Consider the following 55,726-nt stretch of genomic DNA (forward strand, 5'->3'; position numbering starts at 1 on the left):
CGGACGGGCCGGACCTACGGGTCCGGCCCTTCCGTCGTCGTGTGGCGGCGACCCCCAGCCCGGCGTAGCGTCGGGGACGAGAGCCGGACCGCAAGGGAGGCCGACGATGATGCGTAACGTCATCGGCAGTGCGCTCGCTCTCGTCGGAGCGGCGGCCGCCGTCTGGAGCCCCTTCCGTGCCTGGTACGACGGCCGTCTCGGACGCGACTACCGCGTCGCCGACCTCTTCACCGGCATCACCGGCACCCGGTCGGACCTGTGGATGTCGATCCTGCTGCCGCTCGCCGTCGGCGCGCTGGTCGCGCTCGTCGGAATCGTGACGCGCTCGCGGGCGCTGGTCGGGCTGGCCGGGTTGGTCGTGCTGGGCTTCACCGTGCTGTGGATGGTGCGGCAGGCGCAGGTCGCGGACGGGCTGGCCTTCGACGACCCGGGCAGCGCGGGAGTGGGCTGGGGCGTGGTCATCGCCCTGGTCGGCGGGGCGCTGCTGCTGCTCGGCGCCGCGGTGATGCGCGGCCGCCCGCGCCGCCGCAAGCACCGTGAGCCGTACGTCGAGGGCCCGCCCCGGGACGACGGGTACGTCGAGCCCGGCCCCGAGCGGCCGGGGCCTCCGTACCGGGGCTAGAAAGTGTCGTCAAAGTAGCGTCCGCCGGCCGGACGGGACTCCGACGACACGATCTAAGGAGCGCTCCGTCCCGTCGCCGTGCCCTTCACCGCGTCCAGCGCGTACACGCAGCGGTCCTTGCTGCACGCGTAGACGACGCCGCCGCGCGCCACCAGCGAGCCGGTGATCTCGCCGCCCGTCGTGAGCTTCCAGCGCAGCTGGCCGCCGCTCGCGTCCAGGGTGTACAGGACGTGGTCCGCCGAGCCGAAGTGGAGGCGGCCGTCGGCGACGACCGGGCTGCCGATGACGCTGCCGCCCGCCGCGAAGCGCCACTTCGGGGTGCCGGTGACCGCGTCGAGCGTGTACACGGCGCTCCCGCTGCCGACGTGGATGTTGCCGTCCGCGACGAGGACGGGCTCGGTCGACGGGCGGGACTCGGTGGCGATGCGCCAGCGGTCCTTGCCGGTCGTGGCGTCGAGGGCGTACACCGTGCCGAGGTAGTCGGCGAGGTACACGCCGCCGCCCGTGACCGCCGGGCCGGGGGCGAAGGCGGGCGGCGAGAGGAAGACCGCCGGGGCCTCGAAGTGCCAGCGCACGTGGCCGGACATGATGTCGACGCTGAGCACCCGCGTGCCGGCGGCGACGTAGACGTACCCGTCCTCCGCCGGGGTGACGCGCACCGGCACGCCGCCGCAGGAGGCGGCGTCGCCGATGGGGTACGACCAGCGCTCGGTGCCCGTGCGGGCGTCGAGCGCGCGCAGGCGGGCGTCCTGCCAGACGTAGACGGTGTCGCCGTGGAGGACCGGGCCGCCCTCGGGCGTCTCGAAGTCGGTCTGCGCGCCGGTGATCTCCCACAGCTTGGTGCCGTTGGAGGCCTCCCAGCCCTGGACGCCGCCGCCGCGCGTGGCGGTGACGACCGTGCCGCGGTCGACCTTGAGGGCGTACACCCAGGCGTCGGTCATCAGGCGCCACCGCTCGCTGCCGTCGAGGGCGTCGAGCGCGTACAGGGACGGCCCGTCGGAGGCGTGGATACGGCCCGAGGCCACGGCCATGGACCAGGCCACGTCCCGCGTCTTGAACTGGCGGCGGCCGCTGGCCACGTCCAGGGCGTGCACCTCGAAGGAGGTGACGTAGAGCAGGTCGCCGTCGACGACGGGCGTGCCCCACACATCGTTCGACATGCGGAAACGCCAGGGGCGCCAGTGGCCGGGCCCGGCGTTCTCGGGCGCGGGCGGCGCGGCCTGCGGGGGTGGGGCCGACGGGAGCGGCGGGCCGCTGGGCGGGGCGGGCTCGGCGCCGTTCGACAGGCCGCCGGGCGGGCGGACCCAGCCGGTGGTCGCGGGTCCGGCGGTCCCCGCCGCGGCGAGCGCGGTACGCGTGTCGGAGACCCGCGGGCCGGGGCCGATGGGGACCCGGGCGCCCGGGAGCCGCACGCCCGCCCGGTCCGGCACGGGCGCGGGTGCCGGCGGTGCCATCTGGCCCGTACGGGGATCGACGGCGCCGCCGCTGCGGCCGTCGGCGCCGTCGGCGCGCCAGGCCGCGTCCCAGTCCCGGCCGGGCGCGGGGGCCTGCGCGGGCGGCGCCGACGGGGCCGGGGGCGCGGGAGCCGGAGCCGGAGCCGGAGGCGGCGGGGTGCTCGGGCGGCCGCCCCGGCGGGCCTCGATCATCGCGGTCGCCCGGGCCGGCAGCCACGCCGACGCCGTACCGCTGTCGTCGCTGCCGGAGCCGAAGAGGTGCGGCGCCAGCTGGGCCTGGAGGTCCGCGGGCGTGGGCCGCAGCGCGGCCTCCGTCTGCATGCAGGACTCGATGAGCGGGCGCAGCTCGTCCGGCAGCCCCTCCAGGTCCGGGCCCTCGCGCAGCAGCATGAAGACCGTCTCGACCGGGTTCGCCCCGTGGTACGGCGCGTGCCCGGTCGCCGCGAAGACCAGCGTGGAGCCGAGCGAGAAGACGTCGCTCGCGCCCGTCACACTGCGCGAGTCCTTCGCCTGCTCGGGTGACATGTAGGCGGGCGTGCCCACGGCGACGTTGGTCATCGTCAGCCGGGTGTTGGAGACGCCGGACGCGATGCCGAAGTCGATGACGCGCGGCCCGTCCTCCACGACGAGCACGTTGGACGGCTTGAGGTCGCGGTGGACGAGTCCGGCGCCGTGGATGGACTGGAGGGCCTCGGCGATACCGGCCGCCAGCCAGCGCACGGCCGGGGCGGGCAGGGGGCCGCACTCGTTCACTATCTCTTCGAGGGAGGGAGCGGGGACGTACGCCGTGGCCAGCCACGGCACCGCCGCCCTCGGGTCGGCGTCCACCACGGCCGCCGTGTAGAAGCCGGACACCGCCCGCGCGGCCTCCACCTCCCGCGTGAAGCGGACGCGGAACAGCTGGTCCTCGGCGAGCTCGGTCCGTACGGTCTTGATCGCCACGCGCCGCCCCGACGCCGACCGCGCCAGATAGACCAGGCCCATGCCGCCGGCACCGAGCCGGCCGAGCACCTCGAAGGGACCGATCCGCCTCGGGTCGTGCTGCGTGAGCTGCTCCACTTGCCTGCCACCTCCCCGTAGGGGCCATCAAGGTACGGCCCCGTCGCCCCTGATTCTTCCTGTCCGAGGCGGTGGTTGCGAACCCGGGGGCGGATCGGGGTGTCTCACCTCGATCCGGACACAGCGGTGAGGTCGGTGGGGAGGCCGGCGGGCGGCCGGCGGTTACGCCGCCCTGGGTTCGGCGAGCACGGCGAAGACCGCTCCCTGGTTGTCGGCGAGGACCGCGATCCTGCCGTACGGGGTGTCGAACGGCTGCTCGGTGACGCGGCCCCCGAGCCGCTGCGCGGCCGCGGCCGTGCCGTCGCAGTCCTCGACCGCGAAGTAGACGAGGAAGTGGGCGGGCATCTCGGCCGGGAAGGCGTCGGTGATCACGCTGCGCCCGCCGATGGCGTTCTCGTCGCTCGCCTGCGTACCGGCGGGCGACCAGACGCGGAAGTCGATCGAGGCGTCGTCGAGGTCGCGCACCTGGAAGCCGAAGACGGTCTCGTAGAAGGAGTCGACGGGGTCCTTCTGGCGGGTGTAGACCTCGGTCCAGCAGAAGGAGTTCGGCTCGCCCTGCTTCTCGAAGCCGTTGTGCTCCCCGGCCTCCCACAGGCCGAAGACGGCGCCGCCGGGGTCGACGGCGAGCGCCATGGTCCCGTACGTGCCGACGGGCACGGGGTTCGTCACCATCCGGCCGCCCGCCTCCAGGATGCGGCGGCTGGTGGCCGTGGCGTCGGGGGTGGCGAAGTAGACGCCCCAGACGGTGGGCATCCGGCCGTCCCGCTTGGGCGCGAGGCCCGCGACGCGCTGTCCGTCACTGTAGGCGTTGGTGTAGTCACCGTGAGCCTCGTCGCCGCCGTCGAACGTCCAGCCGAAGAGATCGCCGTAGAAGCGCTTGCCCGCTGCGAGGTCGGGGAGCAGCACGTCCACCCAGCACGGCGTGCCCTCTGTGAATGCGGCCATGGAGCTGATCCCTTTCCTCGTCGGGCCCCAGAGTCAAGTTAACGGCGCGCCGCCGGTACCGCTCGCTTGTCCACGAAAGTTTTCCACAGCCTGTTGATAATCCTACTTGGCTGGAAACTGCCCTTCGGGTGGACCTGGAGGGCCTGAGCGCGCCCCGGGCGCATCCCGAGCCGCCCGCCGCGGAGAATCCCTGTACACAGGCCCATATGGGCCCTCCGTAACCGCCCGTGGGCGCCCGCGGCACATGCGTCACGGGTCCCCGGAGAGGCCCGCACCCCATTTGCAGTCGGCCGAATAGCGCCCTGATCCCCCCTCGGTAAGCTGACGGCATGACAGGACAAGTACGCACCGTCGACGGCCGTGTGGCCGGCCGACGCGGCCAGGCGACGCGGCAGAAGCTGCTCGACTGCCTCAGCGAGATGCTCCGCTCCTCGCCGTACCGGGACGTCAAAGTCATCGACGTGGCCCGGAAGGCGGGCACGTCCCCCGCGACCTTCTATCAGTACTTCCCCGACGTCGAGGGCGCCGTCCTCGAGATCGCGGAGGAGATGACCAAGGAGGGCGGGGCCCTCTCCGACCTCGCCTCCGGCCGCACCTGGGTCGGCAAGGCGGGATGGCAGTCGTCGGAGGAACTGGTCGAGGGGTTCCTCGACTTCTGGCGCAAGAACGACGCGCTGCTGCGGGTGGTGGACCTCGGCGCCGCGGAGGGCGACAAGCGGTTCTACAAGCTCCGCATGAAGATCCTCGGCTCGGTCACCAGCTCCCTCACCGACGCGGTCAAGGAGCTCCAGTCCAAGGGCCGGGTCGACAAGGACGTCAACCCCGCGGCGATCGCCGGAGCCCTGGTCGCCATGCTGGCGGCGGTCGCCTCGCACCAGAAGGCGTTCCAGACCTGGGGCGTCAAGCAGAACGAACTCAAGCCAAACCTGGCGCTGTTGGTGCACCTCGGCGTCACCGGCAAGAAGCCCACCAAGTAACCCGCGCTCTCCCCCACCGGTCCGACGCGCCGCCTGCCGCCGCCTGCCGCCTGTCCTGTCGCGCGCGGCCGCCGATGATGTCCTCATGACGGACTTCCACGAAACCCTCCGCTCCCTGCGCGTATGGGACACGGACCTGCCCGCCTTCGACCCGGACAGCGCGCCCGAGGCGCCGCTGCCGCTGTTCCGCGCGTGGTTCACGGCCGCGGCGGACGCCGGGCAGACCGAGCCGCACACGATGTCGCTGGCCACCGTCGACGCCGACGGGCGCCCCGACGTACGGACGGTGATGCTGCACGACGCGGACGAGCGCGGCTGGCACTTCGCCTCGCACGCCACCAGCGCCAAGGGCCGCCAGCTGGCCGCCGCCCCGCACGCCGCCGTCACCTTCTACTGGCCGGTCCAGGGCCGCCAGGTCCGGGTCCGCGGCCGCGTGACCCCCGCGCCCGCCGAGGAGGCGCACGCCGACCTGCACGCCCGTACGACGGGGGCGTTGGCGGCTGCTTTGGTGGGCCGCCAGAGCGAGGTCCTGGACTCCCTGACCACCCTGACGGAGGCGAGCGAAGCGGCCTGGGCACGGGCGGAGGCGGAGCCGGACGCGGATGTGAAGACCTGGACGCTGTACGTGCTGGCCCCCGATGAGGTCGAGTTCTTCCAGGGCGACGCCCGTCGCCGCCACGTACGGCTCCGCTACCGGCGGCGGACCACGGCGCAAGAGGCGACCGCGTGGGAGCGGGAACTGCTCTGGCCGTAGGTTGCGTCCCGCGCCGCGCAACCCCACGGCACTCCCCGACGTCGACATGTATGACCGCACACGACCAAGGGGGATACGCATGGCCGTCACGCTGGGCGAGGAGATCGCGCTGCTGTCACTGGACGACGAGTCGGGTGCCACGAAGGAACGGTCAACCGCCGCCTGGGCGGTCGCGGGCGGCATCCTGCTGGAGCTGGCCATGGCGGGGCGCGTCACCGTGACCGGCGGGCGACTGGCCGTGGCCGACGCCACGCCGACGGGCGACGCGCTGGTCGACGGGCGCCTGCGGCTGCTCACGGAGTGGACGCGGCACAACCGCGGGCGCAAGGCCACCGACTGGCTGGCCAAGGACCAGTCGAAGGCGACGCAGGCGACGGTGGAGAGCCTGTGCGAGCGCGGCCTCGTGGTCGAGGAGCGGCACCGGGCGTTCGGGCTCTTCCCGGTACGGCGCTACCCGGAGGCCGACGGCTCGGTGGAGCGCGAGCTGCGCGAGCGCCTCGCGTCCGTGGTCCTGGAGGGCGCGCAGCCGGACGACCGCACCAGCGGCCTCGTCGCCCTGCTCCACGCGGCGCGCCTGCACCGCCTGGCCTTCCCCGAGCTGCCGCGCAAGCAGGTCGAGGCCCGCATGGCGGAGATCGCCGAGGGCCAGTGGGCGGGCGACGGCGTCCGCGAGGCCATCCGGAACATGCAGGCGGCGCTGGTGGCCATCACCGTGGTCACCGCCGCCACCGCCGCACTCTGACGTCAGGCCGTCGCCGCCCCCGCGACGAACGTCAGGCGTCCGGCTTGCGCGCCTCGATCAGGAAGCGGGACGAGTGCGCGACGAACGGCCCCTCCGCCTCGATGCGTTCGTGCAGCTCGCGCAGCTTGTCGCGGTACGCCTCGACGGTGAAGCCGGGGACCATCCAGATGACCTTGCGCAGGAAGTAGACGACGGCGCCGATGTCGTGGAACTCGGTGCGCAGCCGTTCGCTGCGCAGGTCCACGATCGCCAGGCCGGCGGCGCGGGCGTCCGCGCTCTCGTCGTCGGGGTGGCGGCCCCGGCGGATCTCCTCGGGCTGGGGGCCCAGGAAGAACTCGACCAGTTCGAAGACGCTCGCGGGCCCGACGTGCTGGGCGACGTACGAGCCGCCGGGCCGCAGCACCCGCGCGATCTCGGTCCACCACACGGTCGCCGGGTGGCGGCTCGTGACCAGGTCGAACGCCTCGTCGGCGAAGGGCAGCGGCGGCTCGTCCGGGTCGGCGACGACGACCACGCCCCGCGGGTGGAGCAGCTGCGTCGCCTTGATGACGTTGGGCGGCCACGACTCGGTGGCGGCCATCGTGGGCGGGAACCTCACCGCCCCGGCGAGGACCTCGCCGCCCCCGGTCTGGATGTCCAGCGCGGCGGCCACGCGGGGGTCGGCGAGCCGCTCGCTCATCAGCCGCTGGTACCCCCAGGAGGGGCGCTCCTCGGTGGCCCGGCCGTCCAGCCAGGAGAAGTCCCAGCCCTCCACCGATACGGCGTCGGCCTCGGCCACCAGGTCGTCGAAAGTGCGTGACATGCACACCATTCTTCGACCCGGCGGCCGAGGCCGCGACCCTTTATCGCGGTCGGCGACCGCGGTCGGCTATCGCCGTCGGATCAGGGGTTCAGCACCAGCTTCGACGTGTCGTTCCGGTGGTTCGGGTCGAAGGGCAGGGGCTGGGTGCCGTACGGGGGCTTCAGGGCCACCGTGCCCGCGGAGCCGGCGATGACGGTGTCGATCCGCAGCTCGAAGGGGAACGTCACGGTCTGGTTCTCGGCCACCCACATGGGCAGGTCGCACACATAGCGCGGGGCGCCGGCGGGCCCGCCCTCGTACCAGCTGCCGTCGAGGGTGCGGGGCTGGCAGTTCTCCGGTACGGACGTGACGGTGGCGCCCTGGGGGACGGTGAGGTCGACCAGGCCGACCGGGTCACCGGAGCCGAGGTTCGCGATCCACGCCGGGCCGCGGTTGCGGAAGGTCAGCGCCGCCTTGACGGTCTCGCCCGCCGCGCCGCTCACCTTGGCGCCGCGCACGGCGAAGTCGGCGGTGTTGACGGCCCGCACCTCGACGACCGCGCCGTTGTCCTCGGGCGCCAGGTCCTCGGCGCCGCCGCGTGCCGAGACGTTCAGGTCGACGCGCTCGTTGAGGGCGTACGAGGCCACGGTGGCGCGCAGCGGCTCGGGCAGCGTGAAGGAGCCGCCGGGCGCGAGGACGTCGTCGAACGCGCAGTCCACCCGGGTGACGGGCTTGACGGGGCCGCCCTCGCCGACCGGAGTGCTGGTGCACCGGGGGTCGACCGTGCCGAGGTCGAGGCCGCGGGTCACGTAGAAGGTGGCCTGGAGGCCGTTGGCGGGCTGGTTGCCGTTGTTGACGACGGAGAACGGCACGGGCACGGTGCTGCCCGGCTGGACGCCCTCGACCGGAGCGGGCCGCTCCACGACGAGGTCGGGCCCGGCGCCCACCTTGACGGTGGTCTCGTACCCCTCGGGCGCCGTGAGCTGCCCGCCCTCCATCGTGGTGGCAGCGGTGGCGCTGTAGGTGATGCGGCCACTGGCCCCGGCGGCCGCGTCGGCGGCGGCCCGGATCTGGAGGGGCACCGAGGTGATGCCGGTCAGCGGCACCTCCGGCACGCTGCACACGGCGGTGGTGCCGGAGGGCGCGCAGTTCTCGGGCCAGACGACGTCGGCGACCCCGGTGAGTCCGGAGACGTCGACGGTGAGGCGGCCGTCGGTCACCTGGAAGCCGCTGTGGTCGTGGTAGAGCCCGAGCCCGAGGGTGCGGGTCGCGGGCTCCTGCCCGGGGCCGGCCGCCGTGGGCACCACGGCCTCGTACGGTGCCACGATCCACAGCTGGTCGCTGTCGGCGAGCGCCGGCGTGGCCATCCCCACCGTGACCAGCCCGGCCGCGGCCACGCCCGCGGCGCCGAGGCGCACGGTGCGGCCGCGGACTCGTCCGGCGGAAGGCGTCGGCGTTGTCATGTGACTCCCTGCGGTGTTCGGCGGATCCGCTCGCCGGATCCGCTCCTGCTGCGATCCGTCGAGTGGATCACCGCAGTACTGGACCACCGAGACCGCCGAACAGTTGTACGCATCAGCCCTGCTTCCGAGTTGACGTTCCATCACCGGCGTCACGCGACGGCGAGGACCTTACGGCGCCGGATCACCAGCGACATCAGGGCCGCCGCCGCGCACAGGGCTCCCGAGGCGTACCAGACCACGTCGTACGAGCCGAAGACGTCGCGCGCCGCGCCGCCCGCGAAGGCCACCACGGCCGCGCCGACCTGGTGGGAGGCGAGCACCCAGCCGAAGACGATGGCGCTGTCGTCGCCGTAGTGCTCGCGGCACAGGGCGATCGTCGGCGGCACGGTGGCCACCCAGTCCAGGCCGTAGAAGACGATGAAGAACACCATCGGCGGGTGCACGGACGGCGCCAGCAGCATCGGCAGGAACAGCAGCGAGACACCGCGCAGCGCGTAGTACACCGCCAGCAGCCGCCGCGCCTCGAAGCGGTCGGTGAACCAGCCGGAGGCGATGGTGCCGACGACGTCGAAGACGCCGATCACCGCGAGCAGCGAGGCGGCGGCCGTGATGGGCATGCCGTGGTCGTGCGCGGCCGGGACGAAGTGCGTCTTCATCAGGCCGTTCGTCGAGGCACCGCAGATCGCGAAGGTGCCGGCGAGCAGCCAGAACGGGCCGGTGCGGGCGGCCGAGAAGAGGACCGTGACCGCGCGGCGCGCCGCCCCCGGCACGGGCGCGGGCTTGGCCACGAACTCCGCTGACCCGTACGGCGCGAGGCCCACGTCCGCCGGGTGGTCGCGCAGCAGCAGCCAGACGAAGGGGACGACGGCGAGCGCGGACAGCGCGACCGTGATCGAGGCCGGGCGCCAGCCCTCGTGCTCCACCAGCCAGGACAGCAGCGGCAGGAAGACCAGTTGCCCGGAGGCGCCGGCAGCGGTGAGGACGCCGGTGACCAGGCCGCGCCGGGCCACGAACCACCGGTTGGTCACGGTCGCGGCGAAGGCGAGCGCCATGGAGCCGCTGCCGAGGCCGACGAGGACGCCCCAGAACAGCACGAGTTGCCATGCCGCCGTCATCCACACCGTGAGCAGCGAGCCGGCCGCGATGACGCTCAGCGCGACGGCCACGACGCGCCGGATGCCGAACCGGTCCATCAGCGCGGCCGCGAACGGCGCCGTCAGGCCGTACAGCGCGAGGTTGACCGAGACGGCGAAGCCGATCGTGCCGCGCGACCAGTCGAACTCCCGGTGCAGCGGCTCGATCAGCAGGCCGGGCAGCGACATGAAGGCGGCCGCGCCGATGATCGTCACGAAGGTGACGGCGGCGACGAACCACGCGCGGTGGAAGCGGGGCGGGCGGGGGCGGGCGGCAGGGGCCTCGGCCCGGCCAACGTGTTCGGGAGTTGTCTGGGTCACGTCACCCACTGTGCCGGGCGGCCCCACGACCGGCCACTGGCCCGAATGACAGCTTTCGCTACGATCGGGCCATGGCCTCTCCGCAGCGGCACCGCGTCGTCGTCCTCGCCCTCGACGGCCTCCTCCCCTTCGAACTGGGCATTCCCCACCGCATCTTCGGTCTCGCCCGCACCCCCCAGGGCCGCCGCCTGTACGAGACACTCACGTGCGGAGTCACCCGGGACCCGGTCCGCACCGACGCCGACTTCGCCATCTCCGTCGAGCACGGCCCGGAGGCGCTCGCCACCGCCGACACGGTCGTCATCCCCGCCTCGTACGAACTGGGCCCGGTCTACGAGGAGGGCAGGCTCACCGGTGAACTGGCCGCGGCGCTCGCCCACATCCGGCCCGGCACCCGCCTCGTCGCCATCTGCACCGGCGGGTACGTGCTCGCCGCCGCCGGGCTCCTCGACGGGCGGCCGGCCACCACCCACTGGGCGTCCGCCGACCACTTCCAGGAGCTCTTCCCCGCCGTCAGGGTCGACGCGGACGTGCTCTTCATCGACGACGGCGACGTCCTGACCTCCGCCGGGGTCGCCGCCGGCATCGACCTGTGCCTGCACATCGTGCGCCGTGACCACGGCTCGGCCGTCGCCAACGACGTCGCGCGCCGTACCGTCGTACCGCCGCACCGCGACGGGGGCCAGGCGCAGTACGTGCAGCGCCCGATCCCCGAACCGGCGCAGCGCCACACGACGGCCGCCGCCCGCGCGTGGGCGCTGGCCCACCTCCACGAGCCGGTCCAGCTGCGCGACCTCGCCGAGCGGGAGTCGATGAGCGTACGCACCTTCACGCGCCGCTTCCGCGAGGAGGTCGGCGTCAGCCCGGGCCAGTGGCTCACCCAGCAGCGCGTCGAACGCGCCCGCCACCTGCTGGAGTCGACCGACCTCTCCGTCGACCAGGTGGCCGTGGACGCCGGGTTCGGCACCGCCCAGTCGATGCGCCAGCACCTCCAGGCCGCGCTCGGCGTCCCGCCGACGGTCTACCGGCGTACGTTCCGGACGGGGCACGCCACGGTGTGAGGGAGGGGTGGCGGCGCACTCATGCGCGCCCCGAGCACGGCACGGCGGCCGCCACCGCAGCGATCCGCGCTCGCCGAGGACCAGGACACGGGTGTCCTCACGTCCTCGGCGTCCCCTCGCCGCGTATCGCTGCTCCCAGAGTGATCAGACGGCCACGCGCCGTCAACGGCTATTCGAGGGGTGTGCCGTCAGGGACCTGGGCGTGACGGCGCACGACGGCTCGTACGCACCCGGTTCACGCGCCCCGCGGGTCACGACGGGTGCGCCCCGGTCCACTTCGCACCAGATGCGCTTACCGGCCCCCTCGGCCTGCCAGCCCCAGCGGTCGGCGAGGCCGTCCACCAGCTCCAGACCCCGCCCGTTGGTGTCGTCGCCGCCCGCGCGGCGCTGCCTCGGCGGGCAGGAGCTGCGGTCGGCGACCTCCACCCGCACCGTCCCGGCCTCGGCGGAGCCGGCTCCGAAGAGCATGCGCAGCACGGCCGGACAGCCGGTGTGCACGACGGCGTTGGTCACGAGCTCCGAGATGAGCAGCACCAGCGTCTCGGCCAGCGGCTCGTCCTCCCCTATCCCGGAACCGGCGAGCCGGGACCGCGCCCATCTCCGGGCGCGTCCCACCTCGGCGGGATCGGGTCCGATCTCCAACTGAACCTGAAGCACCTGCACCGCTCACACCATCCGAACCGGCGGACACATCGCCTCGCGTCTCACAGCGACCACAGCCGAAACAGCCGTCACTGAACGTGATTTCCCTGTGGGACAGCATGGTTGACGTACAGTCACCGCAACAAGCGCTTCGGGCATATTCCCGCGCGAAGGAGTACGGCTGGGGCATACTGTGCGACGCACACGGCGGGTAGTCGAACAGGGGCGCGCATCGGCGCCGGAACGCCCCGGTCTGTGCACCACTCGCATCTCACCGAGCGTACCGGAGCGGGGTGGCGACCCCGGGCTGTGACGGGTGCGGCGAGGACACGACCCGGTATCGGTACGCGGTCACAAGCGGTGACGGCCGATGGTCAGGTCTCCTTCGTGACGAAGTAGCGGGCGAAGGCCATGACCGCCTCCTCCTTGTCGACGCACCCGCCGCGGTCCACGTCCAGCGACTCGGCCGTCAACGCCGCGGTGTGCGGCTCGACTCCGAGCGCCCGCAGGGCCCGCTCCAGCTCGGCGACCTCCGCGCGGCCGTCCCCGTCGCGGTCGGCCACCGCGAGCACGGCGCACACGAAGGGGCGGGCGATCTCGGCGAACCGTTCCGGGTTGTCCCGCAGCCGCTTGACCGCTCCGTGGACGAACTCCGCCCGCGTCACCCGCTGGTCGCCGTCCACGTCGGCGATGCCGGCCAGCCCCTGCCAGAACGCCTCCGCGCCGACCGCCAGCGCCTGGCCCTTCTCGGAGCGGAACGGCGTGCCGAACGCCTCGAGCAGCCGGGAGGCCGCGGTGGTGAAGTCCTCACGGGAGATATACCCGTTGCCGTCCTGGTCGAAGGCGTCGAACCGGTCGGCGATCCGGCGCTGGTACATGTCCTCTGCGTCCATGCCCGGGAGGGTACGACGCGGACGGGGCGACGTCACGCGGAGAGCGGCTCGGCCTCGTCGGCGGTGGCCGCGTCGACGTCGGCGTACACGGCGAACAGCCGCCGTACGCCGAGGGCGGCGAGGACCCGGTTGACGTGCGAGCCCTCGACGGCCCCCCGCGCGGGGAGTATCAGGCGCAGCCGGCCACGGCAGGAGTGCAGCAGGCGGCGGGCGGCGATGAGCACGCCGACCCCGCTGGAGTCGCAGAACAGCACCTCGGACAGGTCCAGGACGACGTCGTGGCGGCCGGCGGCGACCGCGTCGTGGACGCGGCGTCGGATCACGGGCGAGGAGACCAGGTCCAGTTCGCCGCTGATGTGCAGCACGGTCCAGGCGCCGTGCTCGACTTCGTTCACCGTGAGCGTCGTCACGCGCCCCACCTTCCGTCGTCGTCGAACCGGAGCCGTTGCTTCCTTTCGCGGGCTGCTGCCCCGCCCGCCCGCGCCGAAACCCGGTTGGCACGGTCTGACGCTTTCCCGGGCAAAGGCGGGTGCGTTGTCAGTGTCGCCCACTACATTCGGAAGGAGTCGGACCGGGAGGGCTCCGTATGGCGAAGGACACACCACCGCGCTGGGACCGCAGGATGCAGCAGCGCCTCGCGCGCGGCGAGGCGGCCGCGCTGGGTGAGCTGTACGACCGGTTCGCCTCGCTCGTCCACAACACCGCGCACCGCGTCCTCGCCGACGAGGACGCCGCGGACCAGGTCACGCGCGAGGTCTTCGGGTACGTGTGGGAGAACCCCGACGCGTACGACCCGCGCCGCGAGGGCTCCATGCGCTCCTGGATAGCGCGGCTCACGCGCAGCCAGGCCGTACACCGGCTGCGGCAGGCGGAGGCGGCGGCGTTCACGGAGCGCGGCGAGGGCACGCCGGAGGAGCTGGAGCAGAAGGTGCGGCGCGCGGCGGTGGCCGCCCGCGCGGACTACATCGTGCAGTCGATGCCGACGCCGCTGCGCCAAGCGCTGGAGCTGGCCTACTTCCAGCGCCGGGACTACCGCCAGACGGCCGCCGACCTCGGCGTGACGGAGGACGAGGCCCGGCGCCGGCTGCGCCTCGGCCTGCAGCTGCTCTCCACGGCGAACACCCGGCCGGTGGACGGGCGGGCGCTGTGACGGGGCCTTTGGACGACGGCAGCCGGGACGACGGGGAGGACGAGGTGCGGGGCGCGCCGCGCATACCGGCACCGCGCCGGGCCGCCGACAACTACGACCCGCTGCCTCCGCCGCCCACGCCGCCCGCCGCACCGAGATCCGCACCGGAGCCCGCAGGCGCGCCCGCACCGGAGCCCGGGCCGGGGCCGGCGCCGCCTGCGCTGCCCCACACGATCCTCAAGTCACTGCTGGGCGCCTGGGCGCTCTCGGCCTGCTCCGTCGAGGAGACCGCGGCCGTCGAGGCGCACCTGACCGAGTGCGCGCCGTGCGCGGACGAGGCGCTGCGGCTGCGCGACGCGGTGGCGCTCCTCCACCACGAGCGGGACCTGGACCTCGACCCGCTGCTGCGCTCCCGGGTGCTGGAGAACTGCCTGGGCCGCCGCCCGGCCCGTATCCCGGTGCCCGACTGGGCCGGTCCGTACGACGCGGAGACCGCGCGGCTCGACGCGCTGCTGCGGGACATCGGCGACTCCGACTGGCACGCGCCGGTGCGGCTCAAGTGGTTCGAGCAGGAGCGGCAGGTCGGCCGCCGGACGACGGTGGCCGGGGTCATCGGCCATCTGCTGGCGGTGGACGGCCTCGTCAGATCGGCGCTCGGCCTGGGCGACCCGCTGGTGGAGGAGGTCCCGGGCAAGCCGCCGGGCCCGCTCGCGCCGGTCGACCCGTCGGAGCGCACCGAGGCGTACTGGCGCGCCGCGCACCACCCGCCCACGCGGGCGATCCGCGAGCCGTGGCGCGACCAGAGCCACGCGCTGATCCGTACGGTCTCCTTCGCCGGGCGCGGCGTGTCGGAGCTGTCCGTGTCGTACGGCGACTTCGCGCTGCCGATGCGGGACTCGCTGCTGGACCGGGCCTTCGAGTGCTGGGTGCACGCGGTGGACATCGCGGACGCCGTCGACTATCCCTACAAGCCGCCCAGCGGTGCCCATCTGCACGGCATGATCGACCTCGCGGCGCGCCAGCTGCCGGCCGCGCTCGCCTACCGCCGCCGTGCCGGGCTCGCGGCCCCGCCCCGCCACCTGGTCGCGGCCGGCTCCCCGGGCCGCACGCTCCACCTGGAGGTCGAGGGCTCCGGCGGCGGCCACTGGTACATCGCGCTGGACTCCCCGGCGGCTGTGGGGTGCGCCGAGGAGTCGGTCGCGCTCGTGGCGCTGGACGCGGAGGAGTTCTGCCAGCTGGTGGCAGGGCACGTCTCCCCGGAGGAGGCGGCGGTGGGCCAGGACGGCGACCGCGAGGCCATCAAGGACGTCCTCTTCGCCGCGGCCTCCCTGAGCCGGATGTAGCCACCGGGGAGAGGGACTTACTCGAAGACCACCGTGCGGCGGCCGTTCAGCAGGATGCGGCGTTCGGCGTGCCACTTCACCGCGCGGGCCAGCGCCTGGCACTCGACGTCGCGGCCGATCGCCACCAGCTGCTCCGGCGTGACCTGGTGGCCCACGCGCTCGACCTCCTGCTCGATGATCGGGCCCTCGTCGAGGTCGGCCGTCACGTAGTGGGCCGTCGCGCCGATCAGCTTCACACCGCGCGCGTGCGCCTGGTGGTAGGGCTTGGCGCCCTTGAAGCTCGGGAGGAAGGAGTGGTGGATGTTGATGACGCGGCCGCTGAGCTGCTTGCACAGGTCGTCCGACAGCACCTGCATGTAGCGGGCCAGCACCACCAGCTCGACGTTCTCGCCGCGCACCAGCTCCAGCAGCTCCGCCTCCGCCTGCGCCTTGGTGTTTTTTGTGACCGGAATGTGGTGGAAGGGGATGTCGTACGAGGCGACGAGCTCGGCGAAGTCGGTGTGGTTCGAGACCACGGCCACGATGTCGACGGGCAGGGCGCCGATACGGGTGCGGAAGAGCAGGTCGTTCAGGCAGTGCCCGAACTTCGACACCATCAGCACGACCCGCATGCGCTCGTCGGCGCGGTGGATCTGCCAGTCCATGTCGAAGGAGTCCCCGACCGCCGCGAAGCTGGCGCGCAGCTTCTCCACGGTCACCGGGGCCTCGGCCGTGAAGTGGACGCGCATGAAGAAGAGACCCGAGTCCCGGTCTCCGTACTGCTGACTGTCCTCGATGTTGCAGCCGGTGATGAAGAGGTAGCTCGATACGGCGTGCACAATGCCCTGTTTGTCCGGGCAGGAGAGCGTGAGGACGTACTGGTCAGTCATCCTCGCAGGATGCCACATTCCGCCGGCGCCCCCGCCGCCGGTCCGGCACACGGAACACCGCTCCCCCGCCGGGCAGCGCTACGCCGCACCCGTCATGATCCGCAGCACGTCGAGCGGGCGCGGCGGCTCGTCCGGGTCGTCCCCGTCGTTCACGGCCAGCCGCACGTGCGCGTCCCGCGCCGCCCGCACCGCCTCCGGCCAGCCGTGGTGCGCCATGTAGGTGGCGACCGGGGCGTCCGCCCCGACCTGGTGCATGATCCGCAGCACCCGCAGCACGGCGACGTCCACCAGCGCGGCCTCCGCCGAGTCCCTGAATATGGTGCCGACGTACTTCTCGGCGGACCAGTTGTCCAGCCAGGTGTCCTCCACCAGCCGGTACACGGCGTCGGTGACGTCCCCGTACCCCTCACGGCCGGCCAACCAGCACTCCTGGTGGAACACCGGGTCGGAAAGCATGTGCAGCGCCGAGCGCACATTGGTGCGCCAGCGCCACCAGGGCATGTCGTTGAGCGGCATGCCGCCCATGGTGGAGGAGCGACGGCCGCGACGGGAAGAGTTCACGGAACTGGACACGTTTCGATCGTACGTTCCCCCGCAGTACGGACAGACCGCACCCCGTAATTCACCTCGTCGTCACCCTGCGTTGAAGCGTCCACACTGCCGCGTTACCCATGGGGCGGAATTGTGCGGGGCATGACCGGTAGCGGTAACGGCAGGTACGGCGGCTGGACCACACGACACTTCCCCACGACCCTCACCCTCAGGGCTGCGACGGCATTCGTCTCGGCCTGTCTCGTCACCGGCTGCGGGGTGATCCCTGGAGCCACGGGGGGCTCCAGGGACCCCGTCACCGTGATGACCTGGGCGCCGGAAGGCACCCGCGCGACCAACATGCCCGGCATGCCCGCCATGGCCCAGGCGTACGCCCGCTGGGTCAACTCCCGCGGCGGCATCGACGGCCACGAGCTCCGCGTCCTGACCTGCAACGAACGCAACGACCCGGCGGGCGCCGCCGCCTGCGCCCGGCGCGCCGCCGAGGAGGGCGCGGTCGCGGTCGTCGGCTCGTACAGCCAGCAGGGCCGCGCCTTCATGGCGCCGCTGGAGGCCGCCGGCATCCCGTACATCGGCGGGTACGGCGTCTCCGACGACGAGTTCACCAGCTACCTCTCCTACCCGGTGAACGGCGGCCAGCCCGCGCTGCTCGCGGGCAACGGCATGCAGCTCGCCGAGGCGTGCGAGCGCGTCTCGCTCGTCCGGCCCGACTCCGTCACCGGCGACAACCTGCCGCACCTGCTCAACTCCGGCCTCGCCCAGCGCCATCACCGCATGGCCGCCGACATCCCGGCCGCCGAGGACGCCGGCGAGTACGCGGCCGCGGCGCGGCAGTCCCGCAAGCGCGCCGGTGAGGAGGGCGGCTGCGTCACCGCCGCGCTCGGCGAGCGCACCGCGAACTTCTTCGACTCCTTCCGCCGCCTGCCCTCCGACGGGCGCGAGGTCAGGGTCTCGTCGGTCCTCGGCAGCGTCGACCAGCCACTCGTCGACCGCACCGGCGGCGCGAACGGCCCCTTCGAGGGCGCGTACATCACCGGCTGGTACCCGGAGGCCGGCGATCCGGCCTGGGCCCCGATGCGGCAGGTCATCCGGGAGCACGCCTTCGGCGACAACCGCATCGACCCGGCCGACGCGGGCGTGCAGACCACGTGGATCGCGTACACCGTCCTGCGCCAGGTGATCGAGGCGCTCCGGACGGAGGAGATCACCGCCTCGCAGGTCTCCCACGCCCTCGACCGCGGCGTCGAGGTCGACACCGGCGGCCTCACTCCCAAGCTGCGCTGGCGCTACGAGGACATGCTCGGCACGCCGGGCTTCCCGCGGATAGTGAACCGGGACGTCACCTTCCAGGTCGTACGCCAAGGGCGCCTGGTCGCACAGAAGAAGGGCTTCGTCGACACCGGCGCCACCCTGCGCGAGGCACGCTCACTGTGACGCTCCCGGTGACCGGCCGACCGGCCCGACCGGCCTGACCGGCCCTCAGAGCTGGTGGGGCTGGCGTGCGGTCAGGCCGTACGTGCCGGCGATCTTGTTCCACAGGCCGGAGGCCTGCCGCTTGGCGGCCGTGGCCTCCCCGCTGGCCGCGTTGGCCCGGGCGGTGTCGGCGGTGTTGCGCGCGCGGCCGTCCTTGCAGCCCTTCTTGCCCTTCACCTGGGTCGCCCAGGTCGCGTAGTGGTCGTCGGCGGACGCGGACGCCTGCCACGCCTTGGTGAGGGCGGCGGTCAGCGCGGCGTGGTCCGGGAGCTTGTCGACCTTGAGCCCCTGGAGCTTGGTCACCAGGCCGCGGCGCTGGTTCGCGGCGCCGCGCAGATCGGAGGCGGCCTGGTCGAGCTTGTCGCACCGCTTGATGTTCTCGACGGAGCGGATCACCGCGTCACGGCTGTCGCTGCTCTCGGCGAGCAGCTTGTCGAGCGCCTCGGCCTGCTCCTTGACCGGGTCGGCGGCGGCCTCCGGGGCGCTGCCGTCGGCGGGCGCGGGGGACGTGGCCGCGGCGACGCTCGTGTGGTCGCCCTTGGCGTCCGCGTCGTCACCGCCGCCGCTGAGCAGCGCCCCGGCGCCGAGCCCGACGACCGCGCAGCCGACGACGACTCCGGCGATGAGCATCACCTTCGGCCTCCGCCGCGACGCGGGCCCCGGCTCCTGGTACGCCTCCGTGTACGGCTGCGGCGGCTGGTGCTGATGCTGGGGGTGGTGCTGGTGCTGCTGGTACGCGGGCTGCTGCGGCATGTGCTGCGTGGCGGCCGCGCCCGCGTCGTCGCGGAAGAGGTTGTCGAACTCGGCCGGCGGCTGCCGCTCGTCGGGGGTCCCGGGGCGTATGCCGTACGGCGCGCCGGACGGCTGCGGCGGAACGGGCGGCAGGTACGCCGTCGCCTCGGCGTCGGGCCCGGCGGGCGGCATCGGCCGGGCGACCGGCGGCAGGTACTGCGTGGCGTCCGCGTCGGACGCCCCGCCGGTGGGCATCTCCGGCGGCAGCGGCTGCGCGACCGTGCCGTACTGCGGCTGCGGCTGGTGCTGCTGAGGCGGCTGCTGGTGCTGGTGCTGCTGCGGCGGGTACTGCTGGTACGGCCCCGGCGGGTACGCCCCGGGCTGCTGGGGCCCCGGCTGCCGCGCCTGCGCAGGGGCCTCCTGCCCGCCGCCCGGCGGGCCCCAGGGCCCGCCCCACGGCCGGCCCCCGGCCGGCCCGGCACCCGCCGGACCCGGGCCCTGGCCCGCGCCCCAGGTCTGGCTGCCCTCGGCGGGCAGCACGACACCTTCGTGCGCGGGCCGCGCCGCCGGAAGGTGCGGCTCCTGACCCTGTCCGCTCTGCGTCACCGGGACTCCTACGTGTGTACCTACGGAATCGTCGGTTCACGCTACCGGGTGACTCCCAGCCCGCGCACACCTGTGTGGCAGCAGTAACAAGAACCCTCCCGCGAACGCTGATAAGCCGGGCCAACGGGGCCGGCCCAACGGACCTAGGCGGCCTGGAGCTCCAGTCGCGCGCCGAACTCACGCACCGCCGGCTCGTCCGCGTACGGCTCCAGGCGGTGCTGGAGGTCCTCCAGGTACTCCGCGCCGCGCGACGAGCGCAGGGTGCCGAGCAACTGCGCGGCGCGGGTGCCCGTGTGGCAGGCCTGTTCGACCTCGCGCTGCTGGAGCTGGGCCGTGGCCAGCAGGACCAGGCCGATCGCGCGCCGCCTCGCCCGCGACTCCGGGTGCCCGTCGAGCGCGTCGCCCGCCGCCCGCGCCGCCTCCTCCGGCCGCCCCAGGTCCCGGTAGCAGTGGGCCAGTTCGTCGGCGAGGTACGCGTGGTCGAAGTGCGCGATCCACGCCGGATCGTCCCCCGCCTCCGGGTCGGCCCGGTCCAGCGCGGCCACCGCGCGGCCCACCACCTCCTGGCAGGTGCGCGCGTCGCCGAGCAGCGCGTGCCCGCGTGCCTCCGCCGCCAGGAACATCGCCTCCGCCCGCGGCGTCACCTGCCCGCGCGCGCCCTCCTGCGCGGCCCGCGCCAGCTGGGCGATCTCCCGCGGGTTGCCGAGCTGGGCCGCCAAGTGGCTCATGGACGCGGCCAGTACGTACCCGCCGTACCCCCGGTCCCCCGCCGCCTGGGCGAGCCGCAGGGCCTGGATGTAGTACCGCTGCGCCAGCCCCGGCTGGCCGGTGTCCACGGCCATGTACCCGGCGAGCTCGGTCAACCGCGCGACAGCGCCGAAGAGTTGCCGGCCTACCGCGTCCCGGTACGAGCCCGCGAGCAGTCCGGACACCACGCTGTTGAGGTAGTGCACGACCACCGGCCGCACGTGCCCGCTGCCGAAGCGGTGGTCCAGCTCCACCAGCGCGTCCGTCATCGCCCGTACGGCGTCGACGTCGGACATCCCGACGCGCGCGCCGGTCTGCCGTGCCACGTGGGGGTCGGCGCCCGTGATGAGCCAGTCGCGGCTGGGCTCGACCAGCGCGGAGGCGGCGACCGTCGAACCGGACAGGAAGTCGCGCCGGCCCACGTCGCTGCGCCACAGCTCGCAGACCTGCTCGATGGCGCCGAGCACCGTGGGCGCGAACTGCAGGCCCACGCCGGTGGCGAGGTTCCTGCCGTTGGCCATGCCGATCTCGTCGATCGTGACCGTGCGGCCCAGCTTGCGGCCCAGCGCCTCGGCGATGATGCCGGGGGCCCGCCCGCGCGGCTGCTGTCCGCGCAGCCAGCGCGCCACCGAGGTCTTGTCGTACCGCAGATCGAGTCCGCGCTCCTGCCCGACCATGTTGACGCGGCGGGCGAGCCCGGCGTTGGAACACCCCGCTTCCTGGATGAGAGCCTGCAGCCGTTCGTTCGGCTGACGGGCGACGAGCGGCCTCGCTGCCATGACTACCCCCTGTTGCGCCGGTGATCAGTCCGTTGATCACTGCCCGGCTGAAATGCGAAGAATGCAGAAGTTGACGTCGGATCGCTGCCTTGTGCAGAGACAGGCGTCATGCCATGCAATGCCGTTCAATGACGCGCATTGGCATGCAATGACGTGCAATACCTTGCAATGACAGGAGACTGCCATATTTACGGCCCGGCTCCCACCGACTGTGGCTACCCGCCGCCCGCTCCCGGCCCTCCCGCGCGCCCCCGGCCGTGCATCCATGCGCCCCGGATGGCGAATCGATGCTCCTCCGGCTCCCCACCCGCGCCCCGTAACCCCCCGGTTGACCGGTAGTTGAGCTGACCGTGGAAGAGACCATCGGAGTCACGGACGCCGCACGGATCCCCCAGCAGCGAGGCGAGCAGATGCTGGACGCCGCCGTGCGGTACGCGGAAGAGCGGCACTGGGAGGTGTTCCCCGGCACCTGGCTGGAGCCGGTGGACGGTACGGAGCGGTGCTCGTGCGGCGAGGCGGCCTGCCCCGCGCCGGGCGCGCACCCGGCCCGGCCGGACTGGGCGACGCAGGCGACGGGCAGCGCCGTCGCGGCCCGCCGCATGTGGGGCAAGCAGCCCCGGGCGTCGATCCTGCTGCCGACGGGGCGCACCTTCGACGCGCTGGACGTGCCGGAAGCGGCGGGCTTCCTGGCGCTCGCGCGGATGGAGCGGATGGACCTCACGCTCGGCCCGGTGACCTGCACACCCAACCGCCGGATGCAGTTCTTCGTCCTGCCGGGCGGCGCGGCCAAGGCGGCCGACCTGGTGCGGAAGCTGGGCTGGTCGCCCACCTCCATCGACCTCGTCGCGATGAGCGAGGGCAGTTACGTCGCGGCCCCGCCGACCCGGGTCGGCGGCCACGGCGCGGTGCAGTGGGCCCGCCGCCCGACGCCCGCCAACCGCTGGCTGCCCGACGCCGAGGAGCTCATCAGCCCGCTGGCGTACGCGTGCGGGCGCGAGGCGGCCGCTGCCCGCTCCCGGAAGGCCTGACCAGCGCGAACTGCCGGTCGCGGCCCCTGCATCGGCCCGGGCGGCGTCCGTAGGCTGGCCCCGTGCCAACAGGTACGCGGATACGGGGACTACGGAAGGCAGTGACCATGCCGGACGACGAGACGAGGGGCGCCGCGCCCGCCGTGCGGGTCGAGGGGCTGTGGAAGAGGTTCGGCGACCACACCGCCGTGGCGGGGATCGACCTGCTGCTGCCCGCGGGCCGGTTCATAGGGCTCGTGGGGCCGAACGGCGCGGGCAAGACCACGACGCTGTCGATGGTGACGGGGTTGCTGCGGCCCGACCAGGGCCGGGTGGAGGTGGCCGGGCACGACGTGTGGCGCGACCCGGTCGAGGTGAAGGCGCGCATCGGGGTCCTGCCCGAGGGGCTGCGGCTGTTCGAGCGGCTGTCGGGGCGTGAACTCCTCGCGTACACCGGGCGGCTGCGGGGGCTGCCGGGCGACGAGGTGGACAAGCGGGCGGCGCAACTGCTGGACGTGCTCGACCTGGCGGGCTCCCAGCACAAGCTGGTGGTGGACTACTCGACCGGGATGCGCAAGAAGATCGGGCTGGCGGCGGCGCTGCTGCACAACCCCGAAGTGCTCTTCCTGGACGAGCCGTTCGAGGGCGTCGACCCGGTGTCGGCGCAGACGATCCGGGGGGTGCTGGAGCGGTACACCGCTTCCGGCGCGACGGTGGTCTTCTCCAGCCATGTGATGGAGCTGGTGGAGTCGCTCTGCGACTGGGTCGCGGTGATGGCGGCCGGCCGGATCCGCGCCCAGGGCACGCTGGCCGAGGTGCGGGGCGGTGCGCCGTCCCTCCAGGCGGCGTTCCTGGAACTGGTGGGCGCGCGGGGGCGGGACGCGGGCGAGTCGCTCGACTGGCTGGGCGGTGGCCGGTGATCTCGGTCTTCGTACGGCTGAAGCTGTCGCTGCTGCGCAACGGGCTGCGGCAGTCGGCGGGGCGTACGGCCGTGTACGTCACGTCGATGGTGTTCACGCTGGTGTGCGCGGCGGGACTGTTGCTCGGTCTGGTGCTGCTGCGCGGGCACGCGCAGGCGGCCGCGGTGGTGGTGTTGCTGACGGCGCTGCTGGCGCTGGGGTGGGCGGTGGCGCCACTGTTCTTCCCGGGCGGTGACGAGACGCTCGATCCGACGCGGCTGGTGATGCTGCCGCTGCGGCCGGGGCCGCTGGTGCGGGCGTTGCTGGTGTCGTCGCTGGTGGGCATCGGGCCGCTGTTCACGCTGTGCATGGCGGTGGGCGCGGGGTTCGCGTTGGCGCGCGGGGCGGCCGCCGTGGTGGTGGCGGTGGTGGCCGTACCGCTGGTGCTGCTGGTGTGCGTGGCGCTGGCGCGGGCGGTCGCGGCGGCGAACATCCGGCTGCTGACCTCGCGTCGGGGACGGGACCTGGCGGTGCTGAGCGGTCTGCTGATCGCGGTGGGCGCCCAGGTCGTCAACTTCGGGGTGCAGCGGCTCACCCGGTCGGGCGGGCTCGCGGAGCTGGAGCCGCTCGCGGAGGTGGTGCGGTGGATCCCGCCGGCGTCGGCGGTCGGCGCGGTGGGGTCGGCGGGCGAGGGCGCGTACGGGGAGGCGGCGGCCGGGCTGCTGCTGACCGTGGTGGCGCTGGCCGGCCTGTTGTACGGGTGGCGTCGCAGCCTGGTGCGGCTGATGACGACGCCGGACGGCTCGACGCTGGCGGCGGCCTCGCGTCCGTCGCGCCGCGAGTCGGCGTCGGCCGGGAGTCCGTCGGGGCGGCTGTGGCCCGAGGGGCGTACGGGCACGGTGATGCAGCGCAGCCTGCGGTATGTGTGGCGGGACCCCAAGACCAAGGCGGCGTGGGTGACCTCGCTGGCGATCGGGCTGATCGTGCCGCTGTTCAACGCGCTGCAGGGCACGGGTTCGGTCTACTTGGCGTGCGTGGCGGCCGGGATGCTCGGCATCCAGATGTACAACCAGTTCGGGCAGGACACCTCCGCCTTCTGGATGGTCGCGATGGCGATCTCCTCGACGCGGGACGCCTACGACGAGCTGCGGGCGCGCGCCGCCGCGCTGCTGCTGATCACCGTGCCGTACGTGGTGCTGGTGACGGCCCTGACGGCGGCGATCCTCGGGGACTGGGCCGGGCTGCCGGAGGCGCTGGGCCTGTCCTTCGCGGTGCTGGGCGCGATGCTGGGCACGGGCGCGGTGGCGTCGGCCCGCTTCCCGTACTCCATCCCGCAGGACAGCGGCTACAAGAACGTGGCGCCGGGGCAGGCGGGGCTGGCGTGGATGTCGCTGATGGGCGGCATGCTCGCGGCGGCGGTGCTGAGCGCGCCGCTGATCGGGCTGACGGTCGCGCTGCACGTCACCGGCGCCGCGTCATGGCTGTGGCTGGTGCTGCCGCTGGGTGTCGCGTGGGGCGCGCTGCTCACCTGGGCGGGGCTGCGGCTGGCGGCGCCGCGCACGGCGGAGCGCCTGCCGGAGATCCTCGCGGCGGTCAGCAAGGGCTAGGGGCTTTCGTTTGGATCAGGCTGGATCAGCGAGTGGCGTCTGGCGCATGGGGTCTCCCCAGACCCGCAGGGGCCTAGGGCATCACGATGGGGTCCAGCCCGGCGAGGAAGGGCTCCAGCACGGCGCGCCAGGCGTCCGGACGGTCGTAGTGGACGAGGTGTCCGGCGTCGGACACCTCGGCGTACCGGCCCTGGGGCAGGACGCGGACCATCTCCTGTGCCTCCGCGCGGCCCAGTTCGCCGTCGAGGCCGCGGACGACGAGGGCGGGGCAGCGGACCTGGGCGAGCGCGTCCCAGTGGGCGTCGTGGACCCAGGTCTCGCGGGAGGTGAGCATCTGGCGCCGGGAGAAGAGCGGATACCAGCCGTCCTCCCGCTCGGCCATCACCTCGGCGAAGAACGCGCCGCGCGCGGGGCTGGGCCGCTCCAGCCGGGGGTCGTCCTCGCCGAACCACTTGCGTACGTCGGCGAGGGTGGCGAAGGGGACGGGCCAGGAGCGGAACCACTGCTCCCACTCGCGCTGGGAGGCGGCGCCGAGCGCGGAGGCGCGCATGTCGCAGATGACGAGGGCGCGGACCAGGTCGGGCCGCTCGGCGGCGAGCTGCCAGGCCGTCAGGGCGCCCATGGAGTGGCCGATGACGATGGCGGGGGCGAGGCCCAGCTGCTCGATCGCGGCGGCGGCGTCGGCGACGTACGCCTCGCGCGTGAACGGGCCGTCGGCGGGCTTGTCGCTGTGGCCGTGCCCGCGCTGGTCGAGCGCGACGGCGCGGTGCCGCTCGGCGAGCCAGCGGGCGGTGCCGGCCCAGTGGGAGGCGCGGCCCATCAGGCCGTGGAGGAGCAGGACGCCGGGGACCGCTTCACCCGCCGCCTGGTCCTTGGGCGGGTCGGCGAACTCCCAGGCGGCGAGGCGTAAGCCGTCGGCCGCGGTCAGGTCGATACGTCGCACCATGCGTCCTGGCACCCCCTTCTCTCTCGTCCGTCTCGCTGTCTCGTACTGGCGCCCACAGTATCGAACCCGTATTCGAAAATCGGGTTCCGGGGCATAACACCGCTCGTTCGAGTGACGCCGCTCAAGGATTGACGGGCGTGACCGAGGGGAGATCTTCATCGGGAGGCGGACCGCTCGGGGAAAACCGGTCCGAGGGGGATGACCCTGAGAGCTCGGGGCTCCGGGTCAGCACAGGGGAGGCAAGGCCCCGGCGCCGAAAGGCGCCGGGGCTTTTCGTATGCCCAGGCCCATGCCACCGGGGCACGCGGTGAACCCGCGCGCCCCGCACGCCGGTGCGGCGCATCCCGTGCTCCCTCCCCGGGCCCCCGGCCCCGGCTCGCACCTCAGGTCATATGCCTGGGCCAAGCGTGGCACGCGGGAGGGCGCGTGCGCTGCCATTCCGGAAGTAACCGGAGGTAAGTGACGCTCCCGGAAGCGCCGTGTGCCGTGCCTAGCGCTTGGCGACGAAGACGTGGGAGGCGACGTCCGCGCCGAGCTCCGCGGCCTCGCCGCCACTGCCGACCAGGACTCCGCCGGGGGACTCCGTCACGCTGACCACCGAGCCGGGCTGCACGCCCGCGCGGCGCAGCGTGTACATGAGCTGGGCGTCCGTCTGGATCGGCTCGCCGATCCGGCGGACCACCACGGTCTTGCCCTCCGCGCCCGCGTCGAGCTCGGCCAGCGACACCATGCCCTCGTCGAGGAAGGCCTCCGCCCCCGCCTCCTCGCCCAGCTCCTCCAGGCCCGGGATCGGGTTGCCGTACGGCGACTCCGTGGGGTGCCGCAGCAGCTCCAGGACGCGGCGCTCGACGGCCTCGCTCATCACGTGCTCCCAGCGGCACGCCTCCGCGTGGACCTGCTCCCACTCCAGGCCGATCACGTCGACGAGCAGGCACTCGGCGAGCCGGTGCTTGCGCATCACGCGGGTGGCCAGGCGGCGGCCCTCCTCGGTGAGCTCCAGGTGGCGGTCACCGGCCACGGTGACCAGGCCGTCGCGCTCCATGCGGGCGACCGTCTGGCTGACGGTCGGGCCGCTCTGGTCGAGCCGCTCGGCGATGCGGGCGCGCATGGGCACCACACCTTCCTCCTCCAGCTCGAGGATGGTGCGGAGATACATCTCCGTGGTGTCGATCAGTCCGGACATACATGCCCCTCGATTCGTGCGCTGGCCCTTCCTCAATTCTGACGCATCGCGCTGACAACCGTCTTCGGCAGGCGGGGAGCCGGTATTGACAGACCAATGGTCCAGACCGCAACGTGAGCGCGGGACGACCGAGCGCCACGAGGAGAAGGAGCTCCGAGCCATGGGCGAGAGCAAGCTGGCCGGCCGGTACTTCGACGCCGCGATCGGTCTGCTGCAACGGGTGCGGGACGAGGAGGCGGAGAACGTCGCCGCCGCGGGCGCCGCCATCGCCGACACCGTCGCCGCGGGGGGCCGCCTCTTCGCCTTCGGCGCCGGCCACTCCTCGCTCGCCGCCCAGGACGTGGTCTACCGCGCCGGCGGGCTCGCGCTGGTGAACCTGCTCGCCGTGCCGGGCGTCGTCGGCGTCGACGTCATGCCCGCCACGCTCGGCTCCGCGCTGGAGCGCGTGGACGGCCTGGCGGGCGCGGTCCTCGACTCCTCACCGGCCCGCGCCGGCGACCTGCTGATCGTCGTCTCGCTCTCCGGCCGCAACGCCCTCCCCGTCGAGATGGCGATGAACGCGCGGGCGCTGGGCCTGAAGGTCGTCGGCGTGACCTCGGCGGCGTACGCGGAGGAGACGAAGTCCCGGCACGCGTCGGGCACCTTCCTGAAGGACCACTGCGACATCGTGCTGGACTCCAAGATCGCGGTGGGCGACGCGGAGCTCACGCACGAGGGCGTGGAGGCGCCCTTCGCCCCGGCGTCCACGGTGGTCACCAGCGCGCTGATGCAGGCGGTGATGGCGGCGGCGACCGAGGCCCTCGTGGCCCGCGGCATCGAGCCGCCGCTGCTCCGGTCCGGCAACGTCGACGGCGGGCACGAGTGGAACGGCCGCGTGATGGGCGAGTACGCGGACCGGATCTTCTTCCGTCACTGAGGCACAGGGGCGAACGCGACCCGGACCGTCAGGCCGCCCGACGGGGGCGGGTTCGGGGTGGCCGTCGCCGTCGCTCCGTGGGCGTGCGCGATCGACTCGACGATCGAGAGACCCAGCCCCGCGCCCTCGCCCCCGGAGTGGTGGAAGGGTTCGAAGAGGAGCGGGACCGCGTCCGGCGCCACCTCGGGGCCCGTGTTGGAGACCTCGACGCCCGACGGGCCCGTCCGGAGGCGGACGCGGCCGCCCGGCCGGTTGTGGCGGACGGCGTTCGCGACCAGGTTGTGCACCAGGCGGTCCAGCAGGACCGCGTCGCCCGCGATCGTCAGCGGCCGCGCCTCGGTCTCGACGGTCACCTCGCGCCGCGCCGCCTCCGCCGCCAGCGCCTCCGCCGCCGCGCGGGCGACCTCGTCGACGCGTACCGGCTCGCGGCGCTCCAGGCCCTGCTCGGAGGCGGCCAGCAGCAACAGCCCGTCGATGATCCGCTCGCTGTCCTCGGCGACGGCGAGCAGCTTCGTACGGATGCGGGCCACCCGCTCCGGGTCCGGCTGCCCCGCCAGGCCGATCTCCGCCGCGGCCCGCTGCACCGCCACCGGCGTACGCAGCTCGTGCGCCGCGTTGGCCGCGAACCGCTGCTGGGCGGAGACCAGCCGCTCCATCCGCTCCAGCATCCCGTCGAAGGTGTCCGCGAGCCGCTTCAGCTCCCCCGGCGGCCCGGTGAGGCCGATCCTCTCGTGGAGGTTCTCGCCGGACAGCCGCCGCGCCGTCTCGGTGATCACCGCGACCGGCCGCAGCACCCGCCCGGCCATCCACCACGCCAGCGCCACCGACGCCATCGCGTACATGCCGAGGGCCGTCAGCGACACGGTGAGCAGCCGGCCCAGCGCGGCCTCCTCGGCGGCGCCGCTGAGTTCCCGGGTGACCATGTACGCGCGGACGGCCGAGTCCGAGGGCACCGGCCCGGGACTGGCCGGTACGGCCGGGCTGCTCGGCTGCGGCCACGGCACCGCGGCGTCGAACGACCGGCCCGGTACGGCCGTCGTCACGGCCGTGCTGATCGACGAGTACAGCCCCTGCCGTACGAGCAGGTACACCACGCCCGTGAGCAGCACCCCGGCCACCACGAGCAGCCCGCCGTACAGGGCCGTCAGCCGGCCGCGCTCGCTCGTCACGAGCTTCACGAGGCGATCCGGTAGCCCGCGCCCTGCACCGTCTCCACCACCGGCGGCTCGCCCAGCTTGGCGCGCAGCTTGCTCAGGGTGACCCGTACGGCGTTGGTGCGGTAGCTGGTGTGCTCCTCCCACACCTGCTCGATCAGGTCCTCGCCGCTGACCACCGCCCCGTCCGCGCGCAGCAGCGCCTCCAGGACGGAACTCCTTGCGGGACAGGTGCAGCGGCCGGCCGTCCCGGTCGGCGTGGCGGCGGGCCGTGTCCAGGACGATCCCGGCCCGTTCGATGACGGGCGGCAGCGCGGGGCGGGCCCGGCGGCCGAGGGCCAGGACGCGCGCGAGGAGCTCGTCGTACGCGAACGGCTTGGTCAGGTAGTCGTCGGCGCCCAGGCCGAGGCCGTCCACCCGGTCCCGTACGGTCCCGGACGCCGTCAGCATGAGGATCCGGGTCAGGAGCCCCTGCCGCACCACCCGCCGGCACACCTCGTCGCCGTGGACGCCCGGCAGGTCCCGGTCCAGGACCATCACGTCGTACGCCCCGAAGGACAGCTTGCGCAGCGCCTCGGCGCCGTCCGCCGCGACGTCGACGGCGAGCGCGTCACGGCGCAGTCCCTCGGCGATCATCTCCGCGAGGAACTCCTCGTCCTCCACCACCAGTACGCGCATGGCTCCCTGTGTAGCCCACACCGGCCTTTCGTCGGTGTAAAGGCGGCGCTGAGAGAAACGAAACACCGGTCCGCGCCACGCTCCCGGCCATGAGGACCACGAAGATCCGACACTGCACCGCTCTCGCCGCCCTGGCCCTGCTCGCCGCCGCCTGCTCCGGTACGGAGGCCGCCCCGAAGAACGACGACGTCAGCGGCGAGGGCAAGAAGGCCGACCAGGCCCTGGAGTACCGGACGTGCCTGCGCGAGCAGGGTCTCGACGTGCCCGAGCCGAAGCCCGGCCAGGATCCGCGCTCTCTCGCCATCGGCGGCAATGTGAGCAAGGAGCAGATGGACAAGGCGTTCCAGGCGTGCCGGGGGAAGGGCGGCGGCGGGGCAGGGAGCTCCGGGGAGCTCACCCAGGCCGACAAGGACAAGGCACTGGCGTTCGCCCGCTGCATGCGGGAGAACGGCGTCAACATGCCCGACCCGAAGTTCGACGGGGCGGCGCAGCAGGCGCTGCCCATGCCGACGGCCGGACCGGAGAAGGAGAAGTTCGACAAGGCGATGAAGGTGTGCGGAGGTGAGGCCCGGTGACCCGCCGCCGCCTCGCCGTCGCGATCGGCGCCCTGGTGGTGCTCGCGGGCAGCGGCGCCGCCGTCACCGCCTACAGCGCGCCGGAGCGGGAGTCCGCACCGGAGAAGACGGCCACCGCCACCGCCGCCGTCGAGCGGGGCGACCTCAGCGACAGCAGCCGGCAGACCGGCACCCTCGGCTACGCCAAGGAGCGCCGTATCCATGCGGGCCCCCTCTCCGGAACCCTGACCTGGACCGCGGGCGCCGGCTCGACCGTCGAGCGCGACGAGCGGCTGTACGAGGTCGACGGCGCGCCCGTACGGCTGCTGTACGGCACCGGGCCGATGTACCGGACGCTGAAGCCGGGCGACGAGGGGCGGGACGTCGAGCAGCTGGAGGAGAACCTCCGCGCCCTCGGGTACGGCTCCGGGCTCGCCGTCGACGAGAAGTACACCGACGGCACGGCCGAGGCCGTCAAGCGGTGGCAGAAGTCCCACGGCCTGAAGCGGACCGGGCACATCGGCCCGGAGCAGGTGGCGTTCGCGGACGGTCCGGTGCGGGTGAAGGAGGCGGGCGGGGCGGTCGGGGACCCGGTCGGGCCGGGCAAGCCGGTCCTGACGGTCACCGGCGCCGAACGCACCGTACGGTTCCAGCTCCCCGTCGGCGACGGCTCCCTCGCGAAGACCGGCACCAGGGTCACGGTCGAGCTGCCGGACGGCACGGTCGTACCCGGCGAGGTCACGGGTGTGGGGAAGACGGCGAAGGCGGGCGAGGACCCGCAGGACAAGACGCCGAAGATCGACATCACGGTGTCGTTCGACGACCCGGAGAAGGTCAAGGCGCTCGACCAGTCGCCGGTCACTGTGAACCTCACCGGCGAGACCCGCAAGAACGTCCTGTCCGTCCCCGTCAACGCCCTGCTGGCCCTCCCAGGAGGCGGTTTCGGCGTGGAGGTGGTCGAGAACGGCCGCGCCCGGGACGTGAAGGTGGAGCTCGGCATGTTCGCCGCGTGGAGGTCAGCGGCGGCGGGCTGCGCGAGGGCATGAAGGTCGGGGTGCCGTCCCTGTGAGCACGGTCGTACGGCTCTGCGGGGTCACCACGGAGTACGCGGGCGGCGTCACGGCGCTAGCCGGCGTGGACCTCACCGTCGGGCAGGGCGAGCTCGTCGGGATCGTCGGCCCGTCCGGGTCCGGCAAGTCGACGCTGCTGCACATCGTCGGCACCCTCGACCGGCCGACGGCGGGGAGCGTGGAGATCGCCGGGCACGACGTGGCGGCGCTGTCCGACCGGCGCCTGTCGGCGCTGCGCGCCCGGCACATCGGCTTCGTGTTCCAGGCGTTCCACCTGGTGCCGGGGGTGAGCGCCCAGGACAACGTCGCCGAAGGGCTCCTCTACTCGGGCCTGCCGCGCGCCCGGCGCCGGGCCCTGGCCGCCGAGGCGCTCGCCCGCGTGGGGCTCGCCGACCGGCTGAGGCACCGGCCGCACGAGCTGTCCGGCGGGCAGAAGCAGCGCGTCGCCATCGCGCGGGCGGTCGTCGGGCAGCCGGACCTGCTGCTGGCCGACGAACCGACCGGGGCGCTGGACTCGGCGTCCGGGGAGGCCGTCATGGAGCTGCTGCGCGACCTGAACGCGGAGGGCGCCACGATCGCCGTCATCACGCACGACACGGAGGTCGCGGACCGGCTGCCGCGCCGGGTGCGGATCCGGGACGGCCGGATCGTCGCGGACGTACGGGAGGTGGCGGCCTGATGTCCTCCCGTACGCGTACGGAGCTGACGGCGGCGAAGCCGAGGGCGGCACGGCTGAAGGCGGCGCGGCTCGGGCCGCGCGACGTCCTGCACGTGGGCTCCGCGGGGCTGCGCAGCCGGCCCGTGCGGATCGTGCTGTCCGCGCTCGGCATCGCCATCGGGATCGCGACGATGATCGCGGTGGTGGGGATCTCGGCGTCCAGCAAGGCGCAGTTGATGCGTCAGCTGGACGCGCTGGGCACGAACATGCTGGTGGCGACGCCCGGCGAGTCGATGTTCGCCGGGCAGGAGGTCAAGCTGCCGAAGGACGCGCCCGGGATGGTCGGCCGCATCGACGGCGTCGAACACGTCGGCGCGACGGGCGATGTGGCGCGGTCGGTGCGCCGCTCCGAGAAGATCCCGGAGGAGGAGACGGGCGGCATCGCGGTCAAGGCCGCCACGGAGGAGCTGCTGGAGGTGCTGCGCGGCGAGGTGGCCCGGGGCACCTGGCTGAACGGCGCCAACGGCCGCTATCCGGCGGTGGTGCTGGGCCATGTCGCCGCCGAACGGCTCGGCGTCACCGAGCCGGGCCGTCAGGTGTGGCTCGGCGACCGGTACTTCACGGTCGTCGGCATCCTCACCCCGCTGCCGCTCGCGCCGGAGATCGAGCGCTCGGCGCTGGTGGGCTGGTCGGCCGCGGAGGAGCTGCTCGGCTTCGACGGGCACCCGACGTCGGTGTACGAGCGGTCCACGGACGCGTCGGTACGGGACGTCCGCGCGGTGCTCGCGGCGACCGTGGACCCGCGCGGCCCGCAGAACGTGCGGGTGACCGACCCGTCGTCGGCGCTGCGAGCCAAGGCGGCGACGGAGGGCGCGTTCTCCACGCTGCTGCTGGGGCTCGGTGGCATCGCCCTGCTCGTGGGCGGGGTCGGGGTGGCCAACACCATGATCATCTCGGTGCTCGAGCGCCGCCACGAGATCGGCCTGCGCCGCTCGCTGGGCGCGACGCGGGGCCAGATCCGGGTGCAGTTCGTCACCGAGTCGCTGATGCTGTCGGGCCTCGGCGGCGTCGCGGGCGTGGCCCTCGGCGCGGCGGCGACGGGCGCGTACGCCGCCTCCGGCGGCCTGCCGTGGGTCGTCCCGCCCTGGGCGGTGGGCGGCGGCTTCGCCGCGACCCTGGCGATCGGCACGGTGGCGGGCCTGTACCCGGCGGTGCGGGCGGCCCGGCTGTCACCGACGCTGGCGCTGCACGCGGCGTAGCGCCCGGGCTGCGGGGCGGGGGCCCGGCGGTTCGGGACGTCTCAGGCGTCCCGTACCGACGCCAGGTCCACCGACCCCGCCACCCGTACCGCCACGCTCTCCGCGTACGCCGCGTCCGGTCGCTCGAAGGCGGGTCTGGCCGCGCAGCGGAGGAAGGTCACCACGCCCAGGGTGCGGCCCCGGCTGCGCAGGACCACGCAGAGGGCGTGGGCCGCGTCCCGGGGCCACTGGCGTTCCGCGGCCCAGGTCTCGGACGTGGCGCTGGCCCGTACCGAACCGGCGCGGTCCACCGCCTGGAGGGCCGGGTGGCCGGGGCCGTACCGCACGGGGATGCCCCCGCCCGCCACGCGCGCGACGGGGCCGGGCGCGCCGGAGGGCGACGCCGCCGCGCGGATGAGGCGTTCGCCCGGAGCCGGGGCGAGCGGGTCGGGCGGGTCGGGCGGGTCGAGCAGGTCGAGCACGACGTGGTCGGCGAATCCGGCGAGCGCGAAGTCCAGGTACACGGCCGCCGCCTGCATCGGGTCCTCGCACTCCGCCGCCGCCGCGCCCGCGCGGTGCAGCTGGCTGGAGCGGAACCGCAGCCGGTCGGCCTCCTGTTCCGCGAGCTTGGCCTCGGTCACGTCCTGGAACAGCCAGCCGACGCCCAGCGGCACCGGCTCCTCCGCGAGCGGGGACGCCAGCCGCAGGAAGCCGCTGCGCCAGCACCGCCGCCGCTCGCCCTCCGCCGTCCGCACGGTCACCCACAGCTCGGCGAGCCCCCGGGGCGCGCCCTGCGCCAGGACGTGCTGGAGCGCGCCCTCCAGCTCCTCCACGCCCTGCACGACCAGCTCGCCGAGCGGCCGCCCCAGCACCGCCGTACGCCCGGAGCCCAGCGCCCGGGCGGCGTGCGCGTTGACGACGGCGGGGCGCAGGTCGACGTCCACGAGCACGACGCCCCAGGCGGCGTCCTCGAACAGCGCCTCGCTGAGCGCGATGGACCGCTCCAGGTCGATCTGCGCGTGCACCTCGCTGAACGCGCAGTACACCCCCGCCGGGCGGCCGTCCGCGCCGCGCACACCGGCCGACTGCGTCCGTACGAGGACCCGCCCGCCGTCCTTGCGCAGCAGCGGGAACTCGTGCACCTGCCGCCCGGCCGCCCCCATGACCCCGGCCAGCCGCTTCCGCACCTCCTCGGCGTCCTCGGCCCGCGCGGCCCACCCGCCGAGCCCGGGCCGCCCGACGGCCTCCTCGGCGGTCCAGCCGAGGATCCGCTCGGCCTCGCGGTTCCAGTGGGTGACCACCCCTTCGGCGTCGAACGCACAGAGCGCCGCGTCCATCCCGTCCAGCAGCGCGGCGAGCAGCTCGTCCGATCCGCGCTCACCGGTCGCCGTCTCGCTCTTGGACGCAGTCATCCCGGCACCCCCTGCAGGACGTGTCCCAACCTGTTCTCCTGTACTCACCTGCGGTCATTGAACTGGAAGGTGACCCAGGACACAGCCCGTTCGCGAAAATGCGTTGTGCGGCCGCCGGACCCGTTCTTAGTGTGTGGGCACACAGGAAAGGAGGTGATCCGGAAGTGGTTTCTTTTCGGATGCGTGAGGTGACTGCGGGCTGAGGCCTGTTGTCGCACTCTGTGCAAAGGCGGCAGGCCTCCTGCCGTAATCCCCAGCAGTCACCGGCCCGCGGGCTCGTCGGCACATCCGGCCGACCCCTCCCTCCAGGAGGGACCAGAGCCCGCGGGCTTCTGCGTACCCGGGGCTCTGTTCTGAGTACGAGCCGCACGCGAGGATGAGTACGCGGCACGGTGCGGGCGGCCGGCCGCGGGCGGCAGCATGGCAGCCATGACGACCACGACTGACACCGCCGGGACGACCGACCCCTTCGCCCCCTCCACGGGCGCCCTGCGCATCTTCGCCGGGTTCGGGCTCCTGCTGCTCGTCGGCGCCTTCGCCGCGTTCCTCGTCATCGTCCTGAACCAGGCCTACAGCGGCGACGGCGCCAGCGGGCCCCTCCTCGTACCGGCGATGTGGTCGATGGGGTTCTCCGGGATCGTGGGGCTGGTGGCGCTGTGCGCGCCGCGGGACGCGCTCAGCCATCGCGGACGGCGCGGCGCGGTGTTCGCGCAGTACGCGCTGGCTTTCGGCGGACCGGTGCTGGCCGCGATCGACTTCGCGTGACCGGGTGAGGGGATCCCCTCAGGGCGAGAGGCGCTCCACGCGCCAGGAGGCGTCCTGCCTGACGTACCGCAGCCGGTCGTGCAGCCGGTTCTCGTGGCCCTGCCAGAACTCGACCGTCTCCGGGGCGACCCGGAAGCCGCCCCAGTGCGGCGGCACCGGCACCTGCTCGCCCTCCGGGTAGCGCGCCGCGAGCTCCTCGAAGCGGGCCAGCAGCTCCGCCCGCGAGGCGATCACGGACGACTGCTCGCTCGCCCAGGCGCCCAGCTGGGAGCCGTGCGGCCGGGTGCGGAAGTACGCGGCGGTCTCGTCGCGGCCCACGCGGGACGCCACGCCCGTGACGATGACCTGGCGGGCGACCGGGTGCCAGGGGAAGAGCAGCGAGAGGTACGGGTTGGTGTCGAGCTCCATGCCCTTGCGGGAGCCGTAGTTGGTGAAGAAGACGAAGCCCCGTTCGTCGTAGTGCTTGAGCAGCACCGTGCGCGACGAGGGGCGCCCGTCGGGCGAGGCCGTCGAGACGATCATGGCGTTCGGCTCGTGGATCACACCGCTGCCGGCCACTTCCTTGAACCAGCGGTCGAACTGGTCCATCGGCTCGGCCGCGAGGTCCGCCTCCAGGAACACGGCGGTGCGGTACTGCTCGCGCATGTCGGCGGGATCGAGAGCTGCTGGGTCGAGAGCGTCTGTCACGAAGCCCATCCTGCCTCAGGGGGTGCCTCGTGGATCATGCCGGGCTCGCGTCGCCTGGCACCGCAGTCTTCCCGGCACCGAGTGCCGGTAATCCTTCCTGCCCGGTTCGGCGCAGTGTGCCGGATGTCACGCTTCCCCGCATCGGGGGAACCCGACAGACTCATGGGCTGGGTCGCTGTTCCCTCCCTACGACGGTGCTGGATGACCACCTGCCGTACGGGGTATCACCGCACCCCCGGAAGACTCACCGGAACCGGAACTCTCACCGGAAGACTCACCTCACGAGGAGCCGCCTGATGTCCGACTTCGTACCCGGACTCGAAGGAGTCGTCGCGTTCGAGACGGAGATCGCCGAACCGGACAAGGAAGGCGGTGCGCTGCGGTACCGCGGCGTCGACATCGAGGACCTCGTCGGTCACGTCTCCTTCGGGAACGTGTGGGGCCTGCTGGTCGACGGGGCGTTCAACCCCGGCCTGCCGCCGGCCGAGCCGTTCCCGATCCCGGTGCACTCCGGCGACATCCGTGTCGACGTGCAGTCGGCGCTGGCCATGCTGGCCCCGGTGTGGGGCCTGAAACCGCTGCTCGACATCGACGAGGAGCAGGCCCGCGACGACCTCGCCCGCGCGGCCGTCATGGCGCTGTCGTACGTCGCCCAGAGCGCGCGCGGGCAGGGCCTGCCGATGGTGCCGCAGAGCGAGATCGACAAGGCCCAGTCCGTCGTCGAGCGGTTCATGATCCGCTGGCGCGGCGAGCCGGACCCGAAGCACGTCAAGGCCGTCGACGCGTACTGGACGTCCGCCGCCGAGCACGGCATGAACGCCTCCACCTTCACGGCCCGCGTCATCGCCTCCACGGGCGCCGACGTGGCCGCGGCCCTCTCGGGCGCCGTCGGCGCCATGTCGGGCCCGCTGCACGGCGGGGCGCCGTCCCGCGTCCTCGGCATGATCGAGGAGATCGAGCGCACCGGTGACGCCGGCGCGTACGTCCGCCAGGCCCTCGACAAGGGAGAGCGCCTCATGGGCTTCGGCCACCGCGTCTACCGCGCCGAGGACCCCCGCGCCCGCGTGCTGCGCCGCACCGCCAAGGAGCTCGGCGCGCCGCGCTTCGAGGTGGCGGAGGCGCTCGAGAAGGCCGCCCTGGAGGAGCTGCACAACCGCCGCCCGGACCGGGTCCTGGCGACGAACGTCGAGTTCTGGGCGGCGATCGTGCTGGACTTCGCGGAGGTCCCGGCGCACATGTTCACGTCGATGTTCACCTGCGCCCGCACGGCCGGCTGGAGCGCCCACATCCTGGAGCAGAAGCGCACCGGCCGTCTGGTCCGCCCCTCCGCCCGCTACGTGGGCCCGGGCCCGCGCAGCCCGCGCGAGATCGCCGGTTTCGAGGACATCGCCGACTGACGCCGGTCCCGATACGGCAACGGCGCCGGCCCCGCGCGGGGGTCGGCGCCGTTCGTGTACGTACGCGGGCTCAGAGGCTGATGAGCCGGACACGGTCACCGCAGAGGCGGGACATGTCGTCGATGTCGGACGTCAGCATGGCGACCGGCCGAGGCTGGCGCAGCGCCATCTCGGCGACCGTGGCGTCGATGGCGTACTTGTGGCCGTGCAGGCCGGTGTCCTTGAGCAGCCGGGCGGCGGCCCTGGCGGACTGCTCGGTGACGGGCTCGGCCTTGCAGCGGGACAGCAGCCACTGGAGGCGGGGCATGTTCACGCCCGCGTGCGCCACCTCGATGATGGTGTTGGCGCAGATGGCGAAGTCGGCGCCGTTGCCGTCGAACGCCTTCAGGAGTGCCGTGGTCTTGCGGTCCTCGGTGATCCAGGCGGACAGGCCCTCCGAGTCCAGGACGAGCGTCCTGATGTAAGGGTTCATGCCGCCCTGTCCAGGGGCACGTCGGGAGCGAGAGCTTCCGCGATCCTGGCACGCGCCTCCGCGAGCTCCTCCTCGGTGAAGGCGCCGTGCTCCTCCTCGTAACGCTCGAACTCCTGCCGCCGCAGCTCATGTCTGATCAGCTCGTCCACCGCCTCGGCCACGAAGGCCGACACGTTGTCCGTCAGCTTCTTCAGGATCTCCACATGCGTGCTGGGCAGCGTCACCGTGATACGCGTGGTCTCAGCCATGCTCCCCAGCGTACCGGAGATATGCATACCGGCAGTATGCATATCATCGGATCGTCAGCCCAGCACCTCGTCCAGCAGCTTCCCCCACTCCGCCACCACCCGGTCCCGCCGGGCCCGGTCGTCCGTCAGCAGGTTGGCGAGGCCGAGGCCGCGGGCCATGTCCAGGAGGCCCTGGACCGTCTCGCGGACGCCCGGGCGGGACTCGTCGGCGGCGAGGAGTTCGACCGCGATGCGGTGGGTCTCGCGGCCGACCTTCGCCTCCAGTTCGGTGACCCGGGGGCGCAGCTGCTCCTCGTTGGAGGCGGCCACCCACAGGTGCAGGGCCGCCCGGAACAGGGGACCTGTGTAGAGGTCCACGAGGGCCGCGACGACCGCCGCGCGGCCCTGGACGGGCAGGGCGCGCAGGGCGTGGGAGCGCTCCTCGGCGACGTACTCGACGGCCGCCGTGAAGAGGTCCTCGCGGGTCGGGAAGTGGTGCTGGGCGGCGCCGCGCGAGACGCCGGCGCGTTCGGCGACGACGGAGACGGTCGAGCCCGCCCAGCCGCGTTCGGCCAGGCAGGCCACGGCCGCCTCCAGGAGCCGCTGCCGGGTGGCCCGGCTGCGGTCCTGCTTCGGCGCCTTGGCGGCGTTCGGCGCCTTGGCCGTGGCGGTGGTGGTCACAACACCCATGCAGCGTCCCGTCGCTCCAGGAAGGCCGTCATCCCCTCGCGTGCCTCCGCCGAGGCGAAGAGCGAGGCCGAGCGCTGTACGAGATCCTCCGCATCGCGCTCGAAGGTTTCCAGCACCCTAGCCGTGACCAGCCGCTTGCTCTCCGCCAGCCCCTGCGGTGAGCCCCGCCGCAGCCCGTCCAGGACGGGGGCGAGAGCGGCGTCCACGTCGTCCCCGACGACGGTGACGAGCCCGATCCGGGCCGCCTCCGCCGCGTCGAACCGCTCCCCGGTCAGGTAGTACCGGCTCGCGGCCGCCGGGTCGAGGCGCGGCAGCAGCGTCAGCGAGATGACGGCCGGCGCCACCCCGAGGCGGGCCTCCGTGAGCGCGAAGTCGGCCTCCGCCCCGGCCGCCACGATGTCGCAGGCCCCCACCAGGCCGAGGCCCCCGGCCCGTACGTGCCCGGTCACGCGTGCCACCACCGGCTTGGGCAGCTCCACGATCGCCCGCAGCAGCGCCACGAAGGTGTACGGGCTGGGCGGCGCCTTCAGGTCCGCGCCCGCGCTGAACGTCGGCCCCGCGTGCGTGAGCACCACCGCCCGCACCGCGGGGTCCTTGCCGCAGGCCTCCAGCGCCTCCGCCAGCTCGCCGACGACCCGCGCGGAGAGCGCGTTGCGGTTGTCCGGCGAGTTCAGCGTCAGGGTGGTGATGCCGCGCTCGTGCGCGGTGGTGACGAGACTGGTCATGTGCCTTCTCGCTCCCTCGGTTCCCTCAGTTCGCGCCGGAGGATCTTCCCCGAGGCCGCCCTCGGTACGCCGTCGACGAATGCGACCCGCCGGATCTTCTTGTACGGGGCCACCTTCCCGGCCACGAAGGCGATGATGTCGTCGGCCGTCGGTTCGGTGGCGCCGGGCTGCCGTACGACGTACGCCTTCGGCACCTCGTTGCCGTCCTCGTCGTACACGCCGATCACCGCCGCGTCCGCGATGGACTCGTGCGTCAGCAGCAGCGCCTCCAGCTCGGCCGGGGCGACCTGGAAGCCCTTGTACTTGATCAGCTCCTTGACGCGGTCGACGACGTACAGCCAGCCGTCGGCGTCGACGCGCCCCACGTCGCCGGTGTGCAGCCACCCCTCCGCGTCGATCATCGCGGCCGTCGCGTCCGGACGGCCCAGGTAGCCCTTCATCACCTGCGGCCCCCGGATCCAGATCTCGCCCTCCTCCCCCGCGCCCAGGTCCTTGCCCGGGTCGTCGAGGGACACGATCCGCATCTCGGTGCTGGGCAGCAGCTTGCCGACGGCGCCCGGCGGGGTGTCGGGGGCCGTCAGCGGCACCACGTGTGTGGCGGGAGACAGTTCCGTCATGCCGTACGCCTGCCGTACGGGCGGCAGCCCGAGCCGCGCCGCACAGGCCCGGGCGAGGTGCGCGTCGAGCGGGGCGGCGGCGCTGAGGACGTACTCCAGCGACGACAGGTCGTACCGCTCGACCGCCGGGTGCTTGGCGAGCGCGAGGACGACCGGCGGGGCCACGTACAGGCCGTTGACGCGGTGCTTCTCGATCGTGCCGAGGAACTGGTCCAGTTCGAAGCGCGGCAGCACGACCACGGTGGCGCCGTGCCGCAACGGCGCGTTCATCAGAGCGGTAAGGCCGTAGATGTGGAAGAACGGCAGGATGGCGAGGATCCGGTGGCCGGGTCCCACCGGCACCAGCGGGTCCAGCTGCGCCAGGTTGGTGGCGATCGAGCGGTGGGTGAGCATGACGCCCTTGGGCACGCCCGTCGTCCCCGAGGAGTAGGGCAGGACGGCGACGTCCTCGTCCGGGTCGATCGCGACGGACGGTTCCGGCGCCGTCGAGCCCAGCATGTCCAGGACGGAACGGTGCCCTTCCGCCTGGTCGCAGACGAAGATCTCGCGGACGTCCGTTCCGCGCGCGGCGCGCCGGGCCGTCTCCAGGAGCGGCGAGACGGTGACCATCCAGCGGGCGGCGGAGTCCCGCAGCTGCCGGCCGACCTCCTCGGCCGTCGCCAGCGGGTGGAGGGTGGTGACGGACGCGCCGGCGCGTGTCGCCGCGTAGAAGACGGCCGGGTAGACGACGGTGTTCGGGCTGTGCAGCGCCAGCACGTCGCCCTTGCGGACGCCCGCCTCCGCGAAGGCGGCGGCGATCCGGCGGTGGTACGTGTCGAGCTGGGCGTACGTGACGGACAGGTCGCCCGTGCCGTCGACGAGGGCGACGGTGTCGCCGTACGAGGGGGCGTTGCCCAGCACGGCGTCGTGGATGGGGAGAGACAGGCGTGGGACGTCCGCGTACTCGCTGTGGAACACCATGAACGGCTCCTGTCGGTACGACTCAGTACGACTTGGGCAGGCCGAGGGTCTGGTGGGACACGTAGTTCAGAATCATTTCCCGGCTGACGGGGGCTATCCGTGCCACGCGCGAGGCGGTGATGAGCGAGGCGAGGCCGAACTCGCGGGTGAGGCCGTTTCCGCCGAGAGTGTGGACGGATTGGTCGACGGCCCGCACGCACGCCTCGGCGGCGGCGTACTTGGCCATGTTGGCGGCCTCGCCCGCGCCGACGTCGTCGCCCGCGTCGTACAGGCCGGCCGCCCGCTGCATCATCAGGCGAGCCAGCTCCAGTTCGATGTGGACCTGGGCGAGGGGGTGGGCGATGGCCTGGTGGGCGCCGATGGGGGCCTTCCACACCTGGCGCTCCTTCGCGTACGCGACCGCCCGCGCGACCGCGTAGCGGCCCATGCCGACGGCGAAGGCGGCGGTCATGATGCGCTCGGGGTTGAGACCGGCGAAGAGCTGCAGCAGGCCCGCGTCCTCGTCACCGACGAGCGCGTCCGCCGGCAGCCGTACGTCGTCCAGCGTCAGCTCGAACTGCTTCTCGTGGGCGTGCAGTTCCATGTCGATGGGGCGGCGGCCGAAGCCCGGCGCGTCGCGCGGGACGACGAACAGGCACGGCTTGAGTTTCCCCGTGCGGGCGTCCTCCGTCCGGCCCACGATCAGCGTCGCGTCGGCGATGTCGACACCCGAGATGAACACCTTGCGGCCGGTGAGGACCCAGTCGTCGCCGTCGCGGCGCGCGGTGGTGGTGATGCGGTGCGAGTTGGAGCCCGCGTCGGGCTCCGTGATGCCGAACGCCATGGTGCGGCTGCCGTCGGCGAGCCCCGGCAGCCAGCGCCGCTTCTGCTCGTCCGTGCCGAAGCGGGCGATGACCGTGCCGCAGATCGCCGGGGACACCACCATCATCAGCAGCGGGCAGCCCGCCGCGCCCAGCTCCTCCAGGACGATGGACAGCTCGGCCATGCCGCCGCCCCCGCCGCCGTACTCCTCGGGGAGGTTCACGCCGAGGTAGCCGAGCTTGCCGGCCTCGGCCCACAGGGCGTCGCGGGACTCGGGGTCGTGGGTGCGTCCGTGGCGCCGCCCGAGGGCGGCGACGGCGGTGCGCAGGGCGGTGTGCTCGCTAGTTTCGATCATGCTGATCCTCCGGTACGTCCTGTACGACGGCGAGCAGGGCACCGACCTCGACCTGGCGGCCGGGGACGGCATGGAGCGCGGTGAGCGTGCCGGAGGCGGGAGCGGCGATGCGGTGCTCCATCTTCATGGCCTCCAGCCAGACGAGCGGCTGCCCGGCCTCGACCCGGGCCCCGGGCTCGACGTCGGCGACCCGGACGACGGTGCCGGGCATGGGCGCGAGCAGCGAGCCGGGCGCGGTGCGCTCGGCGGGATCGGTGAAGCGGGGGTGGGCGGTCAGCCGGTACGGCCCCGCGTACACGGTGCCGTCGCCGTACGCGGCGACCTCGAAACGCCGGACGACGCCGTCGACTTCGAGGCTCACGCGCTCGGGCGACACGGCCACCACGCGCGTGTGCGGGTGGGACTCGACGGTGAACCCGCCGTCGCGGGTGGGGCGGTAGCGGACCTCGTGGTCGCCGTACCGGGCACTCTGCGGCTGCGACGGTACGTTGCGGAAGGCGCCGAACCGGCTCCCCGTGCGTACGGCGTCCGCGAGGGCGGCGGCCACGGCCGCGTCGGCCTCTCCCGGTGCGGGCGCGGTCAGTTCGGGCAGGTGCCGCTCGTAGAAGCCGGTGTCGAGCCGTCCCGCCACGAAGTCCGGGTGCCGCAAGGACCGTACGAGCAGGTCCCGGTTGGTGACCGGCCCGTGTACTCGGGCGCGCGCCAGGGCGTGGGCCAGCTTGCGGACGGCTTCCTCGCGGGTGGGCGCGTGGGTGATCACCTTGGCGAGCATGGCGTCGTAGTGCGTGCCCACGGTGTCCCCGGCGGCGTACCCGGCGTCCACGCGGAGCCGGTCGCCCTCCGGGAGGTCCAGCGCGTGCACCACGCCCGACTGCGGGGCCCAGTCCCGGGCCGGGTCCTCCGCGTACAGGCGGGCCTCCACGGCGTGGCCCGAGGGGGCGGGCGGCTCGGGCGGGAGCGCGGCGCCCTCCGCGACGGCGAGCTGGAGAGCGACGAGGTCCAGGCCGAAGACGGCTTCCGTGACGGGGTGTTCGACCTGGAGGCGGGTGTTCATCTCCAGGAAGTACGCCCGGTCGCCGGAGACCAGGAACTCGACCGTGCCCGCGCCCACGTACCCGACCGCCCGCGCCGCCGCCACCGCCGAGGTGTGCAGCGTCTCGCGCAGCTCCAGGCCCAGCCCCGGCGCCGGGGCCTCCTCGACGACCTTCTGGTGCCGTCGCTGGAGCGAGCAGTCGCGGGTGCCGAGCGCCCACACGGTGCCGTGGGTGTCGGCGAGGACCTGGACCTCGACGTGGCGGCCCCGCTCGACGTACGGCTCCGCGAACACCTCGCCGTCGCCGAACGCCGAGCGGGCCTCGGCGGTGGCCGCCGCCAGCTCGCCGGGGAGCGCGGCCAGGTCCCGGACGACCCGCATGCCCCGGCCGCCGCCGCCCGCCGCCGCCTTGAGGAGCAGGGGGAGGTCCTCCGGGGTGGCCACCGCCGGGACCACGGGGGCGAGGAGCGGCACTCCCGCCGCCGCCATCAGCTCCTTCGCGCGCGTCTTGGACGCCATGGTCTCGATCGCCTTGGGCGGCGGGCCCACCCACGTGAGACCGGCGTCCAGCACGGCCCGCGCGAAGTCGGCGTTCTCGGACAGGAAGCCGTACCCGGGGTGGACGGCGTCCGCGCCCGCCGCGAGGGCGGCCTTCACGATCAGGTCGCCGCGCAGATAGGTGTCGGCGGGTGCCGCTCCCGGCAGCCGTACGGCCGTGTCGGCCTGCCGTACGTGCAGGGCGGACGCGTCCGGGTCCGCGTACACCGCCACCGTGTCGATGCCGAGCGAGCGGCAGGTGCGGAAGACGCGGCAGGCGATCTCCGCGCGGTTGGCGACGAGAAGAGAGGAGATCATCAGGGCCTCACATCCGGAAGACGCCGAAGCCGCCGCGCGCGCCTTCGACCGGGGCGGTGTGGATCGCCGACAGGCACAGGCCGAGCACGGTGCGCGTGTCGCGCGGGTCGATGACCCCGTCGTCGTACAGCCGCCCCGACAGGAACATCGGCAGCGACTCGGCCTCGATCTGCTGCTCCACCATGGCGCGCAGCGCGGCGTCCGCCTCGTCGTCGTACGGCTGCCCCTTGGCGGCCGCCGACGCGCGGGCGACGATCGACAGGACGCCGGCGAGCTGCTGGGGGCCCATGACGGCGGACTTGGCGCTGGGCCAGGCGAAGAGGAACCGGGGGTCGTAGGCGCGGCCGCACATGCCGTAGTGGCCGGCGCCGTACGAGGCGCCCATGAGCACGGAGAGGTGCGGGACACGGGAGTTGGCCACCGCGTTGATCATCATCGCGCCGTGCTTGATGATGCCGCCCTGTTCGTACTCCTTGCCGACCATGTAGCCGGTGGTGTTGTGCAGGAAGAGGAGCGGGATGGCGCGCTGGTTGGCCAGCTGGATGAACTGGGCCGCCTTCTGGGACTCGGCGGAGAACAGCACGCCCTGGGCGTTGGCGAGGATGCCGACCGGATAGCCGTGCAGCCGCGCCCATCCCGTGGTGAGCGAGGGCCCGTACAGCGGCTTGAACTCGTCGAAGTCGGAGCCGTCGACGATCCGGGCGATGACCTCGCGCGGGTCGAAGGGGGTCTTCAGGTCCCCGGGCACGATGCCGAGGAGCTCCTCCGGGTCGTACTTCGGCGGTTCGGCCGGGCCCGGGTCGGGGTGCGCCTTGCGGTGGTTGAGGCGGGCGACGATCCGGCGGGCCTGGCGGATGGCGTCCGGCTCGTCGACGGCGTAGTGGTCGGCGAGGCCCGACACGCGCGCGTGCATCTCGGCGCCGCCGAGGGACTCGTCGTCGCTCTCCTCGCCGGTGGCCATCTTCACGAGCGGCGGGCCGCCGAGGAAGACCTTCGACCGCTCCTTGATCATGACGGTGTGGTCGGACATGCCGGGCACGTAGGCGCCGCCCGCCGTCGAGTTGCCGAAGACGACGGCGACGGTCGGGATCCCGGCGGCGGACAGGCGGGTGATGTCCCGGAAGAGCGCCCCGCCGGGGATGAAGATCTCCTTCTGGGAGGGCAGGTCGGCGCCGCCGGACTCGACGAGCGCGATGCACGGCAGCCGGTTGGCGTACGCGATCTCGTTGGCGCGCAGGGCCTTCTTCAGCGTCCAGGGGTTGGACGCGCCACCTCGTACGGTCGGGTCGTTGGCGGTGATCAGGCACTCGACGCCCTCGACGACGCCGATGCCGGTGACGATCGACGCGCCGACGGCGTAGTCGCTGCCCCAGGCGGCGAGCGGCGACAGCTCCAGGAACGGCGCGCCGGGGTCGAGGAGCAGCTCGACGCGCTCGCGGGCGAGGAGCTTGCCCCGCGCGCGGTGGCGTGCGACGTACTTGGGGCCGCCGCCCGCCAGCGCCTTGGCGTGCTCGGCTTCCAGCTCGGCCAGCTTGGCGAGCATGGCCTCGCGGTGCGCGGCGTAGTCGGGCTCGGCGGTGTCCAGGCGCGAGGGGAGCACGGTCACAGCAGGGCCTCCGGGATGTCGAGGTGGCGGGCGCGCAGCCATTCGCCGAGGCCCTTGGCCTGGGGGTCGAAGCGGGCCTGGGCGGCGACGCCCTCGCCGAGGAGGCCCGTCACGACGAAGTTCAGCGCGCGCAGGTTCGGCAGGACGTGCCGTACGACGTCCAAGGGCGCGGCCTCCGGGAGCAGTTCGCGCAGCCGGTCGGCGGTGAGGGTGTGGGCGAGCCAGCGCCAGGCCGCGTCCGTGGTCGCCCACACCCCGACGTTGGCGTCACCGCCCTTGTCGCCGCTGCGGGCCCCGGCGACCAGCCCGAGCGGGGCGCGCCGTACGGGGCCGGGCGGCAGGGGCTCGGGGAGCGGGGGTTCCGGTACGTCGGCCAGGCTCCGCGTCCGTGCGGGCGCCGGGATCGTGACGCGCTCGCCGTCGGGCAGCACGGCGGTGTGCGTGACCGTGCCCGCGTCGACGTACCCGGCCTCGAAGACGCCGTACGGGGTGCCCTTGCCCGGGGGCGCCGTCACGTGGAAGCCGGGGTAGCTGCCGAGCGCGAGCTCGATCGCCGCGCCGCTCACCGCCCGCCCCACCGCCTCGGGGTCGGTGTCGCGGACGACGAGCCGCAGCAGGGCGCTGGCCGTCTCCTCGGTGGCGGCGTCCTCCCGGTCGGTACGGGCGAGCTCCCAGCGCACCTCGGCCGGTTTCACGGGGAGCGCGTCCTCGACCTGCGCCCGCACCAGCCGGGCCTTGGCCTCGATGTCGAGGCCCGTGAGCACGAACACGACCTCGTTGCGCCAGCCGCCGAGCCGGTTCACGCCAACCTTCAGCGTCGGGGGCGGCGGCTCGCCCCGTACGCCGGAGATCCGGACCCGGTCCGGCCCGTCCGGGACGAGGCGTACGGTGTCCAGCCGGGCCGTCGCATCGGGGCCCGCGTACCGGGCCCCCGCCGTCTCGTAGAGCAGTTGGGCGGTGACCGTTCCGACGTCCACGAAGCCGCCCGTACGGTCGTGTTTCGTGATGACGCAGGACCCGTCCTCGTACAGCTCGGCCAGGGGAAAACCGGGCCTGCGCACGTCGTGTCCCTCGAAGAAGGCGTAGTTGCCGCCGGTCGCCTGCGTCCCGCACTCCAGGACGTGCCCGGCGACGACCGCGCCCGCGAGCCGGTCGTACTCCTCGGGCCCCCAGCCGAACCACCAGGCGGCGGGCCCGCAGACGAGCGCCGCGTCCGTGACCCGGCCGGTGACCACCACGTCCGCGCCGCCGCGCAGGCAGGCCGCGATGCCGCCGCCGCCGAGGTACGCGTGCGCCGCCAGGACCCCGTCGCGCGGCGCGGGCAGCCGGTCGCCCTCCACGTGCGCGACGCGCACCTCCGGCAGGCCCAGCCGGGCGGCCAGCGCGCGCAGTTCCTCCGCGAGCGACGCCGGGTTGAGGCCGCCGGCGTTGGTCACGATCTTCACGCCGCGCTCGTGGGCGAGCCCGAGGCCCTCCTCCATCTGGCGCAGGAAGGTCTTGGCGTACCCGAGCGCCGGGTCCTTCATCCGGTCGCGGGCGAGGAGGAGCATGGTCAGCTCGGCGAGGTAGTCGCCGGTGAGGACGTCGAGCTCGCCGCCGGTGAGCATCTCGCGCACGGCGTCGAAGCGGTCGCCGTAGAAGCCGGAGGCGTTCCCGATCCGCAGCACGCTCACTGGGTGTCCGCCTTGGGCGCGCGGCCCGGTCCGGCCGGTCCCGCGAAGGCCTGCGCGATGTCGAGCCAGCGGTCGGCCTCGGCGCCCTCGGCCCGTACGGCCACGTCGTCGCGGTGGGCCCGCTGGGTGACCAGCAGGCAGAAGTCCAGGGCGGGCCCGGTCACGTGCTGGTCGGCGTCCTTGGGCCCGTACGTCCACAGTTCGGTGCCGTCCGGCGCGGTGAGCTCCACCCGGAAGGGCTCGGCGGGCGGTGTCAGCCCGCGTACGGCGTAGGCGTAGTCGCGGGCCCGTACGCCGATCCAGGCGACGTGCCGAAGGCGCGCGGTCGGCTCCCGTACGGCTCCGAGGGCGTCGGCGACGTCCTGGCCGTGCGCCCAGGTCTCCATCAGGCGGGCGGTGGCCATGGCTCCGGCGCTCATGGGCGGCCCGTACCAGGGGAAGCGGGCGCCGGGGGGCGCGGCGCGCAGCGCGTGCTGGAGGCGCTCGCGCCCCTCCCGCCAGCGGGCGAGCAGCTCGTACGGGGGCCCGGCCGCCCCCTCCTCCGCCCCCTCGTCGACGAAGGTGTCGGGCGCCTTGAGCGCCTCTTCGACATGCGCCGCGAACGCCTCCGGGTCGGTGACGGCGAGCAGGGCCGCGGCGTCGGTCCACGCGAGGTGCGCGATCTGGTGGGCGACGGTCCAGCGGGGCGCGGGGGTGGGCGTGGCCCAGCGGTCCGGTTCCAGGTGCGCGACCAGCCGGTCGAGCTCCTCGCTCTCGTCGCGTAGATCGTCCAGCAAGGCGTGGGACACGGTGCGCTCCCTCCGGGACACGGGCACGGAAAACGCGGTGCGTGCCCCGGAGCATGGCAGCGCCCGGAGAAACAAGCAAGCGTGCTTGCTTTACTTTTTACGGGCGCCCCGGCGCGCCTGCGACCGCACGGCCCCCATGCTGGCCGCGACGACCAGCGCGATCGCCAGCGCGTCGGTGAGGGACATGGCCTGGCTCAGCACCAGGAACCCGGCGGTGGCGGCGATCGCCGGCTCCAGGCTCATCAGGATCGCGAACGTCGGCGCGGGCAGGCGGCGCAGCGCCAGCAGTTCGAGGGTGTACGGCAGGACGGACGACATCAGCGCGACCGCGAGGCCCAGGCCGATGGTCGACGGCACGAGGAGCTTGCTCCCGGCCTCGGCGATGCCGAGCGGCAGCGTCAGCACCGCGCCCACGGCCATCGCCAGCGCCAGCCCGTCGGCCTGCGGGAAGCGCCGTCCGGTACGCGCGCTGAAGAGGATGTACGCGGCCCACATGGCGCCCGCCGCCAGCGCGAACACCGCGCCCAGCGGGTCCAGCCGGTCGAAACCGCCGCCGCTCAGCAGGACCACTCCGGCCAGCGCGAGCGCGGCCCAGACGACGCTGACCAGCCTCCGTGAAGCGACCACCGACAGCACGAGCGGCCCGAGCACCTCCAGGGTGACGGCGGCGCCCAACGGGATGCGGTCGATGGACAGGTAGAAGAGGACGTTCATCGCGGCCATGGCGGCGCCGAAGGCGACGACCGTGCCCCAGTCGGCGCGCCGGTACCCGCGCAGCCGGGGCCGGCAGACCAGGAGCAGGACGACGGCGGAGAGCAGCAGCCGCAGCGTGACGACCCCGATGGCCCCGGCGCGCGGCATGAGCAGCACGGCGACGGCCGCCCCGAACTGCACGGACAGCCCGCCCGCCACCACCAGCGCGACCGGCCCGAGCGCACCGCGCCTCCCGGGGGCCCGGTCGGGGTGCGCGGCGGAGACCTCGGGGAGCGCGACGGCGGAGGCGTCGGCGACCGCCGCGTCCGGGCGTGCGGTGTCGTTCACCGGGGGAACCTCGACTTCTTTCTCTTCGGCAAGTGCATCAGATTGCACCCCTAGTCAAACACACTGCACCGAAACGTGGGTCTCCCTCTCTCCACGGTAAGCGGGGGCTTCAGCTCCCGAGCCCCTCCGCCAGCACCTCCGCCAGATGCCTGCCCCGCCGCCCCGCGAGCTGCTCCAGCTGCGTGCGGCAGGAGAAGCCGTCCGCGAGGAGTTCGGTGCCGGGGGCGGCGGCGCGGACGGCCGGGAGGAGCTGGTCCTCGGCGCAGGCCGCGGACACCGCGTAGTGGCCGCGTTCGAAGCCGAAGTTGCCGGCGAGGCCGCAGCAGCCGCCGCTCAGGTCGCCCGTCAGGCCCGCGCGCTCGCGCAGGCGGCGTTCGGCGGCGTCGCCGAGGACCGCGTGCTGGTGGCAGTGGGTCTGGCCCGCGACCGGGCGGTCCAGGCGCGGGGGCCGCCAGTCGGGGGCGTACTCCTCCAGGGCCTGGGCGAAGGTGCGTACGGAGTCGGCCAGGCGGCGGGCGCGCGGGTCGTCGGGGAGGAGCTCCGGCAGGTCGGTCCTCAGGGCGGCGGCGCAGCTCGGTTCGAGGACGACCACGGGCTTGCCCGCGAGGGGCTCCATGGTGTCGAGCGTGCGGCGCATGACCGTACGGGCCCGGTCGAGCCGGCCCGTGGAGACGTACGTCAGGCCGCAGCAGACCCGACCGGGCGGGAGGGCCGGGTTCAGGCCCGCCGCCTCCAGGACCGCGACGGCCGCGCGGCCCACGGAGGGCGAGAGGTGGTTGGTGAAGGTGTCGGGCCAGAGGAGCAGGTCGCCGGCCTCGGTCCCGCGGCGCCGGAACCAGCGTGTGAACGTCTGCGGCGCCAGCCGCGGGAGGTCCCGCTCCGGGGCGATGCCCGCCAGCCGCTTCGCGACCGCCGCCAGCGGGCGTACCCGGGCGGCGGCGTTGAGGACCGGCGCTATGGGCGCGGCGAGGCGGAGCCACTGCGGGAGCCCGCCCATCGTGTAGTGGGCGGCGGGGCGGAGCCGTCCCGCGTAGTGGTGGTGCAGGAACTCCGCCTTGTACGTCGCCATGTCGACGCCCACCGGGCAGTCGCTGCGGCAGCCCTTGCACGACAGGCACAGGTCGAGCGCCTCGCGCACCTCCGGCGAGCGCCAGCCGTCGCGCACCACCTCGCCCGCCAGCATCTCGTGCAGCAGCCGGGCGCGCCCGCGCGTGGAGTGCTCCTCCTCGCCGGTCGCGCGGAACGACGGGCACATCACGCCCGCGCCCCGGTGCGGCCCGGCCACGCGGCACTTGGCGACGCCGACGCAGCGCCGTACGGCGGTGGCGAAGTCCCCGCCGTCCTGCGGGTAGCCGAAGGCCACGGCCACGGGCTCGCGCGGCAGGACGTCGAAGCGGAGGCTCTCGTCGAGGCGGGCGGGCCGGGCGAGCATGCCCGGGTTCATGCCGCCGTCCGGGTCCCACAGGTCCTTGAACCGGCCGAAGAGGCCCGTCAGTTCGTCCCCGTACATCCTCGGCAGCAGCTCCGCGCGCGCCTGCCCGTCGCCGTGCTCGCCGGAGAGGGACCCGCCGTGCGCGACGACGAGGTCGGCCAGCTCCTCCGAGAACCGCCGGAAACGCCGTACGCCCTCCGCCGACACCAGGTCGAAGTCGATACGGGCGTGGACGCAGCCCTCGCCGAAGTGGCCGTACGGCGTGCCGCGCAGGCCATGGGCGGCGAGCAGCGCGCGGAAGTCGCGCAGGTACGGGCCGAGGCGCGCGGGCGGTACGGCGCAGTCCTCCCAGCCGGGCCACGCCTCGGCGCCCTCGGGGGTGCGCGTGGCGGTGCCGGCGGCGTCCTCGCGCACCCGCCACAGGATGCGCTGGGCGGCCGGGTCGGTGACGACGCGGGCGTCCACGGCGTCGGCGGCGCGCACCAGCGCCTCGGCGTGGGCCCAGGCATCCGCCGGGGTCGCGCCGCCCGTCTCGACGAAGAGCCACGCGCCGCCCCGGGGCAGCGCGGCGCGCGCGGCCGGGTCCCGGACCAGGTCCTCCGCCATGCCCTCGACCGTGAGCGGCCCGTGCGGCAGCAGACCGGACGCCGCCTCGGCGGCCGCGCTCTCGTCGGCGTACCCGAGGACGGCCAGCGCCCGCGCCGGCGGCGACTCGACCAGCCGTACGGTCGCCTCGGTCACCACCCCCAGGGTCCCCTCGCTGCCGCAGAAGGCGCGGGCGAGGTCGGTGCCGCGCTCGGGGAGGAGGGCGTCGAGGGCGTAACCGGAGATGCGGCGCGGCAGGCCGGGCGGGAAGCCCGTGCGGATGGCGGCAAGGTTCCCGCCGACCAGCTCCGCCAGCCCGTCCGGCGCGCCGTCCCACCCGCGCCCCAGGCGCCGTTCGGCGCCCCCTCCGTACGTCACGACCGCCAGGGCGCGGACGTTGTCGGCCGTGGTCCCCCAGGCCACCGAGTGGGCCCCGCAGGCGTTGTTGCCGATCATTCCGCCGAGGGTGCAGCGACTGTGTGTCGAGGGGTCCGGCCCGAAGGTCAGGCCGTACGGGCGCACCGCCGCGCGCAGCTCGTCCAGGACCACGCCCGGCTGCACCACCGCCGTGCGCGCCTCCGGGTCCACGGCGAGGATGCCCCGCATGTGGCGGGTGAAGTCCAGCACCACCCCGGTCCCGGTGGCCTGCCCGGCGGTCGACGTCCCGGCGCCGCGCGGGACGACGGGCACGCCGTGCGCCCGGCACACCTCCAGCGCGGCCGCCACGTCCGCCGCGTCGCGGGGCGCGACGACCCCGACCGGGACGCGGCGGTAGTTGGACGCGTCCATGGTGTGCAGCGCGCGGGCCGCGGTCCCGAAGTCCACGTCCCCGCGCAGGGCGGCGCGCAGTGCGCCTGACAGGTCCTTGTGCCGCCGGTCGCTCATGGGGTCAGGATGCCTCGCCTCTCCCCGGCCCGCGATCACGAAGCGCATGGACGATGAAAGAAATCCTCAACGGACCTTTCCCAACTGATCGTCAGCTCTCCTATAGTGACCAGGAATTTGCCGCTCCCCGGCACCCCGGACCCCGCCCCACCCCCGCCCCGAGGACTGACGACGTGCGCCTTTCCCTCCTCCGCCCGGTACGGGCTCCGCTGGTGTGGGGCCCGGCCGCGGCCGCCGTGCTGGCGACGGCCGCGTACACCCTCGGCGCCACGCGCCGGCCGCGTACGGACAACGCGGCGCTCGCCGCCGAGGCCGCCCGCGCCCGCGGAGCCGTGGACCGCGCCCGGGAGGAAGCCGACCGCGCCCGCGAGGAGGCAGACCGGGCCCGGGAGGAAGCCGACCGCGCCCGTGCCGAGGCGGAAGCCGCCCGCGAGGAGGCCCGGCGCAGCGAGCGGAACCGGGCCGCCGCCGTGGCCGCCTGCGCCAACGCCGCCGGGCGCATGCAGGCCCTCGCCACGAGCATGCTCGCCGACCTGCGCGAGATGGAGCACCGGCACACCGACGAGGACGTCCTCGCCGACCTGCTCCACCTCGACCACCGCACCGCGCAGGCCGGGCGCCTCGCCGACTCCCTGGCCGTCCTCACCGGCGCCCGCTCGGGCCGCCGCTGGGCGAAGCCGATCGTCATGGAGTCCATCCTGCGCGGCGCCATGGGCCGGATCGGCGGCTACCAGCGCGTACGGCTCCACTCCACCACGGACGCGGCGATCGCCGGCCACGCCGCCGAGGGCGTCATGCACGCCCTCGCCGAACTCCTCGACAACGCCGTCACCTTCTCGCCGCCCACCGCCGAAGTGCACGTGTACGTCGAGGAGGTGCCGTCCGGTCTCGTCGTCTCCGTCGAGGACAGCGGGCTGGTGATGAGCGAGGTGCAACTGCGCCGCGCCGAGCGCGCCGTCAGCACGGACCACACCGACCTGAGCGGCTTGTCCGGGACGCGGCTCGGCCTCGCCGTCGTCGGCCGGCTCGCCCGCAAGCACGGCCTGACCGTCTCCTTCCGGCCCTCCGCACGCGGCGGCACCGGCGTGGTGGTGACGGTTCCGCAGGAGCTGATCACGCGCGTACGCGTCCAGGACGGCAAGGACGTGAGGGACGTCAAGCACGTCCAGGACCCGGCGCCCCGGAACACCGCGCAGGCCGCTCCCGAGCCCGCCGCCCCCGAGCTCGGCGAGAGCGGCCTGCCCAAGCGCCGCCGCGGCCGTACCCTCGCCGCCGCCCGGCCCGCCGCGGCGGCCCCGGCGGCCAAGGCGGCCACGGAACCCGCCGCCCCCCGCCCGGCCGACGCGGCCGCCGCCACCCGCTTCCACAGCTTCCGCCAAGCGGTACGCACCACCACGGAAGGCACCCCCGAATGAGCACTGCCACGACCGACGAGAAGCTCAACTGGCTGCTGGAGGGCCTCCTCGAGCGCACGCCCGGCGCCCGCCACGCCCTCGTCCTGTCCCGCGACGGCCTCAAGCTGTGCCGTACCCCCGAGCTCTCCGTCGACCAGGCCGACCACCTGGCCGCCATCGCGGCGGGCATCCAGTCCCTGTCGCACGGCGCCTCCGTCGAGTTCGGCGACGGGAGCGGCGGCGTACGGTCCGCGATGGCGGAGTTCTACGGCGGCGTCCTGCTGATCGTCGAGGCGGGCGAGGGCGCGCACCTCGCCGTGGTCGCCGCCGAGGACGCCGACGTCGGCCTGGTCGGGCACGCCATGAGCGAGCTGGTCGAGCAGCTCGGCGAGCACCTGCGCGCCGAGCCCCGCACACCGTGAGTCCGGGCAGCCACAGGGACGAGTCGCCGGACCGGCTGTACACCCTCACCGGCGGCCGCGCCCGCTCCGGGCCGGACTCGCCGTTCGACCTGGTGACCCTCGTGGTCGCCGAGTCCGAGCCGGTGCCCGGCATGCAGTCCGAGCACGCCGCCATCCTGCGCATGTGCCGCCGCCCCACGGCGGTCGTCGAGGTCGCCGCCGAACTCGCCCTGCCGGTGAGCATCGTCCGCATCCTGCTCACCGACCTGCTCGGTACGGGACGGATCAGCGCCCGCCACCCGCGTACGTCCGCGGCGGCGTCCTCGTCCTCGTACGCACTTCCCGACCCCGACATCCTGGAGCAGGTGCTCGTTGGACTCCGCAACCTCTGACGCTTCCTCAGACGCCTCGCAACGGGCGCCCTTGCGCGACACCGCCGACAACGGCCTGAAGATCGTCATCGTCGGCGGTATCGGTGTCGGCAAGACCACCCTCGTCCGCTCCGTCAGCGAGATCCGGCCCCTCGACACCGAGGAGACGATGACCCGCGCGGGCGAGCCCGTCGACGACGTCTCCGCCGTCGGCGCCAAGCGGTCCACGACCGTGGCGTTCGACTTCGGCCGCATCACGCTCGACGCCCACAACGTCCTGTACCTCTTCGGCGCCCCCGGCCAGGAGCGCTTCTGGTTCCTGTGGGACCGGCTCTTCTCCGGCACCCTCGGCGCCGTCGTCCTGGTCGACACCCGGCGCCTCGCCGACTCCTGGTACGCGATCGACCGCCTGGAGCACCACGGCACGCCGTTCATCGTCGCCTGCAACGACTTCGGCGGCCCCGTCCACACCGAGGCGCAGATCCGCGAGGCGCTCGATCTCGCCGACCACGTACCGCTGGTGGAGTGCGACGCGCGCGACCGCTCCTCCAGCAAGTACGTCCTGATCAACCTCGTCGAGCACCTCCGCACCCTCCACCTGGAACGCAGATGACCACCGCACCCGTTCCCGCTCCGGTCCCGCTCTCCGGGCCCCGCTTCCAGACCGACCCCGCCCGCCTCTACCGCGAGCTGCGCCGCGACCACGGCTCCGTCGCCCCCGTCCTCCTCGACGGCGACATCCCGGCCTGGCTGGTGCTCGACTACCGCGAGCTGCACCGCGTCACCGGCGACCCGGTCCTCTTCAGCCGCGACTCGGCGCTGTGGAACCAGTGGGACCGCGTCCCCGACGACTGGCCCCTGCTGCCCATGATCGGCCGGAACCAGCCGTCCATCCTCTACACCGTCGGCGAACGCCACCGGCAGCGCGCCGCGATGGTCGGCCACGCGCTGGAGTCCGTCGACCCCTTCACCCTGCGCCGGTACGCCGAGGAGTACGCGGACGGCCTCATCGACGCGTTCTGCGGCACGGGCGAGACCGAGATCATCGGCCAGTACGCCATGCTCCTGCCCGTACGCGTCCTGGTGAAGATCTACGGCGTGCCCGACGACCAGGGCCCCGGGCTCGTCACCGCCCTCAACGACATGATCGACGGCCGCGAGCGGGCCCTGGCGGGCCAGCGGCACCTGGCCGAGGCGATGTCCGCGCTGCTCGCCGCCAAGCGGGCGGCGCCCGGCGACGACGTGGCGTCGCGCATGCTGGCCGACCCGTCCGGCTTCACGGCCGAGGAGATCGCCCAAGACCTGATGGTGATGATGGCGGCCGGGCACCAGCCGACCGCCGACTGGATCGGCAACTCGCTGCGCCTCATGCTGACCGACGACCGGTTCGCGGCCTCCCTCTCCGGCGGCCGGCACAGCGTCGCCGAGGCCATGAACGAGGTGCTGTGGGCCGACACCCCCACCCAGAACGTGGCCGGCCGCTGGGCCTCCCGCGACACCCGCCTGGGCGGCCGGTCCATCAAGGCCGGCGACCTGGTCCTGCTGGGCCTGGCCGCCGCGAACGCCG

General features: G+C 73.8%; 52 protein-coding genes and 1 pseudogene (1 of these 53 cut by a window edge). 23 read left to right on the plus strand and 30 right to left on the minus strand.

All coding sequences use genetic code 11. The features are described 5' to 3' along the window. Positions 1-106 precede the first annotated feature (106 nt). Positions 107-622, plus strand: coding sequence for a hypothetical protein (locus ABZX67_RS06075; RefSeq protein WP_355355277.1), 516 nt, complete (start codon positions 107-109; stop codon positions 620-622). 53 nt (positions 623-675) lie between these two features. Here ABZX67_RS06075 and ABZX67_RS06080 read toward each other — a convergent pair whose 3' ends face one another. Continuing rightward, positions 676-3,135, minus strand: a complete 2,460-nt coding sequence (locus ABZX67_RS06080; RefSeq protein WP_355355280.1) for a PQQ-binding-like beta-propeller repeat protein — start codon at positions 3,133-3,135, stop codon at positions 676-678. A gap of 162 nt (positions 3,136-3,297) precedes the next feature. Continuing rightward, positions 3,298-4,080 carry a VOC family protein gene (locus ABZX67_RS06085; protein ID WP_355355283.1) on the minus strand — a complete coding sequence of 261 codons (783 nt, stop codon included), beginning with the start codon at positions 4,078-4,080 and terminating at the stop codon, positions 3,298-3,300. Positions 4,081-4,409: 329 nt separating this feature from the next. Here ABZX67_RS06085 and ABZX67_RS06090 point away from each other — a divergent pair, with 329 nt between their 5' ends. The 3 genes from ABZX67_RS06090 (at position 4,410) to ABZX67_RS06100 (ending at position 6,553) form a co-directional block, all read left to right on the plus strand. After that, positions 4,410-5,057 carry a TetR family transcriptional regulator gene (locus tag ABZX67_RS06090; RefSeq protein WP_355355286.1) on the plus strand — a complete coding sequence of 216 codons (648 nt, stop codon included), beginning with the start codon at positions 4,410-4,412 and terminating at the stop codon, positions 5,055-5,057. Between the two features lie 85 nt (positions 5,058-5,142). Then, positions 5,143-5,811 (plus strand): pyridoxal 5'-phosphate synthase, encoded by a 669-nt coding sequence (locus tag ABZX67_RS06095; protein WP_355355289.1) that lies wholly within the window; start codon positions 5,143-5,145, stop codon positions 5,809-5,811. 79 nt (positions 5,812-5,890) lie between these two features. Further along, on the plus strand, positions 5,891-6,553 hold the full coding sequence (locus tag ABZX67_RS06100) for a GPP34 family phosphoprotein (protein WP_355355292.1): 663 nt from the start codon (positions 5,891-5,893) through the stop codon (positions 6,551-6,553). 31 nt (positions 6,554-6,584) lie between these two features. On the opposite strand, the gene ABZX67_RS06105 is transcribed toward ABZX67_RS06100, so the two are convergent. The 3 genes from ABZX67_RS06105 to ABZX67_RS06115 form a co-directional block, all read right to left on the minus strand. Next, positions 6,585-7,355: a class I SAM-dependent methyltransferase gene (locus ABZX67_RS06105; RefSeq protein ID WP_355355295.1), complete on the minus strand. Its 771-nt coding sequence runs from the start codon at positions 7,353-7,355 to the stop codon at positions 6,585-6,587. An 80-nt stretch (positions 7,356-7,435) separates the two neighbouring features. Continuing rightward, on the minus strand, positions 7,436-8,797 hold the full coding sequence (locus ABZX67_RS06110) for a hypothetical protein (RefSeq protein WP_355355298.1): 1,362 nt from the start codon (positions 8,795-8,797) through the stop codon (positions 7,436-7,438). Positions 8,798-8,946: 149 nt separating this feature from the next. After that, positions 8,947-10,251, minus strand: a complete 1,305-nt coding sequence (locus ABZX67_RS06115; protein WP_355355301.1) for an MFS transporter — start codon at positions 10,249-10,251, stop codon at positions 8,947-8,949. A 71-nt stretch (positions 10,252-10,322) separates the two neighbouring features. Here ABZX67_RS06115 and ABZX67_RS06120 point away from each other — a divergent pair, with 71 nt between their 5' ends. Beyond that, a complete protein-coding gene (locus ABZX67_RS06120) occupies positions 10,323-11,312 on the plus strand; it encodes a helix-turn-helix domain-containing protein (RefSeq protein WP_355355304.1) in 990 nt (329 codons plus the stop codon). A 162-nt stretch (positions 11,313-11,474) separates the two neighbouring features. Here ABZX67_RS06120 and ABZX67_RS06125 read toward each other — a convergent pair whose 3' ends face one another. The 3 genes from ABZX67_RS06125 to ABZX67_RS06135 form a co-directional block, all read right to left on the minus strand. Continuing rightward, positions 11,475-11,975 carry an ATP-binding protein gene (locus tag ABZX67_RS06125; protein ID WP_355355307.1) on the minus strand — a complete coding sequence of 167 codons (501 nt, stop codon included), beginning with the start codon at positions 11,973-11,975 and terminating at the stop codon, positions 11,475-11,477. Positions 11,976-12,328: 353 nt separating this feature from the next. Continuing rightward, on the minus strand, positions 12,329-12,847 hold the full coding sequence (locus ABZX67_RS06130; RefSeq protein ID WP_355355310.1) for an EF-hand domain-containing protein: 519 nt from the start codon (positions 12,845-12,847) through the stop codon (positions 12,329-12,331). Between the two features lie 32 nt (positions 12,848-12,879). Next, entirely contained in the window at positions 12,880-13,257 is a 378-nt protein-coding gene (locus tag ABZX67_RS06135) for an STAS domain-containing protein (RefSeq protein WP_355355313.1), read from the minus strand. 176 nt (positions 13,258-13,433) lie between these two features. Here ABZX67_RS06135 and ABZX67_RS06140 point away from each other — a divergent pair, with 176 nt between their 5' ends. Then, complete coding sequence (locus ABZX67_RS06140; RefSeq protein WP_355355316.1) at positions 13,434-13,997, plus strand: sigma-70 family RNA polymerase sigma factor; 564 nt, start codon at positions 13,434-13,436, stop codon at positions 13,995-13,997. Continuing rightward, positions 13,994-15,319, plus strand: a complete 1,326-nt coding sequence (locus tag ABZX67_RS06145; RefSeq protein ID WP_355355319.1) for a maleylpyruvate isomerase N-terminal domain-containing protein — start codon at positions 13,994-13,996, stop codon at positions 15,317-15,319. The genes ABZX67_RS06140 and ABZX67_RS06145 overlap by 4 nt, the downstream gene beginning before the upstream one ends. Before the next feature lie 17 nt (positions 15,320-15,336). Here ABZX67_RS06145 and purU read toward each other — a convergent pair whose 3' ends face one another. Beyond that, a complete protein-coding gene (purU, locus tag ABZX67_RS06150) occupies positions 15,337-16,188 on the minus strand; it encodes a formyltetrahydrofolate deformylase (RefSeq protein WP_355355322.1) in 852 nt (283 codons plus the stop codon). A 78-nt stretch (positions 16,189-16,266) separates the two neighbouring features. Continuing rightward, a complete protein-coding gene (locus ABZX67_RS06155) occupies positions 16,267-16,713 on the minus strand; it encodes a hypothetical protein (RefSeq protein ID WP_355355663.1) in 447 nt (148 codons plus the stop codon). Positions 16,714-16,881: 168 nt separating this feature from the next. Here ABZX67_RS06155 and ABZX67_RS06160 point away from each other — a divergent pair, with 168 nt between their 5' ends. Continuing rightward, positions 16,882-18,174 carry an ABC transporter substrate-binding protein gene (locus ABZX67_RS06160; RefSeq protein WP_355355325.1) on the plus strand — a complete coding sequence of 431 codons (1,293 nt, stop codon included), beginning with the start codon at positions 16,882-16,884 and terminating at the stop codon, positions 18,172-18,174. Between the two features lie 45 nt (positions 18,175-18,219). On the opposite strand, the gene ABZX67_RS06165 is transcribed toward ABZX67_RS06160, so the two are convergent. Both ABZX67_RS06165 and ABZX67_RS06170 read right to left on the minus strand, forming a co-directional pair. Further along, the gene (locus tag ABZX67_RS06165) at positions 18,220-19,551 is read right to left on the minus strand and encodes a hypothetical protein (RefSeq protein WP_355355328.1); all 1,332 of its coding nucleotides are present in this window, start codon (positions 19,549-19,551) and stop codon (positions 18,220-18,222) included. A 143-nt stretch (positions 19,552-19,694) separates the two neighbouring features. Further along, the gene (locus ABZX67_RS06170) at positions 19,695-21,077 is read right to left on the minus strand and encodes a transcriptional regulator (protein WP_355355331.1); all 1,383 of its coding nucleotides are present in this window, start codon (positions 21,075-21,077) and stop codon (positions 19,695-19,697) included. 350 nt (positions 21,078-21,427) lie between these two features. Here ABZX67_RS06170 and ABZX67_RS06175 point away from each other — a divergent pair, with 350 nt between their 5' ends. The 3 genes from ABZX67_RS06175 (at position 21,428) to ABZX67_RS06185 (ending at position 24,590) form a co-directional block, all read left to right on the plus strand. Continuing rightward, positions 21,428-22,105: a bifunctional DNA primase/polymerase gene (locus ABZX67_RS06175; RefSeq protein WP_355355334.1), complete on the plus strand. Its 678-nt coding sequence runs from the start codon at positions 21,428-21,430 to the stop codon at positions 22,103-22,105. 107 nt (positions 22,106-22,212) lie between these two features. Next, on the plus strand, positions 22,213-23,004 hold the full coding sequence (locus tag ABZX67_RS06180) for an ABC transporter ATP-binding protein (protein WP_355355337.1): 792 nt from the start codon (positions 22,213-22,215) through the stop codon (positions 23,002-23,004). Further along, positions 23,001-24,590: a transporter gene (locus ABZX67_RS06185; RefSeq protein ID WP_355355340.1), complete on the plus strand. Its 1,590-nt coding sequence runs from the start codon at positions 23,001-23,003 to the stop codon at positions 24,588-24,590. Before ABZX67_RS06180 ends, ABZX67_RS06185 begins: the two co-directional genes overlap by 4 nt. Positions 24,591-24,663: 73 nt before the next feature. Here ABZX67_RS06185 and ABZX67_RS06190 read toward each other — a convergent pair whose 3' ends face one another. Both ABZX67_RS06190 and ABZX67_RS06195 read right to left on the minus strand, forming a co-directional pair. Next, positions 24,664-25,536, minus strand: coding sequence for an alpha/beta hydrolase (locus ABZX67_RS06190; protein WP_355355343.1), 873 nt, complete (start codon positions 25,534-25,536; stop codon positions 24,664-24,666). Between the two features lie 490 nt (positions 25,537-26,026). Continuing rightward, on the minus strand, positions 26,027-26,719 hold the full coding sequence (locus tag ABZX67_RS06195) for a metal-dependent transcriptional regulator (protein WP_355355346.1): 693 nt from the start codon (positions 26,717-26,719) through the stop codon (positions 26,027-26,029). A 160-nt stretch (positions 26,720-26,879) separates the two neighbouring features. Here ABZX67_RS06195 and ABZX67_RS06200 point away from each other — a divergent pair, with 160 nt between their 5' ends. Continuing rightward, positions 26,880-27,635 carry an SIS domain-containing protein gene (locus ABZX67_RS06200; RefSeq protein WP_355355349.1) on the plus strand — a complete coding sequence of 252 codons (756 nt, stop codon included), beginning with the start codon at positions 26,880-26,882 and terminating at the stop codon, positions 27,633-27,635. Here the strand turns inward: ABZX67_RS06200 and ABZX67_RS06205 are convergent. Both ABZX67_RS06205 and ABZX67_RS06210 read right to left on the minus strand, forming a co-directional pair. Further along, the gene (locus tag ABZX67_RS06205; RefSeq protein WP_355355665.1) at positions 27,629-28,558 is read right to left on the minus strand and encodes an ATP-binding protein; all 930 of its coding nucleotides are present in this window, start codon (positions 28,556-28,558) and stop codon (positions 27,629-27,631) included. The genes ABZX67_RS06200 and ABZX67_RS06205 overlap by 7 nt on opposite strands. A 251-nt stretch (positions 28,559-28,809) precedes the next feature. After that, positions 28,810-29,467 (minus strand): annotated as a pseudogene (locus ABZX67_RS06210) (response regulator transcription factor). Between the two features lie 89 nt (positions 29,468-29,556). Between ABZX67_RS06210 and ABZX67_RS06215 the strand changes: the two are divergent. Genes ABZX67_RS06215 through ABZX67_RS06230 form a run of 4 tightly spaced genes read left to right on the plus strand, consistent with a single transcriptional unit; the run spans position 29,557 to position 33,008 of the window. Next, a complete protein-coding gene (locus ABZX67_RS06215; RefSeq protein ID WP_355355352.1) occupies positions 29,557-30,042 on the plus strand; it encodes a hypothetical protein in 486 nt (161 codons plus the stop codon). After that, the gene (locus ABZX67_RS06220; protein WP_355355355.1) at positions 30,039-31,067 is read left to right on the plus strand and encodes a peptidoglycan-binding protein; all 1,029 of its coding nucleotides are present in this window, start codon (positions 30,039-30,041) and stop codon (positions 31,065-31,067) included. Before ABZX67_RS06215 ends, ABZX67_RS06220 begins: the two co-directional genes overlap by 4 nt. Before the next feature lie 19 nt (positions 31,068-31,086). Next, positions 31,087-31,770 carry an ABC transporter ATP-binding protein gene (locus ABZX67_RS06225; protein ID WP_355355358.1) on the plus strand — a complete coding sequence of 228 codons (684 nt, stop codon included), beginning with the start codon at positions 31,087-31,089 and terminating at the stop codon, positions 31,768-31,770. Further along, complete coding sequence (locus ABZX67_RS06230; protein WP_355355361.1) at positions 31,770-33,008, plus strand: ABC transporter permease; 1,239 nt, start codon at positions 31,770-31,772, stop codon at positions 33,006-33,008. The genes ABZX67_RS06225 and ABZX67_RS06230 overlap by 1 nt, the downstream gene beginning before the upstream one ends. A 41-nt stretch (positions 33,009-33,049) precedes the next feature. Here ABZX67_RS06230 and ABZX67_RS06235 read toward each other — a convergent pair whose 3' ends face one another. After that, positions 33,050-34,399 carry a PAS domain S-box protein gene (locus ABZX67_RS06235; RefSeq protein ID WP_355355364.1) on the minus strand — a complete coding sequence of 450 codons (1,350 nt, stop codon included), beginning with the start codon at positions 34,397-34,399 and terminating at the stop codon, positions 33,050-33,052. A gap of 429 nt (positions 34,400-34,828) precedes the next feature. Here ABZX67_RS06235 and ABZX67_RS06240 point away from each other — a divergent pair, with 429 nt between their 5' ends. Continuing rightward, entirely contained in the window at positions 34,829-35,164 is a 336-nt protein-coding gene (locus ABZX67_RS06240) for a hypothetical protein (RefSeq protein ID WP_355355367.1), read from the plus strand. Between the two features lie 18 nt (positions 35,165-35,182). Here the strand turns inward: ABZX67_RS06240 and pdxH are convergent, their stop codons facing one another. Further along, positions 35,183-35,851, minus strand: coding sequence for a pyridoxamine 5'-phosphate oxidase (gene pdxH / locus ABZX67_RS06245; RefSeq protein WP_355355370.1), 669 nt, complete (start codon positions 35,849-35,851; stop codon positions 35,183-35,185). 296 nt (positions 35,852-36,147) lie between these two features. On the opposite strand from pdxH, the gene ABZX67_RS06250 reads away from it, so the two are divergent. After that, the gene (locus tag ABZX67_RS06250) at positions 36,148-37,248 is read left to right on the plus strand and encodes a citrate synthase 2 (protein WP_355355373.1); all 1,101 of its coding nucleotides are present in this window, start codon (positions 36,148-36,150) and stop codon (positions 37,246-37,248) included. A 70-nt stretch (positions 37,249-37,318) separates the two neighbouring features. Here ABZX67_RS06250 and ABZX67_RS06255 read toward each other — a convergent pair whose 3' ends face one another. From ABZX67_RS06255 to ABZX67_RS06310, 12 genes are all read right to left on the minus strand, one after another. Continuing rightward, positions 37,319-37,720, minus strand: a complete 402-nt coding sequence (locus ABZX67_RS06255; RefSeq protein ID WP_355355376.1) for a DNA-binding protein — start codon at positions 37,718-37,720, stop codon at positions 37,319-37,321. Beyond that, positions 37,717-37,968: a hypothetical protein gene (locus ABZX67_RS06260; RefSeq protein WP_355355379.1), complete on the minus strand. Its 252-nt coding sequence runs from the start codon at positions 37,966-37,968 to the stop codon at positions 37,717-37,719. Before ABZX67_RS06260 ends, ABZX67_RS06255 begins: the two co-directional genes overlap by 4 nt. Positions 37,969-38,022: 54 nt before the next feature. Beyond that, the gene (locus ABZX67_RS06265) at positions 38,023-38,637 is read right to left on the minus strand and encodes a TetR/AcrR family transcriptional regulator (RefSeq protein WP_355355382.1); all 615 of its coding nucleotides are present in this window, start codon (positions 38,635-38,637) and stop codon (positions 38,023-38,025) included. Next, complete coding sequence (locus ABZX67_RS06270) at positions 38,625-39,362, minus strand: enoyl-CoA hydratase family protein (RefSeq protein ID WP_355355385.1); 738 nt, start codon at positions 39,360-39,362, stop codon at positions 38,625-38,627. The genes ABZX67_RS06265 and ABZX67_RS06270 overlap by 13 nt, the downstream gene beginning before the upstream one ends. Continuing rightward, on the minus strand, positions 39,359-40,939 hold the full coding sequence (locus ABZX67_RS06275; RefSeq protein ID WP_355355388.1) for a 4-coumarate--CoA ligase family protein: 1,581 nt from the start codon (positions 40,937-40,939) through the stop codon (positions 39,359-39,361). The genes ABZX67_RS06270 and ABZX67_RS06275 overlap by 4 nt, the downstream gene beginning before the upstream one ends. Positions 40,940-40,961: 22 nt before the next feature. Beyond that, positions 40,962-42,095, minus strand: a complete 1,134-nt coding sequence (locus ABZX67_RS06280) for an acyl-CoA dehydrogenase family protein (protein WP_355355391.1) — start codon at positions 42,093-42,095, stop codon at positions 40,962-40,964. Further along, on the minus strand, positions 42,082-43,983 hold the full coding sequence (locus tag ABZX67_RS06285; protein ID WP_355355394.1) for a biotin carboxylase N-terminal domain-containing protein: 1,902 nt from the start codon (positions 43,981-43,983) through the stop codon (positions 42,082-42,084). Before ABZX67_RS06285 ends, ABZX67_RS06280 begins: the two co-directional genes overlap by 14 nt. 7 nt (positions 43,984-43,990) lie before the next feature. After that, positions 43,991-45,589 (minus strand): carboxyl transferase domain-containing protein, encoded by a 1,599-nt coding sequence (locus ABZX67_RS06290; protein ID WP_355355397.1) that lies wholly within the window; start codon positions 45,587-45,589, stop codon positions 43,991-43,993. Beyond that, complete coding sequence (locus ABZX67_RS06295; protein WP_355355399.1) at positions 45,586-47,262, minus strand: acyclic terpene utilization AtuA family protein; 1,677 nt, start codon at positions 47,260-47,262, stop codon at positions 45,586-45,588. Before ABZX67_RS06295 ends, ABZX67_RS06290 begins: the two co-directional genes overlap by 4 nt. Further along, complete coding sequence (locus tag ABZX67_RS06300) at positions 47,259-48,050, minus strand: TIGR03084 family metal-binding protein (protein ID WP_355355401.1); 792 nt, start codon at positions 48,048-48,050, stop codon at positions 47,259-47,261. The genes ABZX67_RS06295 and ABZX67_RS06300 overlap by 4 nt, the downstream gene beginning before the upstream one ends. Positions 48,051-48,140: 90 nt before the next feature. Beyond that, positions 48,141-49,091: an EamA family transporter gene (locus ABZX67_RS06305; RefSeq protein ID WP_355355403.1), complete on the minus strand. Its 951-nt coding sequence runs from the start codon at positions 49,089-49,091 to the stop codon at positions 48,141-48,143. A 109-nt stretch (positions 49,092-49,200) separates the two neighbouring features. Further along, positions 49,201-51,993, minus strand: a complete 2,793-nt coding sequence (locus ABZX67_RS06310) for an FAD-binding and (Fe-S)-binding domain-containing protein (protein ID WP_355355405.1) — start codon at positions 51,991-51,993, stop codon at positions 49,201-49,203. Positions 51,994-52,166: 173 nt separating this feature from the next. On the opposite strand from ABZX67_RS06310, the gene ABZX67_RS06315 reads away from it, so the two are divergent. The 5 genes in view from ABZX67_RS06315 to ABZX67_RS06335 are tightly spaced (each overlapping or abutting the next) and all read left to right on the plus strand, a layout consistent with a single transcriptional unit that may run on beyond the window. Further along, positions 52,167-53,408, plus strand: a complete 1,242-nt coding sequence (locus tag ABZX67_RS06315) for an ATP-binding protein (protein ID WP_355355407.1) — start codon at positions 52,167-52,169, stop codon at positions 53,406-53,408. Further along, positions 53,405-53,809: a roadblock/LC7 domain-containing protein gene (locus ABZX67_RS06320; protein WP_355355409.1), complete on the plus strand. Its 405-nt coding sequence runs from the start codon at positions 53,405-53,407 to the stop codon at positions 53,807-53,809. The genes ABZX67_RS06315 and ABZX67_RS06320 overlap by 4 nt, the downstream gene beginning before the upstream one ends. Further along, entirely contained in the window at positions 53,806-54,180 is a 375-nt protein-coding gene (locus ABZX67_RS06325; protein ID WP_355355411.1) for a DUF742 domain-containing protein, read from the plus strand. Before ABZX67_RS06320 ends, ABZX67_RS06325 begins: the two co-directional genes overlap by 4 nt. Beyond that, positions 54,161-54,772, plus strand: coding sequence for an ATP/GTP-binding protein (locus tag ABZX67_RS06330; RefSeq protein WP_355355413.1), 612 nt, complete (start codon positions 54,161-54,163; stop codon positions 54,770-54,772). Before ABZX67_RS06325 ends, ABZX67_RS06330 begins: the two co-directional genes overlap by 20 nt. Further along, positions 54,769-55,726: the 5' portion of a cytochrome P450 gene (locus ABZX67_RS06335; protein WP_355355415.1), read on the plus strand. The gene runs 287 nt beyond the window's last position; the window shows 958 of its 1,245 coding nt (coding positions 1-958); it begins with the start codon at positions 54,769-54,771; its stop codon lies beyond the right edge, outside the window. The genes ABZX67_RS06330 and ABZX67_RS06335 overlap by 4 nt, the downstream gene beginning before the upstream one ends.

Source organism: Streptomyces sp. NPDC003036 (genome assembly GCF_040611175.1).
Lineage (GTDB): Bacteria > Actinomycetota > Actinomycetes > Streptomycetales > Streptomycetaceae > Streptomyces.

Coding starts and splice junctions, on each gene's coding strand:
- purU (WP_355355322.1), bottom strand. CDS start 16,188: ATGACTGACCAGTACGTCCTCACGCTCTCCTGCCCGGACAAACAGGGC.
- ABZX67_RS06255 (WP_355355376.1), bottom strand. CDS start 37,720: ATGAACCCTTACATCAGGACGCTCGTCCTGGACTCGGAGGGCCTGTCC.
- ABZX67_RS06215 (WP_355355352.1), top strand. CDS start 29,557: ATGAGGACCACGAAGATCCGACACTGCACCGCTCTCGCCGCCCTGGCC.
- ABZX67_RS06200 (WP_355355349.1), top strand. CDS start 26,880: ATGGGCGAGAGCAAGCTGGCCGGCCGGTACTTCGACGCCGCGATCGGT.
- ABZX67_RS06270 (WP_355355385.1), bottom strand. CDS start 39,362: ATGACCAGTCTCGTCACCACCGCGCACGAGCGCGGCATCACCACCCTG.
- ABZX67_RS06170 (WP_355355331.1), bottom strand. CDS start 21,077: ATGGCAGCGAGGCCGCTCGTCGCCCGTCAGCCGAACGAACGGCTGCAG.
- ABZX67_RS06265 (WP_355355382.1), bottom strand. CDS start 38,637: ATGGGTGTTGTGACCACCACCGCCACGGCCAAGGCGCCGAACGCCGCC.
- ABZX67_RS06230 (WP_355355361.1), top strand. CDS start 31,770: ATGTCCTCCCGTACGCGTACGGAGCTGACGGCGGCGAAGCCGAGGGCG.
- ABZX67_RS06105 (WP_355355295.1), bottom strand. CDS start 7,355: ATGTCACGCACTTTCGACGACCTGGTGGCCGAGGCCGACGCCGTATCG.
- ABZX67_RS06250 (WP_355355373.1), top strand. CDS start 36,148: ATGTCCGACTTCGTACCCGGACTCGAAGGAGTCGTCGCGTTCGAGACG.
- ABZX67_RS06260 (WP_355355379.1), bottom strand. CDS start 37,968: ATGGCTGAGACCACGCGTATCACGGTGACGCTGCCCAGCACGCATGTG.
- ABZX67_RS06155 (WP_355355663.1), bottom strand. CDS start 16,713: ATGGGCGGCATGCCGCTCAACGACATGCCCTGGTGGCGCTGGCGCACC.
- ABZX67_RS06190 (WP_355355343.1), bottom strand. CDS start 25,536: ATGGTGCGACGTATCGACCTGACCGCGGCCGACGGCTTACGCCTCGCC.
- ABZX67_RS06140 (WP_355355316.1), top strand. CDS start 13,434: ATGGCGAAGGACACACCACCGCGCTGGGACCGCAGGATGCAGCAGCGC.
- ABZX67_RS06180 (WP_355355337.1), top strand. CDS start 22,213: ATGCCGGACGACGAGACGAGGGGCGCCGCGCCCGCCGTGCGGGTCGAG.
- ABZX67_RS06160 (WP_355355325.1), top strand. CDS start 16,882: ATGACCGGTAGCGGTAACGGCAGGTACGGCGGCTGGACCACACGACAC.
- ABZX67_RS06130 (WP_355355310.1), bottom strand. CDS start 12,847: ATGGACGCAGAGGACATGTACCAGCGCCGGATCGCCGACCGGTTCGAC.
- ABZX67_RS06285 (WP_355355394.1), bottom strand. CDS start 43,983: ATGATCTCCTCTCTTCTCGTCGCCAACCGCGCGGAGATCGCCTGCCGC.
- ABZX67_RS06235 (WP_355355364.1), bottom strand. CDS start 34,399: ATGACTGCGTCCAAGAGCGAGACGGCGACCGGTGAGCGCGGATCGGAC.
- ABZX67_RS06090 (WP_355355286.1), top strand. CDS start 4,410: ATGACAGGACAAGTACGCACCGTCGACGGCCGTGTGGCCGGCCGACGC.
- ABZX67_RS06275 (WP_355355388.1), bottom strand. CDS start 40,939: ATGGTGTTCCACAGCGAGTACGCGGACGTCCCACGCCTGTCTCTCCCC.
- ABZX67_RS06110 (WP_355355298.1), bottom strand. CDS start 8,797: ATGACAACGCCGACGCCTTCCGCCGGACGAGTCCGCGGCCGCACCGTG.
- ABZX67_RS06195 (WP_355355346.1), bottom strand. CDS start 26,719: ATGTCCGGACTGATCGACACCACGGAGATGTATCTCCGCACCATCCTC.
- ABZX67_RS06320 (WP_355355409.1), top strand. CDS start 53,405: ATGAGCACTGCCACGACCGACGAGAAGCTCAACTGGCTGCTGGAGGGC.
- ABZX67_RS06120 (WP_355355304.1), top strand. CDS start 10,323: ATGGCCTCTCCGCAGCGGCACCGCGTCGTCGTCCTCGCCCTCGACGGC.
- ABZX67_RS06085 (WP_355355283.1), bottom strand. CDS start 4,080: ATGGCCGCATTCACAGAGGGCACGCCGTGCTGGGTGGACGTGCTGCTC.
- ABZX67_RS06310 (WP_355355405.1), bottom strand. CDS start 51,993: ATGAGCGACCGGCGGCACAAGGACCTGTCAGGCGCACTGCGCGCCGCC.
- ABZX67_RS06095 (WP_355355289.1), top strand. CDS start 5,143: ATGACGGACTTCCACGAAACCCTCCGCTCCCTGCGCGTATGGGACACG.
- ABZX67_RS06205 (WP_355355665.1), bottom strand. CDS start 28,558: ATGGTCACCCGGGAACTCAGCGGCGCCGCCGAGGAGGCCGCGCTGGGC.
- ABZX67_RS06280 (WP_355355391.1), bottom strand. CDS start 42,095: ATGATCGAAACTAGCGAGCACACCGCCCTGCGCACCGCCGTCGCCGCC.
- ABZX67_RS06075 (WP_355355277.1), top strand. CDS start 107: ATGATGCGTAACGTCATCGGCAGTGCGCTCGCTCTCGTCGGAGCGGCG.
- ABZX67_RS06240 (WP_355355367.1), top strand. CDS start 34,829: ATGACGACCACGACTGACACCGCCGGGACGACCGACCCCTTCGCCCCC.
- ABZX67_RS06100 (WP_355355292.1), top strand. CDS start 5,891: ATGGCCGTCACGCTGGGCGAGGAGATCGCGCTGCTGTCACTGGACGAC.